Below are 57,284 nucleotides of genomic sequence, written 5' to 3' on the forward strand. Positions count from 1 at the left end.
GCTGCGTTGTTGACTTTTATCTGTATGCTGCGGTACTCAGAATGGAACGTTGTGCCGATCTGGTTTCTGTATTCTTCGGTACTTATGGTGGTACGCTGTGCCGATCTGCGATCTGGTTCTGGGATTCTTCGGTACTTATAGTGGTACGCTGTGCCGATCTGCGATCTGGTTCCTGTATTCCTCGATATTTATGGTGATACGCTGTGCCGATCCCGTTTCTGTATTCTTCGATACTTATAGGAATATTCTGTATCAGTCTGACATTTCAGGACAGGACGCCCAGTCCGCTTCCATCCCCCGCATGTTTTTTCCTGTCGGCTGGAAGCGTCAGCCAGAGGAAGGTGGCATCGGGCCGGGCTGCTGCGGAGGAGGGGTGATTACTACTTGGGCTGCGGGAGACGGCGTTATTGCGGCAGGGCCTGCTGTCTGAGCCGCAGGCGAGTTCTGGCCCTGCTGCAATGCTTTTAGCCGTCTCACGGAGCCCTAGTAGTATCCCCCGACGGAGTCCCTGCCCGGAGCGATGCCACCTTCCTCTGGCGTCCCTCAACCACATCCACCTCTCAAAACCTCAAAAACACCCCCGCCTGCATCCACCCCCGGACCGATGCCACCTTTCTCTGGCGTCCCTCTCCATCCCAACAAAAAAAAACGTCACCCGGCAGTTCCAACACTGCCAGACACCGGAACCAAAACACCCGTCAAACAGACATATACAATATATAATCAACATTCGCTATCTGCTCAACTCAATTACCACCAGAAAGTTCTCTCAGCAACTCAAGATCGCTGGCCTGCACTTTAATATTCGTAGTCAGCTTCTCACCCTCAGGACTAATATATGTCACCTCAAGAATACTCCCCTCACGAATCCCACGCCGGGAAACCGCACTACAAAATGCCGGAAACTTCGGATGATTCTGTTTAAATGTATTCCATGCATTCATAACCTTCATCATATTTCCAATATTACCAATCCCCATAATCAACACCAGCCTTTCCCTTACTATCATCTATGTTTTTTTATCTATTAACCCAAACACAGCCGCCGTACAAACCATACAGCGGCTGACCACATGATCCTATTCAAAATAACCTGCCGGGAACTCACAATCCTCTGATAAAAGAAATCGCATCCCGGATCCCAGCCACATAAACCAATTTAATTCCTTTAATACTCTCTGTAGCCGTCCGGTTCACCTCAGGAAGTATCACCGTCTCAAACCCAAGCTTTTTCGCTTCCTGCACACGCTGTCCGGCCATACTCACTGCACGAACCTCGCCACTCAGACCAATTTCACCAAACGCCATCACAGAATCCGGGATCACGATCTCCTTCGCACTGGAAATAATAGCAAGACAAATACCCAGATCGATCGCCGGCTCTGTCATCTTCATGCCACCCGCAATATTCACATAAGCATCCGAAGCAGCAAGATGAACTCCCGCCTTTTTCTCCAGAACCGCCATCAAAAGATTCACACGATTAAAATCCGTACCAACTGCCGTTCTTCTCGGAATTCCAAAATTACTCTGACACACCAGAGCCTGGATCTCCACCAAAATCGGTCTCGTCCCCTCCATAGAACATGCAACAACAGATCCCGAAGCATTCTCCGGTCTTCCATTCAAAAGGAACTCGGAAGGATTCTTCACTTCTTCAAGTCCGGAATTCTGCATCTCAAAAACACCAATTTCATTGGTAGAACCAAAACGATTTTTCACCGCACGCAGGATCCGGTAAGAAGCATGCCTGTCTCCCTCAAAGTAAAGTACAGTATCTACCATATGCTCCAGTACACGAGGACCTGCCACATTTCCCTCCTTGGTCACATGACCCACGATAAAAATGGACACTCCCATACCCTTAGCGATCTGCATCAGTACATTGGTAGATTCCCTCACCTGAGAAACACTTCCCGGTGCAGACGAAATATCTTCATGAAACATCGTCTGGATAGAATCCACAACAGCTACATCTGGTTTCGTCCGCTCAATGATCTCCCGGATATTTTCAAGATTCGTCTCACAGAGCAGTTTCAGTTTATCATTAAACGTTCCAAGCCGATCTGCCCGGAGCTTGATCTGTCTGAGAGACTCCTCACCAGAAATATACAAAACAGAAATCCCCTGTGAAGATAAATTTCTGCACACCTGCAACAACAATGTAGACTTGCCAATACCAGGATCTCCACCTACCAAAACAAGAGAGCCAGGGACGATTCCTCCTCCCAGCACCCTGTCAAGTTCACCGATTCCGCAGCTCTGACGTTCATCTGAAGAAAGACTGATATCTTTCAGAACTACAGGCTCCGTTTTCTTTTGTGTAGTTTTAATACTCCCTGAGGAAGCTTTTTTGGAAGAAACCGTTTCCTCCACAAAAGTATTCCATGCCTTGCATGCCGGGCACTGCCCCATCCACTTGGCTGATTCATACCCGCATTCCTGACAGAAATAAACCGTTTTTTTATTTTTTAGCATTTTACAATTTTAACTTCTGCTTTGGTGCTCGCATCCAGTTCAACACTGAAAGAAAGCTTGCCGCCCAGGTTTGTGATCATTGTACCTGTACTTACATCATCAATAAATACCTGATACTCTGTCTCAGCTTCAAGTTCAACAGTAATCTGAGAATCCTCAAAGCCCTGAACCTCAAAACTCATTGCTGTTCCATCCTGCTGAAGATGGAACACACTGGTTCCCGGAACAGACTCATATACGAACATTCCATTACGCTCAAGTTTGGTGATCTCCTTATATGTTTTTACTTTATACATATCTCCCTGATACTGATAATCCGACAGTTTGGATTTCTGATTTAATTCATAATCTCCAAAACTGATAGTCCCATTATCTTCTGTGCGGATCAATTCCTGTACCACTGCCATGATCTTATGTCCTCCTGAAATCTTTCGTTGTATAGTTTTAATTTTGTTAATTATAACTTATTTCTGTTTTTTTGGCTATAGAAAGTAATAAAATTCTTACGCTTTCTCCGCATCTTTTACTTCAAAGCAGATTTTCTTGTCTTTGACCTTCACCTGTACGGTATCACCGGCTTTGATCCGACCTTCAAGAATTTCTGTTGCCATCTCATCCTCAATCTTTGTCTGGATCGCACGACGCAGCGGTCTTGCACCGTATTTACTGTCAAAGCCTGCATCTGCGATAAGATCTTTAGCTGCTCCGGTAACTTTCAGTATGATATCCAGCTGTTCCTGACAGCGTTTTTCCAGGTTTTTCAAAAGAATAGTAACGATCTTTCTGATATTTTCTTTATTCAGAGAATGGAATACCATGATTTCATCGATCCGGTTCAGAAATTCCGGTTTAAACATCCGCCGCACTTCTTCCATCACTCCGGACTTCATCCTTTCATAATCACGCTTTTCCGTATCTCCGGACATAAATCCAAGATGTTTCGGTTCCATGATCATCTGCGCACCTGCGTTGGAAGTCATGATAATGATCGTCTGCTTAAAATCCACTTTTCTGCCTTGAGCATCTGTAATATGACCATCATCAAGTACCTGCAGCAGAATATTAAACACATCCGGATGAGCCTTTTCAATCTCGTCAAAAAGAATGACACTGTATGGATTTCTGCGCACTTTTTCGCTGAGCTGTCCACCTTCTTCATAGCCTACATATCCGGGCGGCGATCCGATCATTTTAGAAACACTATGTTTTTCCATATATTCGGACATATCTACACGGATCATTGCCTGCTCACTTCCAAATACAGCTTCCGCCAGCGCTTTGGAAAGCTCCGTTTTTCCCACTCCGGTAGGTCCCAGGAATAAAAAAGAACCTATAGGCCTTGCGGGATCCTTTAATCCTACTCTTCCCCTTTTTACCGCACGGGCAACTGCAGAAACTGACTCATCCTGTCCGATCACACGTTTTTTCAGAACCTTTTCCAAATTTGCAAGCCTACGGGATTCCCCCTCTGTCAGACGCTGTACAGGTATTTTTGTCCAGTCAGACACAATACCGGCAACTGCCTCTTCATCAACTGTAAGTGGATTTTTCCGATTTTTCCGCTCCGCCTTTCTTCGGATCTTTTCCAATTCTGCTTCCGCCTCATTCTGCTTTGCCTGTGCTGCTTTTGCACCTTCAAGATCTGCATTTATGACTGCCTGTTCTTTTTGTTTCAGAATATCGTGGATCTCTCTTTCCAGTGCTTCTGCTCTCGGAGACGGACGATATCCCGCCAGCTGTACTTTCGACGCTGCCTCATCAATAATGTCAATGGCTTTATCCGGAAGAAACCGGTCATTGATATAACGAACGGACATTTTTACAGCCGCCTCAAGGGCCTCATCCAGAATCTCTACACCATGATGTTTTTCATAATATGGGCGCAGCCCCTTCAGGATTTCAACAGCCTCCTCTTCTGTAGGCTCTTCCACGATGATAGGCTGAAAACGCCGTTCAAGCGCTGCATCCTTTTCAATGTATTTCCGATATTCTTCCAGTGTCGTTGCTCCGATCAGCTGGATCTCTCCACGGGAAAGAGACGGTTTCAGGATATTGGAAGCATCCAGTGCACCTTCCGCTCCACCTGCTCCGATGATCGTATGGATCTCATCAATAAAGAGCAATATTCCCTGCTGTTCGCTTACCTCATCGATCACATTTCGGATACGTTCTTCAAACTCACCGCGATATTTACTTCCTGCGACCATTCCGGAAAGATCCAGAACTACAACCCGCTTATCCTTCACAGTATCCGGTACCATTCCTGTGACGATCCGCTGTGCAAGTCCCTCTACGATAGCCGTTTTTCCTACTCCCGGCTCTCCAGTCAGGCAGGGATTGTTCTTTGTTCTTCTGCTCAGGATCTGGATCAGTCTGGCAATCTCTTTATCCCTTCCCACTACAGGATCCAGCTTACCTTCTTCTGCCATGGCCGTCAGATCTCGGCTATACTGATCCAGAGTTGGTGTTACACTGCTGTTTCTTCCCTTTGAAGCTTTTACAGCCTGGAATTCTTCCGCAATGGCATCGCTGTCCATTCCCATAGCTGTCAGCACTGCCGCATAAAGCTTCTGGATATTGGCACCCATTGTGTACAGCAGTCTGGTACCCACACAGTCTGTTTCTTTCAACATTGCCAGCAGAATATGTTCTGTCCCGACTTCCTCAAAACGCATGGATTCTGCTTCTGCATATGCACCCTCAAGAACTCTTCTGGTTCTCGGACTGAATCCCGGTTTCTGTGAAACAGCCGTATTTCCCGGCGGTGCGATCAGTTTATCGATCAGAGCCATCGCTTTATCAGCCTGGATCCCAAACTCCTCCAGAACTCTTCCTGCTGTGCCCTCCTTTTCTTCTACAAGCCCGACCAGCAGATGCTCCGTGCCGATATAACTATGTCCGCAGGAGCTGGCTGCCTCTTTTGCCAGAGCAAGAACATTCTCTGCCTGTTTTGTATATCGTTCCTGCATGATGTCTCCTCCTATCTGTCTGTGTCATACTCGTCAAAAATCTCGTCCACCAGCTGATGGACTTCTTCTCTTGTTACATTTTTACAGCATCCCCATGCCATTGCTACTGTCAGATTCTGTTTCATTTCTTCCAGTGCTCTGACCTTATCTGCATCTATGGAGATCACCGCTCCCTTTCGCCTGTCAATAGTCACAAAGCCTTCCTGACGAAGCAGCGCATATGCCTTATTCACAGTATGCATATTGATTCCTGCAATGCTTGCAAGCTGCCGTACAGAAGGCAGAGTATCCCCTTCATGAAGCCTTGATGTAGCGATCCCCATTATGATCTGATTGGTGATCTGCATATAGATTGCCTCATCACTGTTAAAATCGATTTCTATCACCATAGGGTAATCTCTCCTCTACAACAGCAAAAGGCTGCACAGTTTCATCCTGGCAGCCTGCTGTGATTTTTGTTTTTATTTACTGATCCCTGCAATCTTCTCTATCTGTTCTTTGTTAAGAACCAGATTAAATCCCATTGGATTTACCACATAAGCGTTTGCCTGCGGAATCATCAGGCTCGGAAGTTTGTCTATAGTCACTTTCGCAACACGGAGATTCTTGCCTCTTCCAAATTTCTCAAATTCCATAACATCTGTAAACACAGGCTGCATGATCTTATCCTCTTTATTTTTCAGATACGGAATATGGAGCTTTCCATCTTCTTCCTGCTCTGCATTGATCGCGATCAGGAATTCTGCCTTACGCAAGTTTGCTATCAGCTCTTCTTCCAGCTCACGGATATTCTTGTGCTCTTCCTGTTTTACCGGGCGACGCAATTCCTGCATAAAATAGATTCCGGAAAGTTCAAGAGACGGGTTCAGAAGCGGTCTCTTTGACGGCTCGATCTTACTCATATCTCTCTGGTTTGCGATCTTTCCGATCTCAATCTCGATCTTCTCTTCTCCGTCGATCCAGATCACACTGTTCACTCCGATCGCGTACAGCGTACCATACAGTCTTGGATAGTCTTTTTTCTCATATTTCATGCCCATAAGAAGGATCTTATCCTCAAGGAGCTGTTTACCATATTCTTTGATCTCTTCTTCTGTGGCAAAAATCCTTGCCTGGTCATTAAATGTTTCTTCATCACAGGTCACATATGGAAGTCTGGTTGCCTGTGAATATGCAACAAATACTTCCTCTCTGTTTCTGAGCTCATGGATTGCTTCTTCTACACTGATTCCCATTTTTCTGTCCTCTCTGCCTCATCACTTGGATGCGACACCTCATCAAGGAAAATGGTTGGTTCCTGTTGTGCCCTGTCAGCATCCAGCTTTTCATATTCGTAACTACTCACTGTGTTTCATAGTTGTTACTATTGTACAATGAAATCCCTGTTTTCGTCAAGCTGTGCCTGTGAAAAATGACCAACTTAAGCCTCGTCGATAGCTTTTCCGATATCGTGACGCATATACTTGTTTGCAAAGCTGATCCACTCTGTAGCAGCATATGCATTCTTTCTGGCTTCTTTTAATGTCTCTCCTTTGGCAGTGATGCCAAGAACACGCCCACCGTTTGTAACGATCTCTCCATCTTTAAATTTGGTTCCCGCATGGAAACAATAGTATCCGTCTTTGTCCTTAAAATTCTCAAATCCATGGATCGGGATACCTTTTTCATATTTTACCGGATATCCATCACTTGCAAGAACAACACAAACTGCTGCATTGTCCTCAAATTTCAGATCGATCTGATCAAGTTTGCCGTCTACACAGGCTTCCATTACTTCAATGATATCATTCTCCATACGTGGAAGAACAACCTGTGCCTCCGGATCCCCAAATCTTGCATTATATTCCAGAACCTTCGGGCCATCTGCAGTAAGCATCAGTCCGAAGAAAATGATTCCCTTAAACGGACGTCCCTCTGCTGCCATGGCATCTACTGTTTTCTGATAAACATATTTCTTACAGAATTCATCTACTTCCGGAGTATAGAACGGACTTGGAGAAAATGTTCCCATTCCGCCTGTATTCAGTCCCTGATCCCCATCCTTCGCACGCTTGTGATCCTGTGCGGATGTCATGGTACGGATCGTCTTTCCATCTACAAAAGAAAGTACGGAAACCTCACGGCCAGTCATAAATTCTTCAATTACCATGGTATTTCCGGCATTTCCGAATTTTTTGTCTTCCATGATCTCTTTTACGCCAGCTTCTGCCTCTGCAAGATCCTGACAGATCAGAACTCCTTTTCCAAGAGCAAGACCATCTGCTTTCAAAACGATCGGGAATTTTGCCTCGGTCCTTAAATATTCCAGAGCTTTTTCCGGATCATCAAAATTCTCATAAGCAGCTGTAGGAATGTCATATTTTTTCATAAGATCCTTGGAAAAAGCCTTGGAGCCTTCCAGAATAGCAGCATTTTTGCGCGGTCCGAACACACGCAGTCCCTCTGCCTCAAATACATCTACGATTCCGCCCACAAGAGGATCATCCATTCCCACGATAGTAAGATCGATCTCTTTTTCTTTGGCAAAGGCTGCCAGTTTTTCAAATTCCATTGCTCCGATATCTGCACATTCCGCATACTCTGCGATTCCTGCATTTCCAGGTGCACAGTAGATCTTGTCAACTTTCGGGCTTTTTGCAACACTCCATGCAATTGCATGTTCTCTTCCGCCGCTTCCTACGATTAATACTTTCATCTGTTTACTCCTTTGTTTCATCTGTCTGCTGATTACTTTAAAGAAACAATTCCATCTGTCACTGCGATCTTGTCATTGGCGATAAGATTGATTGCTTCCGGAAGGATCTTCCACTCTGCTTTTTCCATTACACGTCTCTGAAGCTCCTTGGATGTATCTCCGTCTTTTACCTTTACTGCCTTCTGAAGGATGATCGGACCTGTATCCGTTCCGGCATCTACGAAATGGACCGTAGCGCCTGTTACTTTCACTCCTCTTGCAAGAACTGCATCATGGACCTTAAGTCCATAAAAACCTTTTCCGCAGAAAGACGGGATCAGAGATGGATGGATATTGATGATCTTGTTGGGATACGCTTCCACCATCATCGGAGGGATCGCAACCAGATATCCTGCAAGAACGATCAGGTCTGCCTCTTTTTCCTGAAGCTTCGCCAGTAATGCTTTATGGAAAGCTTCTCGGTCCGGATAGTCTTTTGGTGCGATGCATGTCGCCTCTATATCGTGCTTTCTGGCTCTTTCCAGAGCATAAGCGGAGGCATTATTGCTGATCACGATATCCACTTTTGCATTTGTGATCTCTCCTGCATCAATGGCATCCAGGATCGCCTGAAGATTTGTTCCTCCACCGGAAACAAGAACACCGATCTTTAACATAAGGTCACTCCCTTTTCTCCCTCTTCAATGGTTCCTACCACATATGGCTTATCACCGGTTTTGCGGATAGCTTCCATTGTTTTGTCAACATCTGCAGGATCTACTGCCAGGATCATTCCAAGACCCATATTATATGTATTATACATCATATGCTCATCAATATTTCCTTTTTCGGCAAGGAGCTTGAAGATCGGAAGTACCGGATAGCTGTCTTTTCTGACAACAGCTCTGGTTCCCTCTTTCAGCATACGCGGGATATTCTCATAGAATCCACCACCTGTGATATGGCTGCATGCATGGATCTTCACGCCAGACTCCCGGATGCTCTTCAGCGCTTTTACATAGATTCTGGTCGGTGCGATCAGTGCCTCTCCCAGAGTTGTTCCAAGCTCTTCATAATAAGTATCCAGAGACTCTTTTGTCATGTCAAATACTTTACGTACAAGAGAAAATCCATTGCTGTGAACTCCTGTGGAAGCCATACCGATCAGGACATCTCCTGGTTTCAGGGCCTCTCCTGTAAGAAGATCTTTTTTGTCAACGACTCCTACTGCAAATCCGGCAAGATCGTACTCATCTTCCGGCATAAGTCCAGGATGCTCTGCTGTCTCACCACCGATCAGAGCTGCCTCAGACTGTACACAGCCCTCTGCAACACCTTTTACGATCTCTGCGATCTTTTCCGGATAATTTTTGCCGCAGGCAATGTAGTCCAGGAAAAACAATGGCTCGCCGCCTGCACATGCAATATCATTTACACACATGGCTACAGCATCAATTCCGATGGTATCATGCTTGTCCATAACCATGGCTACCTTAACCTTGGTTCCACATCCGTCTGTTCCGGAAACAAGAGTAGGCTCTTCCATATCTTTGAATTTCTCCATGGAAAATGCACCTGAGAATCCACCGATTCCTCCAAGTACCTCCGGTCTCATTGTCTTGGCAATGTGCTTTTTCATCAGCTCTACTGATTTGTATCCTGCCTCAATATCTACGCCTGAAGTCTTGTAATCCATAATGTCCTCCTTATGACAACACCTTTTTATTTTTATGGTAAAAGATTTATTTAGTAATTTTTGTATCCAACTTCCTGAAGCCTTGCGTCTTTCTTCTCAACCTGCTCTTTCAGCTCCTGACTGTAGGCTTTCAGTCTGGAAAGAAGCTCTGCGTCGGAAGTTGCAAGGATCTTGGCAGCAAGAAGTCCCGCATTGGCACCACCATTGATCGCTACTGTGGCAACCGGGATACCGCTTGGCATCTGTACGATTGAGTAAAGGGAATCTCGTCCTCCCAGAGAGGTTGTATGCATCGGAATACCGATCACCGGCATTGGAAAGATCGCTGCGCACATTCCCGGAAGATGAGCTGCCATTCCTGCGCCTGCGATGATAACTTTGAAGCCTTTTTCTTCTGCTGTCTTTGCATACTCGAAAAATACATCCGGTTCTCTGTGTGCGGAAATGATCTTCATTTCATAATCAATCCCCAGTTTCTCCAGGATATCTGCTGCTTTGCTCATAACCGGCATATCTGAATCACTACCCATTACAATTCCTACTTTTGCCATTGTGTTCTCCTTTCATGGTACACTAACTGAATATTAGCCTGTGTCCTTTGACTATTGTTATGGTTATTCTACGTATATTCTCACTTTCTGTCAATACGATCGAAAAAACTGTAAATTTACTAATTAACTTATATTATTATTTAATGGAAGATTCTCAAAAGGACGGTTTAATTCCTCTGTTCCCGGAAGAACAAACCTTCCGTTTTCGATAATGGAGATCATTTCTCCCTCATCATCGATCACACGGATACTTCCAAGTTCATCATAAGGTATCGTAATATCTGTATGACAGCCATAATAAGCAAGGCTTACGTCATCCTTTCGCATCTCGGAAATCTCATTATCCCTGGCAATGATCTCTTTTCCATCCGGATTATATACCGGTGTATCCTCTGCCCAGCTGTAACAGGTATCGCCCACAGCAAAATGCGGTCCCATTTTTTCTGCGATCAGGATCGGAAGCTTATCCGCAATTCCGTATTTCAGCGCCGCCACATAAGCTGTGGTATTTGTACCGATGGCAAATTCTCCCATAGGGATCTTCGGATGGTGGTGGAGGATATTATCTTCAATATATTTCCGGTTCTCTTCTTCGGTTTTAAAATTCGAGCAGGTGTAATCAATAACCTGGCCGCAGTCAAATACCAGCTTCAGATCCCGGAACTGAAGACCGTTCAGATATACTTTTTTCACATGAAGGATTCCGCCTGTGCCTGCCAGCTGCGGAGATGTAAAGACTTCGCCCACCGGAATGTTCACATCTGCCACACAGTTCTCAAAATTCGTCTGTTTCTTCGGATCTGTCAGTTCATGAAGATGGATCAGAAGATCCGTCTCATTGTCTCCACGTCCTTTGACTTCCACCCACTCACAGGTATCCAGGGTATTGATGATCGTCTGCTGGATTTTCTGATAGAGATGGTAATCCAATGTATTGATCTTTACGATCTCACGGAAAATTTCCTCATAATTTCCACCAATCTCAGGAACCGGATATGCAATGATCGTAAAACTTCTCTCATCACCTTTGATGTATCGGTTTACGATCTGTCCGGATTCATTGTCAAGTTCTGTCTGAAGCTTCTGCTGTGTCTCGCTTAATGCATAAGCTTCCGGTTTACTTATCGGAGAGAAAGGATTTTCTCCAAATGTATCAATGCAGGCCGGACCGCCATGTACTTCTGCCAGTTCTCTGTACTTCTCATAAGAAGTCTGCATAGCCCGAAGTTTTCGCTGAACAAAATCCCCATCCAGGAACAGCGCACTGTCCTGGCGATGATCGTAATCGTACTGCGGATTGGCAACGCCGCCTGTATAACCTACTCTCACTGCGCCTCTCTTATTTACCACATGCGTTGCATGGCGATAGATCACCGGCTTCAGACCCATTTTTTCAAACTGGAGGATCGCTGCTTTTACCATCCGTTCAAAACCAAGACTATATCGGATATTTACTGTTTTCTTTTTTGTGATATCCTTCCGTCCGGTGATAAATCCGATCCGATAGCCTTCTGTATAGGTAGAAGCCATCTTATCGATCTCTTCCTGAGAAAGGGAAGTCAGAAACTCTGCAACTCCTGTTTCATTCTCTGAAACAAACTCGCCATAGCGATACAGATATCTCAGATCCGAAAGATCCGAATTCATGATGATATCTGCTGCAAAGTCAAGCTCCGGATCTACACCTTCCTGTATCCTCTGCTCCATCATATCCTGGCAGTAATCATTCACATAGGAACGGAGAATCCCTTCCACTGTTGCAGCCTCCGGAAGTTCTTCCTCACAAAATGCAGAATATACTTCCAGAAACAGTTCCATGGATACAGTCATATCCCACAGCCTTTTCTCATGTGCATAAGCTACAGTTCCTGCGATCTCTGCATACAGAAAACTGAAGGCTTTTCCATATTCTCCCAGCTGCTGTACTGCATACGCCGGATTTCCATAGCTGCTTTCATAATTTTCCGGGAGGATATCCTGATAAAAGCAATGATTTCTCTCTTTCAACGCCTCCATCGTAAGCTCTGCTACGCTCTCATCCATCACATCTGCTGCCATGGAAAGAAACTTTGCCCTGTTTCTGAAAAAATCTCCAAACGGTTTTTTTACGGTTTCTTCTGTTATGATCTCATGGATCCGTTCCTTCGCAAGTCCATAACGTTCTTTCATGCATTCTTCCAAGACTTCATCTCCCATCTTTTTCATCATCGATCACATGCCCCAGGGCAATGTGTTTGTCAACGAGTTCTTTCATATATTCCCAGATCACTTCAGAACCCTCTCCTGTTTTCCGGTTTCTCTTATAAATCTGACTTTTCTTCACCTGATGCTCTTCCCAGCTTTTCCCGTTGGATGCATCGTTGAGAAACAATGGCTGACAGTTATCCAGCACATGGGCAAATTTCGCCTCCGGGGTTTCGTAAGCCTCAAACTCCTCCCATAATGCTTTTAACCACTGGCCCTGATCTTCCGGCAATAGTCCATAGATCCGTTCTGCTGCCTGCTTCTCCCTGTATTCCTTGGTTGTCGCTCCTTTTTCATCATATGCATAGGTATCACCTGCATCGATCTCTACCAGATCATGCGCCAGTACCATAGGAATCACCTTCGAAAGATCCACTTCCTCATTGGAATATTCCTTTAAAAGCACTGCCATCAACGCCAGATGCCAGGAATGCTCCGCATCATTCTCTTTCCGCTTTCCGTCTGCAAGATATGTCTGACGGAAAATATTCTTGACTTTATCTATTTCCATAATAAAGTCCAGCTGTTTTTTTAAGCGTTCTTTTTTATCCATCTGTTATACCCCCGATAAAAAAAGTCCCAGCCAGATAACCAGGATCACTCCGTTCAAAATAGACCCGACCATGCTCGTCCTGTGTTTCCGGTTTTCTTCCGAAAAGCTGGAAAGCCCCAGTGTAAAGCCATATGCAGAAAGCAGCATGGCAAAAAGCCCGGTTCCGCCGATCAGGCCCCCGAGCTTTCCATCAAAAAAGAGTGCAAGCACAACTGCCGCGATAAACAGCACGAGGGAAGCCGCCGCAAGTCCTACAGACCATTTTCCCTTGGAAGCTTCTCTTTTTTTTGCAAATGCATATCTATATCTTCTTGCCATTAATTTTTCTCCTAATCCTGTCGCAGACTGCATAAATCCCATATCCAAGCGCTGCGCCCAGAGTATTCAATATCATATCATCCACATCAAAGCAGCCAACTTTTGTAAGCAGCTGGATCACTTCTATCGTCAGACTGATAAAAAAGCCGGATAATATGATAAAAAAGCCATTTCGCATTTTTCCGGTTATTACCGGAAGAATAAATCCATATGGCACAAATCCCAGCACATTTCCAAAAACATTTGTGAAAAGCGCAAATGTACCCACTATTTTTCGATAAGTCCAGAAACGCCTGATCTCCACAAACGGAACAAGATTGTAACGGTATTCTCTTTCTGCATCCGCCACTCTTCCGTATCCTTCCGAAAAGAACAGAAGATACACAAGAACAAGAACATACAATACAAAAAAAGCTGTCCCGAGTTTTTTTACTCTGCGTTTTGTCCCTTTTTCCAATATTCTCCCCTGCTTAAATAGTCCGAAAAGCCACACGGAACAACGTGCGGCTTTTCAGATCATATTAGATTAATATCTCTGATTTTCTTCTGAGCAGTCTCGCACCGTTCACGATCATCAGAATTCCTGTGACAAGTCCCGTCGCCAGAACGACAATACCGAGTGCAAGGCTTCCCGCCCCGCTGCTCGCCATAGTTTTATAAATCTTTTCATTCATAAGGCTGCGTCCTCCCAGTAAAAGCGGACCTTCGGAATCCGCCGCTCTTTTATGACCTTTTATAACAATATTATTCTGCGCCGTACTGGTCATAATATGCATCAATGGCAGCTTTCAGCTTATCATCGATCACAACACGGCCTTTGTATTCTTTGTTGTAGAGATGCTCAACAACCTCCGCCATAGTTACAATAGCTGTAGTCTGAAGGCCGTAGGTTTCCTCGATCTCTTTGAGTGCACTCTTTGTTCCCTGGCCACGTTCCATACGGTCAACAGAAACCACAAGACCTATCGGATTTACATCTCCCTGCGCTTTGATGATCGGAAGTGTTTCTTTAATGGATGTTCCTGCAGTCGTAACGTCCTCAATGATCACTACCTTATCCCCATCCTGGATCGGGCTGCCAAGAAGAATTCCTTTATCTCCGTGGTCTTTCACTTCCTTACGGTTGGAACAGTAACGGATATCCTTTCCGTACATTTCACTGATCTCCATAGTTGCTGCTACAGAAAGCGGAATTCCTTTGTATGCCGGTCCAAACAGCACATCAAAATCCAGTCCGAATTTACTTTCTATCGCTTTTGCATAATATTGTCCCAGCTTGCGAAGCTGCGCACCGGTACGGTAAAATCCTGTATTTACAAAAAATGGTGTCTTTCTTCCTGATTTCGTAGTAAAATCTCCAAATTTCAGGACATTACAGTCAATCATAAATTCAATAAATTCCTGCTTATACTGTTCCATTTATCTAATCCTCCATGTTTTTCATATATACGACAAACCCAGGATCCACACTCTGCTGCAATCCCAGTGTAAAATCCCTTTATTTATCCTGTTAATTCTAACATATGAACAACAGAATTGCAAATACGGCAATCCTCCGTTATTTCACTGCTCCGATCAGCTCATTGATGTCTTCCACTTTCTGTTTTTCAAGAAATGCCCGAATACCATCTGCGATCTCCACAGTAGCATAAGGGTTAAAAAAGTTTGCAGTTCCCACAGACACTGCAGTAGCACCTGCCATAATAAATTCCAGGGCATCCTCAGCAGTTGCGATTCCTCCCATACCGATGATAGGAAGGGATACTGCATTTGCCACCTGATATACCATACGGACAGCTACCGGTTTTACTGCAGGACCGGACATTCCACCGGTTTTATTTGCCAGTGCAAATGTACGTCTGTTGATATCGATCTTCATTCCTGTCAGGGTATTGATAAGAGAAAGAACATCTGCGCCGCCAGCTTCTGCTGCTTTCGCCATCTCGGTAATATCGGTTACATTTGGGCTCAGCTTCATGATCACCGGCTGTTTTGCATATTTCTTTACTTCTTTTGTGATCTCTTCAAGAGCTTTCGGATTCTGACCGAAGGCAATTCCGCCTTCCCTGACATTCGGACAGGAAACATTGATCTCCAGCATATCCACAGGCTCGTTTCCAAGGCGTTCTACAACCTCACAGTAATCCTTTGCAGATTTTCCACAGACATTGACGATGATCTTTGTATCATATTTTTTAAGGAACGGAATATCTCTTTCACAGAAAACATCAATCCCCGGATTCTGAAGACCAATGGCATTAAGCATTCCGGATGCTGTCTCTGTCACTCTCGGTGTAGGATTTCCCGGCCACGGTACATTTGCCACACCCTTTGTCACAACTGCGCCAAGTCTGTTCAGATCCACAAATTCACTGTATTCCGCTCCGGAACCAAATGTTCCGGACGCTGTCATCACCGGATTCTTAAGTTCTACGCCGGCAAGATTTACATTCATTCTGCTCATAGCTCTACCTCCGTGCTCAGGAATACAGGTCCGTCTTTACATACTCTCTTGTTATGGACATGAGAATGAGAATCCACATCTTTGGATTTGCACACACAGGCAAGACACGCGCCTACGCCACAGGCCATACGCTCTTCCATGGAGATCCAGCACGGAATCCCCTTTTCAAAGGCATATGCCTTGATGGCACGGAGCATCGGGGCAGGTCCGCAGGCAAAGATCGCATCTGCCTCAAGATCGTTCTCACGGATGGCATCCATAACATTTCCCTTTGTTCCTGCAGAGCCGTCTTCTGTTGCCACATAGACATCTCCATAAGCTTCAAATTCCTTATTTAAAAACAGCTCATCTCTATATCCGAGAACCATGATCTTTTCTGCGTCCAGCTGTTTAGCAGTTTCCAGCATTGGCGGGATTCCGATTCCTCCACCCATGAGAAACACTTTTTTGCCTTTTACTGCCTCCAGCGGAAAGCCATTTCCCAGAGGTCCCATAGTCTCAATGGGGACCCCTGCATGAAGTCTGGAAAATTCCTCCGTACCGGTTCCTTTTCCTGTAACGCGATATACCAGTCTCAGTTTTCCTTCTGCTTTATCGATCTCACAGAGACTGATGGGTCTTGGCAGAAGCTTACCGCCATTGCGGCTGTAAAGTGATACAAACTGTCCCGGCACTGCATTTTTTCCAATCTCACCTGCATCCAGCCACATACTGTAAATATCTGTACCAATACATTCCTGGCTGAGTATCTTACAGGGCTTTTTTGTTTTTTTACTTTCTGATGTACTCATAAAATGCCTCCTGTATTATCTGTTCTCCAGCGCACCGCTGATATCCGCGATCATATCTTTTACTGCCGCTCTGGAAGCATCTGCGTAATTTTCAGCACCAAACTCTTTATATTTCTCCTGCTTATATGCAGCGATGATTCCTCTGGAAGAGTTTACGATAGCACCAAGTCCGTCCTCATTAAAGAAATGGACAAGATCTGCGCCTTTTCCACCCTGAGCACCATATCCGGGAACAAGGATAAATGTCTTCGGCATGATTTTTCTTAATACCTTTCCCATTTCCGGATAGGTCGCACCTACAACAGCACCAACATAACTATATCCATCACCCATAAGCTCATCGCCCCACTGTGCAACCTTCTCACCTACCAGCTCATAGAGCGGGCGACCGTCGATGACACGATCCTGGAACTCACCACTTGATGGATTGGAAGTTTTGACCAGAACAAAGATACCCTTTTTCTCTTCCTTGCATACATCCATAAAGGGTTTCACACCATCAGAACCAAGGTATGGATTGACTGTTGCAAAATCCTCATCAAAACCTGCATATTTTTTTGAGCCTACCTGAACCTGTCCCAGGTGACCAACTGCATATGCTGCAGATGTGGAACCGATATCTCCTCTTTTGATATCACCGATCACAACCAGATCTTTGGATTTACAATACTCAACCGTTTTCTTGTATGCGATCAGTCCCGGGATACCAAACTGCTCATACATGGCGATCTGTGGTTTCACTGCCGGGATCAGATCAAAGGTCGCATCCACGATCCCTTTGTTATACTGCCAGATTGCTTCTGCAGCGCCCTCCAGAGTCTCCCCAAACTCTGCAAAAGCCTTTTTCTGGATATGCTCCGGAATATAATTCAGCATAGGATCCAGTCCTACAACGATTGGTGCATTTGTTTTGCGGATATTGCTGATCAGTTTGTTAATCATGATTCTTTCTCCTCCTGGTTATTAAATACGATTTTTCCGTCACAGATGGTATAAAGCACTTTTCCCTTTACTTTCCAGCCATCAAACGGTGTGTTATGTCCTTTGGAAACAAATTTATTTTTATCGATCGCATACTCCTGCTCCGTATCCACGATGATCACATCTGCCGGATGGCCTTTCTGGAGAGTTCCTCTGTCAAGCCCGAGAATTTTCGCCGGGTTCAGGCACATCTTCTCAACCATCTGTTTCAGTGTGATCACATCTTTTTCCACCAGTTCTGTATAGGTGAGCGGAAGGCTTGTTTCCAGACCTACGATCCCAAATGGTGCATTCTTCATAGAACCTGTTTTTTCCTGTGCACTGTGCGGTGCATGGTCCGTGCTGATCACCTCGATGGTACCGTCCTTCAGGCCCTGTTTCAGCGCTTCCACATCCTTCGGTGTACGGAGCGGCGGATTCATCTTGTAATTCGGGTCATCTGTTTTAATATCATCGGATGAAAGGATAAAATGGTGCGGGCATACTTCAGCTGTGATATTGTCGTATCCTTTCTCTTTTACGATCTTCATCATCTGGGCATCCCCATAAGTGGAACAGTGGCAGAGATGAAGATGGACTCCTGTCTCCAGCGCCAGAATGATATCTCTGGCTGTAATGGTATCTTCCACTGCATTGCAGATTCCGGGAAGCCCCAGTCTTTTGGCGTTCTCATCCTCATTCATACATCCATCTCCACGCAGATCGATATCTTCACAATGGTCAAAAAACGGCACGCCACATTCTGCTGCGATCCTCATTGCTTCTTTACAAAGTGCTGTATTCATCACAGATTTACCATCCTCGGACACTGCCGGGATCCCTGCTTTCACCATTCCGGCAATATCTGCAAGTTCAGTACCTTTTTCTCCCATGGTGGCTGCACCTGCCTGAAGTACATGAATACCGGAAACCTGCGCCGCCTTGTTATGTACATAGTTTACCCGGTCCGGATTATCAATAGTGGGAGTTGTATTTGGCATAGCAACTACAGTTGTCACACCACCACGTGCTGCCGCAGCAGCACCACTCTTGATATCTTCCTTATGTGTCTGGCCCGGATCACGAAAATGGACATGAAGGTCGATAATTCCCGGCATGACCAGCTTTCCTTTCGCATCGATCACACGGTCGCCGTCTTTCTTTTTCAGCTTCTGGCCTATTTCCGCAATGATTCCGTCTTCCAGATAAATATCGCCTGTTTTATCCGTATCTGTAGCCGCATCCACGATCCGGCCTCCTCGAATCAGAATCCCCATTTCTGTTCTCCTCTCATCCTGTATTTTCAAAGCAGATCCTTCAATCCGCTTGTATTCTACTATATCATACACGAAATTTCTCTATTTATAAAGATTTTTTTTACAAAGCAATTTCGCCCCTTTTTACACCCCGGAATTGTTGGAATTTTCTCCTTGACATTTCAAAACACGGGTTATATAATCAGAGCATGGCAAAATATTTAATGTAAAATCACTAGTTTTTAGAGATTATATTTACATGAATATAGTCTGTAAAATCTGGTGATTTTTTATTATCATCAGAAGGCTATTTTAATTTTTTTTATTTTTATGGAGGTAACACAAAATGAACAAGGGAACTGTAAAATGGTTCAACGCAGAAAAAGGTTATGGTTTTATCACAGGTGAGGACGGACAGGATGTATTCGTACACTTCTCCGCTATCAACGGTGAAGGCTTCAAATCTCTTGAAGAAGGACAGGCTGTATCCTACGACTTAACAGAGGGCGCTCGCGGAATGCAGGCTGCTAACGTTACAAAGTTATAATTCTATAACCATAAAAAACGTATAAGTCAAAACGGGGCTGCTTTATGGCAGACCCGTTTTTTATTGCATTATATTTATCCTGTATATAAAAATCCCCGGGATGCTTCAACACATCCCGGGAACCCATCATTTCATATGTGTTTTCTATTCCGCACTGTCTGAAGATAATCCGGAAATATAATCTGTCAATGCAGAAGTATCCATCACAGTATCCACCTTCACGCTGGCTTCCTTCGCCTGAATCTTGGCGTATGCGGAATATCCGATCCATCCCACAAGCAGAACCGCGATGAGGATCCATGCCGCCATCTCAAGTACAAATTCTGCGCGTTCCTTCTTCAGGGCACTGTTTCGCGAGTATTTGCTGTTTTTATATTTGTCAACTTTCTTCTGGCTCATTGTCTTTCTCCTTTGCCGCTTCAGTACTTTGTTCATTATAGCACACTTGTTTTCAAAAGAAAAGCGGCAACTCCCTGAAGAAATGTGATAATTTTCTGAACTGGAGATTTTCTCTGATCAGACTGCTACGATAACGCCACCATCGTTGGCATACATACTGCTGACACCGGCAGTATCCATAACTACGATCTTTGCTGGGTGCAGTTTCTCACGGATAGCCTCCTCCAGCATCTTCGCTCTTTCCGGACAGTTGCAATGAGTGATGGCAACTGTCTTTTCCGGGATGTTGATCCCCTTCTCTCCAATGTGATCCACCATTTTTACGATTGCTTTATTCATGCCTCTGGCCTGATCCAGCTGACAGATCGTTCCTTCCGGAGTAGATCCCATAACCGGCTTGATCTTCAGCGCACTGGCCACCAGAGCTTTCACTCTGCTCAAACGTCCGTTCTTGCGCAGAGTTTCCAGATTCTCCAACACAAAAAATGTGCTCATCTCTTCAATATATTTCTCTACTTCACTTACTACTTCTCCAAAAGAAAGTCCCTTTTCTTCACACTCCATGATTTTCATGGCAATCAGACTCTGACCACCGGATGCAGATTTGGAATTAAATACATGAACCTTTTTCTCCGGATGCTCTTCCAGGAACAGGTTTTTTCCAAGAATCGCACTGTTATAGGAACCACTCAATTCTGCCGATAGCGTCACCGCATAAATGTGTTCCGCATCACACTCATATGCCTTCATATAGCGTTCCGGAGAAGGGCATGCAGACTTGGGGCATTCCGGGCAGGCCGCAACCTTCTTTAAAAAATCTTTCTGATCGAAATTCTCATCATCTATAATATTCTCACCGCCCACCGTCAGCGTCAGTGGTATGGATTCAATCCTGCCGTCATTTTTCCATTCATCTAAGAGCTCCCCACAGCTATCTATCACGATCTTATAGCTCAATTATATCGTCCTCTTTTCCATTATATGTAGTATTCAATACCACATCTATCGTATCACATAAACAGATATTTGAAAAGAGTTTTTTAAAAAGTCTGTCCTTTTTTCTTTATCTGAGATATAATGTCTACACGCGATCACATAAAAGAAAGGAAGTGCGGCATGCTTGCATTAAAGATCACAGATATCCGGGATTTCACAAACAAACTTTTTATAGGAGAAGTATTTGACAAATTCTGTCTGTCCGAAGCGACTGTGACTACTTTTAATACTTTTACCATTGATGGCAGGCTTCAGAAAGATTTTTTTGATACAGACAGCATGAACAGACTCACAGAGCACGGCCGGACACATTCTCTCTGGAAGGACATCAGACCTTTCTGCTGGTCTGTGATCCGCGGTAAGCGTACGCCCTTAAGCTTCAGGATCGTGCTGCATTTAAGTCGGAGTGGAGTTGAAGCTGCAATGAGAAATACAGATTTCGGAATTTCCTCCGAACAGATAGACGGACTATTCCTAAATCTTCAATTTAAAAATAACAGCCTTCTTTGTACTACCGGAACCTCTCTCAAAACATTCTCTATGGATAAACGCCCGGAGCAGCTCTGGGATGATATGATACTGAGCTTTCTGTCCAAGAATCAGATTCTTTTTGAAAGGCTGTAGTCAATTCTCTTCTTCTATTTCCCTCAGGTAATACGCAAGCATATCAATAAATTCACTGTTGGTAGGCTTGTATTCCAGAGGATATCCTGCAATCTCATCCAGCAGTTTTTTATTTCCTTCCCAACACACATTTACCATTGTTCTGATATCATGCTCAATATTGGTAGGTGTTGATCTGTACTTCCGCGCCAGGCATGGATAGATGTCCTTTGTGATCCGCAATGGTTTATACTGATACCCCATGGAAATCTTTACCGCTTCCGCAACGAAAAAATATCCTTTGTATTTCGAATTTGCACCAAGTCTTCTGATCAATCCATACACCTTTTTCATACATTTGTTCCTCCATTTCATCCTTTTCTCTTTTTAAAAGCACTCCCTTATATATAATACGACACTTATCTATATTTTTCGCTTTCTTCTGAAAATTTGTTTTATACATATTAGATACTAATTTGAATTTTTAATCATATTTTACAGGTTGTTTTTATTTAATATCTATTATTTTATTTAAAATCCCTCGAATTGTGTTAAAAATACACATATTGTTATAAAAAAAACAAAGGCTTTGCCCCATTACGGGCAAAGCCTTTCGATCATTTTATATGTCGTTTTATTTTGTAAGGACCATAAGGATATCGTTGCTTCTCTTTACAAATTTTGTCATTTCTTCAGGAGAAAGCTGTTTATGGCTCATCATTGCAAGATCATACAGCTGTTCACAGATCACCGGAACATACTCTGATCCCTGATTTTCTGCTATAAATCTTACAAGAGGATGATTTGCGTTCAGTACAAGTACTTCCTGACCACCGAACATATTCGGATCCATTCCGTACATATTGTACATTTTCATCATATCCTGCATACGGCGGCTCTCCTCAGGAAGAGTGATCATCGCTGCAGTTCCCTCATTTTTCAGCTTCTCTACTTTTACTTCAAGTTTATCCTTGCCAAGATTCTTACGGAACACCTCAGTAAGTGTCTTGACTGTTGTTTCATCCGCTTCTCCGTCTTCACGAAGCTCTTCTGTCAGATCTGCATCAATTCTCTTGAACTGGATCGTCTGATCCTGCTGTTCAAGATGGGAAATAAACTGTGAATCGATCACATGCTTCAGCAGTACAGCATCTTTACCCGCTTCACGGAACATATTAATGTACTGGCTCTGCTGTACCTCATCGGTCACATAATAGATCACCGTTTTTTCCGGTTCCTCATTCTGGGCTCCTTCAGAAGCTTTCTCCTCTGTCTTCTCCTCTTCAGCTGCTTTTGTTTCTTCTTTTTTATTTTCCTCAATGCAGTCTTTCAGGGTAAGATATTTGCCATCCAGATTCTTAAAGAGGATATAATCGTTCATCTTCTCACCAAATTTCGCATCCTTGATGCATCCAAATTTGATAAACGGGCTGATATCATCCCAGTACTTCTCATAAGACTCTCTGTCTGTCTTGCACATTCCGGTGAGCTTATCTGCTACTTTCTTGGTGATATATTCAGAAATCTTTTTCACAAAACCATCATTCTGCAGTGCAGAACGGGAAACATTCAGTGGAAGATCCGGGCAGTCGATCACACCTTTCAGAAGAAGAAGGAATTCCGGGATCACCTCTTTGATGTTATCTGCAATAAATACCTGATTATTATAAAGCTTGATGGTTCCCTCAATGGAATCATACTCTGTCCTGATCTTCGGGAAATACAGGATACCCTTCAGATTGAACGGATAGTCCATGTTCAGATGGATCCAGAACAGCGGCTCCTTGTAATCCATAAATACCTTACGGTAAAATTCTTTATACTCTTCATCCGTGCACTCATTTGGGCGTTTCATCCAGAGCGGCTGTGTATCGCTTAAAGATACCGGCCGTTTATTGATCTTTACTTTATCTTTGGCAGGAGAAACTTCCACAACTTCTTTCTCGCCTTTATCATTCTCCTTTTCCTCTGTCTTGGCATCCTCATGGATATGCTCAACTACCACATCATCTTCACGGAGATCTGTCTCATCGATGGTTTCATACTCCTGTTCAGCATTTGCTTTGGAAAGATAGATATTTACCGGCATGAAAGAACAGTATTTCTCAATAACCTCTCTCATACGATATTCATTGGCAAACTCCAGGCTTTCCTCATTGAGGAAAAGAGTGATCTCTGTTCCCGGTTCTGTTTTGTTTCCGTCTGCCATCTCATACTCCGTACCACCGTCACAGGTCCAATGTACCGGTGTGGAACCCTCCTTGTAAGAGAGAGTATCAATATGAACTTCATCTGCAACCATAAATGCAGAATAAAATCCAAGTCCGAAATGACCGATCATCTGATCATCCGTTGTTTTATCCTTATATTTCTCAAGAAACTCTGTGGCACCGGAAAAAGCGATCTGTGTGATATATTCCTCTACTTCATCTGCTGTCATACCAATACCGTTATCGATAAACTTCAAAGTTTTCTGATCCGGATCAACGATAACATTTACAGCCGGTTTGTAACCTTCCGGGAATGTATAATCTCCCATAACTTCCAGCTTTCTCAGTTTGGTGATCGCATCGCATCCGTTGGAGATCATCTCTCTTACAAAAATATCATGGTCGGAATATAACCATTTCTTGATAATCGGAAAAATATTTTCACTGTTGATTGATAAACTGCCATGTTTTGCTGACATATATGTCACTCTCCTTTGGTTTTTATTTTTATTTCTGATGTTCCGACAGAGCCGGAAACCTGTTGTTTTTTTCAATAAATATATACTAATACGACTTTTTACAAAAGTCAAGAAAAATTTAGCACTCATCATTGCAGAGTGCTAGCAGCAACATACAAAACGGATCTCTATGTGCAAAAAAATCCCTCCGTACATTTTTTTACGGAGGGTGCTGTAAAACTATCTTCTACATTCTGTTCTTATTTTTTCTTTCTACGATATACAAGGATTCCTCCAATACATACCACAGCCACGATCAAAATGATCACAAATGTCATGATCGGTGTACTGTCTCCCGTCTGCACTGCAGATTTCTGATTTGTCTGTGTCACTGCCGGACTCGGAGTCGCAGTAAGAACTGCTGCCTGTGATACCGTAAAAGTAACCGCACTTTCTGACTGTGTACCGGTATCCTTCCAGCTGGAGCCGTCATATTTCTGCTGTCCAAAGGTAACTTTCAGAGTATATTTTCCCGGCTTGCTGACACGGAATGTTGCAGTATAAGGCTCTCCATCCCAGGTACGGGTCTCTGTGATCTTCCAGCTCTTCGGCTGATATCTGGTATCTCCCTTACGCGGGTTTGTATTATCCATCCCTGCACCAGCTGCTGTAAAGGTGATCTTTGTATTGGTATCATACTTGCCATTGGAATCAATTCCTGTGATCTTATTATCCGATGCAGCGGCTTCCTTGCCCTGATATCCGTTTACTGTAATACTTACTGCGATCACTGTACTGATCTTGTTGGGATTCTTAACCCCCTCCGGAAGAATGACAGTACCTTTTACATTAAATATCTGACGTTCTGCAGAAGACGGATCATAGGAAGATCCCTTAACATCCCATTTAACAGATGCCTTCTGCTCTCCCTTTGTTGTAGTGATCTTTACTGTTCCCGGAAGCTTCAGGGCTTTCTGGGTTTTCTGGGTTCCATTGGGAAGATCTTTGATATCGGATGGCTTTTTGATACCTGTAAGGTTATTCGCCTTCTTACTGTTATCTGTTTTTTTCTTTGTAACGCTGAAATGGACATTTACATAAGCTTCCACATTTGCATCATTGGCGATCACAATGTCTTCCAGATATTCCCCCTGTGAAAGTCCGCTGACCGGCTGTACACTAAAGGTTGCATTATCTCCTGCTTCCAGCTCTGTGGCGGAAAGTGTACCAATTGTATATGCATTTGATGAAGGCTGTTTCAGAACGATCTTTGTATTTCCGGTGTTGGTAACTGTAACTTTCTTCGCATCAGGAAGTTCCTTATAGCCTTCTTCTTTGGTTCCAAACTCCAGACTGTCTGTTACCGAAAGGCCGGGATTGGGTTCCGGTTCCGGCTCCGAAACTGTAAATTCCAGCCGGACTTCAGCCAGTGTGTTTCCGGTATTCTGATCTGTCACAGAAATCGTACCGCTGTGATCTCCGGCCTGAAGACCGGTCTTGGGCTGTACGGTAAAGGTTGCCGCCTTATCTCCGGGATTGAGCACTTCCGCAGAAGGCTCTCCCACCTCATAATCCTCCGGAGCAGAAAGCTGGATCCGGATAGCCTCTGTACCTGTATTCTCTACGGTTACAGACTGTGCATCCGGCGCGGTCTCATAGCCCTGTTCCAGTGTTCCAAAAGACAGAGGACCTTCCGGTTTCACTGTTGCAGTAACTGTTTTTGGTGTTTCTGTCTTTACCATAACCGAAGCCGTCACTGTAGCAGATGCTTCCGTGCTTTCATCAGAAGCAAATACAAGTTCTTCCACGTATGGATCATCTTTTGCAGAGAGTCCAAGCTTAGGCTGTACGGTAAAGGTCTGCTCTCCTCCCTGCGCCAACTGGATATTTCCGCTGCTCTCCACTTCACTGACCGGCGCAATATCAAAAAACTCCGACTCAGGCTGTACTAACGTCACAGCTTCTGTACCTTCATTTTTGATCGTGACTGTACTTGTTGTTTCTACCTTTTCATAACCGGCAGTCAGATCATCAAAAGGCAGTTCTGTCGGATTCGCAGTTAGCTTGTATATTTTTTCCGTTGCAGGGTCCGATGTTTCCCCGGGATCTGTCTGCCCATTATTTTTATTATCTTCGACTTTATTATTTTCCGGTTCTTTTACTGTAAAGTCCGCTTCAAAGAAGACATCGGCACCTTCTTCTGTCTGATACGTGATCAGATCTTTGTATTCTCCAGCCTTCAGACCTTCTCGTGGTTTTACCCACACAGTAACACTTTCACCACTCTTTAATGGCGCATCATTAATATCTTCAGCCATGAAATTCTCCGGGGCGATCTCTTTAAAATTAAGATCTCCGGTTCCGTTATTTTTGATAGTAACCATCTGTGCTTCCGGAATTTCCGTATATCCTTCTTCCACGGAACCAAAATCCAGAATTCCACTTCCATCTTCCGTGTATGCAGATGCCGAATATGTCGGTTTCTCATTTTTTTCGGAAGCGTCTGCTGCTGTATCTGCAGAATCCGGTGTCTCTGTCTGACTGTCTCCGGATGCATCTGTTTCATCGGTATTCTGAGACCCTGACTGTTCTCCGTTTCCGTTTACTTCTATAACAGAGTTTTCGGCAGGCTTCTGGGTATCTGCAGGTTCCTGTGCGTCCGTAGATTCCTGCACATCCGCAGACTCCGTTCCTTCTGCCGGATCTGTGGTTTTCTCAGGCTGAGCACTATCAGGCTCCTCTGACGTTCCAGCTTCTGTATCCGGCGTGTTCTCTGAAGACTCCGAAGCTGCCGAAGCTTCACTTTCCTCCGCATCCGGATCTTCTCCTGCTGCTTTGGCTTCTTCCTTTTTCTTTTCTGCCAGTGCTTTGGCTTCCTCCTCTGTTTCGGAAACCTCCTGGGTCGTCACCGTAAGCTCACCACTGACTCCCGTCTCTTCTTTTCCGGTGATCTTCAGAACGATCGGAAGACCCAGATCTTTTTCATCGATTTTATAAGTCTTGTCAGTTCCTACCTCTGTAAGAATGTCTCCGTCCTTTAATGACCAGGAAAAACTCACATTATCATCTGTGATCCCCTCCGGCTTGACCTTTGAGTAATCTGCACTTAAGGTAGACCCGATCGCAAGTGTTCCTTTGACCTTCAGCTTTCCATCAAGAGTTCCCGATGGAGCTGCAGTGGCAAATACCATAGATGGAAGCAGCGTTACCATCATAAGCACAGCCATGACGACTGCCAGCACTCTGCTTTTTTTCATATCCCATCCTCCTTTACATCATTTTATTTTCCCCACATTTCCCATTTCTACGCAGGGCTATCTTTTTGCTGATGCAAGTTTAGCATATTTAATTTTCAGAGGTGTAATCCCTGCTTTCCGTCAGCCTTCTACGATCATATATTTTCCGTCCGGGAGTTTAAATACTTCGCTTTCTTCTTCCAGCTCTTTCAGGGAAATCCCCTCCACATCTGCGCCCATTCCATCCAGATATTTTTTTACATCCTTCAGGGAATCCAGCACAACTGCCATGCAATCCTCGAGAAATTCCTCTGCCTCCTCAAAATCCTCTGCTACCGGCTCATCAAAAAGCTGACCCTGTTTTTCCAGAAATGTCTGGACATATTCTTTCTTGTACATATTAAAGTACCTCCTTTATATCTCCGCCCGCCGCGATCAGTCTGCGAATTACTGGTTCCACCTTCTCTGTCTCATAGAAAGCCGCCGCCTTTACCCCTGGCTTCGCATGCTTCATGGCAAAGCTGTATTTTACAGATTTCATCATTTCAATATCATTGTATTCATCCCCGAACGCCATGCATTCATCCGGTCCGATTCCCAAAAGTTCCTGGTATTTACGGATTCCTTTTGCTTTGTTCGTGGTAAATGGAACAAAATCCACCCACGCAAATCCGGATGTCACAACAGTACATCTGTCTTTGAACCGTTCTCTCCAGTACCGGATGGATTCCTCCGTCATTCCTTCTCTCTCATAAACTGCAACCTTCATACAAGGCTCTGTGATCTCATCAAAACTCTTTATGATCTTACACTGATTTTTTACTTCTTCGATCATCAGATGGCGATAATGTTCTGTCTTGGGCATGATATAATAAAAATCCTTTGTAGAACAGGAAAATTCCGCTCCGGGCTTTTCCCATATTGTCTGAATGATCTCTCTGACCAGTTCTTTGTCAAAGCTGTCGCAGTACAGAAGCTTCTCATTCTGGACAGCAAGCCCGCCATTTTCACTGATAAATGCCATCTCGTCCTTTACCGGCGCAAAAAGATTCCTCATATTGGCATACTGTCTGCCACTGGCTGCCACAAAGAGGATTCCCATTTTTTTCAGTTCCTTTACCAGCGGAAAGATCTCTTCCGGCAGCGTCTGTCTTCCACCGATAAGCAGCGTTCCATCCAGATCACTGGCAACCATCTTAATCATGCTGCTTCTCCTCATAAATAGTAAACAGATCACCAGGTACAGCTGCTACAATATCTGCACCGTTATTTTCAAGCTCTTCTCTGTCACGGAATCCCCATAGTGCACCAACGGTATACATTCCGGCAGCACTTCCTGTCTGCATATCTGTCTTTGTATCTCCGATATACATACATTCTTCCGGCTTTACACCGAAATCTTCTGCAATCTTCAGCGGACCATCCGGCGCCGGTTTTCTGCAGATCCCTTCCTGCTGTCCCATCACCTCATCAAACAGATCGCCATAGATCGCCTTTACCACTTTCTGCGCCGCAACATGAGGCTTATTGGAGCATACAGCCATCTTAAGGCCTGCATGTTTCAGCTTCTGAAGGGTTTCCGGCATATCTTTATATGGCACAACTTTATACAGCGGATCTTCATCAAATTTCCTGCGATAAAGTTCCCTGACTTCTTCGTAGTGTACCAGCTCCGGATCTCCTGCATCGATCAGGCATCTTCTGATCAGCATATCTGCACCCTCACCGCTGTAATAACGAAAATTATCTGCCGGCTGTGGTTTCAGGGAAAACTTTTCCATGATCTCATTCGCCACATATGCCATAGATTCCAGTGTATCCGCAATTGTTCCATCCAGATCAAATATACAAGCTTTTATCATTTTGTCTTTCATCCTCTCAGGTTCATTCCCAGTTTTTTTGTCTCATAGATCAGTCTTGCCACAGGCAGTCCCACCACGTTGTTATAATCGCCACGGATTCCCTTCACATAGGCTCCCCAGGCGCCCTGGATCCCATAGCTTCCGGCTTTGTCCATTGGGTCTTTGCTGTTTACATATTCCTTTATTTCTTCCTCTGTCACCGGATAAAAGCTCACATCTGTGCACTCATGGAAGGTATGAACTTTCCATCTCCCTTTTTCTCTTATCAGCAAAGTTACACCGGTATATACCTGATGTGTATTCCCCTGCAGCATAGCAAGCATCTCTATTGCAGCTGTCTCATCTGCCGGTTTACCTAAAATCTTACCCTCATAAGATACAACGGTATCTGCACCGATCACAACCACATCTCTCAGATCTCGGTTCTCCTCTTCCTCCAGCGCGTATGCCGTAAACATAGCTTTCTGACGGGAAAGTTCCTCCACCACTTTCGCAGGCTCTGCACTGGTGATCCGTTCTTCCCCGCTGGCAGGCTTCACTTCAAAGACGACTCCTACCTGGCTTAAAAGTTCCCGCCTCCTGGGAGATGCGGAAGCAAGCACGATTTTCTTCATGTGTAATTCCTCTCTTTCCTGTGTTATCAGTATAACCGTTTCTGTAAATGGGCGCAACCGAAATCGTTGCAGGAGCATTTTGTACTTATCCATTTATTCCTGATGACGATAAAACAAAACAAGCAGTACACCCTGATACCTGTTCACGGTGTACTGCTGTCATATATTTCGTAGTCTTTTTGACAGTTTTTATGCTTTCGGTAATTTGAAAGAGCTCTTCAGAGATACAATGCGGTTAAATACCGGTGCTCCCTCCCTGGAGTCATGGATATCTGCGCAGAAGAAACCGTTACGTACAAACTGATAGCTGTCATAACCTTTTGCTTTCAGAAGCTCCGGCTCTACATAAGCACTTGTTACTGTAAGAGAATTCGGATTTACATTAAGAGAACCATCTTCTTTATTGTAAACACCTTTTTCTTCATCTACGATATTCTCGTAAAGTCTTACCTCAACTTTACCTGCATTGGATGCTTCCACCCAGTGGATCGTTCCTTTTACCTTACGTCCGTCCGGTGCATTTCCGCCCTTGGTCTCCGGGTCATAGGTACAGTGGACTACACGGATCGTTCCGTCGTCATCTGCCTCATAACCTGTGCAGGTTACAAAATATGCATTCATAAGACGAACTTCATTTCCAATATAGAGACGTTTGTATTTCTTAGGAGGCTCTGCCATAAAATCATCACGTTCAATATAAAGTTCTCCACTGAACGGAATCTTTCTGGTTCCAAGTTCCTCATTCTCCATATTATTCGGAGCTTCAAGATACTCAACCTGTCCTTCCGGATAGTTATCGATCACGAGCTTGATCGGATCAAGAATCGCCATCATACGCGGACGTTTCAGCTTCAGGTCCTCACGGATGCAGTACTCGAGCATTGCATAATCTACAGAACTGTTCGCCTTTGAAACACCACAGAGTTCTACAAATTTACGGATAGACTCCGGTGTAAATCCACGGCGGCGAAGTGCGGCGATGGATACTAGTCTCGGATCATCCCATCCATCTACGATACCGTCCTCAACAAGCTTCTTGATATAACGTTTACCTGTAACAACGTTGGTCAGGTACAGCTTTGCAAACTCGATCTGCTTCGGTGGGTGCGGATATTCCAGTTCCTTTACCACCCAGTCATAAAGCGGTCTGTGGTCCTCAAACTCCAGAGTACAGATAGAATGTGTCACACCCTCAATGGCATCCTCGATCGGATGAGCGAAGTCGTACATCGGATAGATGCACCATTTATCTCCTGTATTGTGATGTGTCATGCGGGCTACACGGTAAATGACCGGGTCACGCATGTTCATATTCGGTGATGCCATATCGATCTTGGCACGGAGAACCTTCTCTCCATCTCCGTATTTGCCCTCACGCATCTCTTCAAAAAGCTGAAGATTCTCTTCTACAGTACGGTTTCTGTACGGGCTCTCTTTACCTGGCTCTGTAAGAGTTCCCCGGTACTCACGGATCTGGTCTGCAGTCAGGTCGCAGACAAAGGCCTTGCCTTTCTTAATAAGCTTCACTGCTGCCTCATACATCTGATCAAAATAATCAGATGCAAAGAAAAGTCTGTCTTCCCAGTCTGCACCAAGCCATTTCACGTCAGCCTTGATGGACTCTACAAATTCAGATTTCTCCTTTGTAGGGTTGGTATCATCAAAACGGAGATTGAATTTTCCCTTGTATTTCTGAGCCAGTCCATAATTTAAAAGAATGGATTTCGCATGTCCGATATGAAGATAGCCGTTAGGTTCCGGTGGGAAACGTGTATGCACGGTGTCATAAACGCCTTCTTCAAGATCTTTGTCTATAATATTTTCAATAAAGTTTTTGGAAACTGTTTCGTTCTCCATTGCTTTCCCTCCTAAATATCATCCTGATGTTTTATCTTATCATAAATCCGGAGTTTTTGAAACCCGCAAAACCTGTATTTAAACAAAAAATTGTCTGTTTTTAGACACAAAAAAAGCTGCTGACGGGAATCGAACCCGTGACCTCCGCCTTACCAAGGCGACGCTCTACCGACTGAGCCACAGCAGCTTGTTTCGCGACGTTTGTGTCGCTCACAGTTGTTTATATTATCAGATGATTGTCATATTGTCAATACATTATTTTTATTTTTTTAAAAATTCATATTTTCATGATTATAGCACAAAAAATCCTGTGTGCTGTCGCTCACAGACACAGCACGCAGGATTCTCTTTTTACTCTTCTGCTTCTGTCTCTTCTTCCGCTTCGGCCTCCGATCCATCATCTGCAGGTGTTTCCTCTTCTGCTTCTGTTGGTGCCTCTTCAGCATCCTCTGCCTCTTTGGAAACTTCTACAGTCTCAGATGCAGTCTTGTCCCAGTCCTGGAAGACTTCTTTCTCTTCTTTTTCTTCCTTCTTCTCGTCATCCTTGAAATCATCAAGATCTTCGAAATCATCCTCAAAGTCTTCTTCGCATACGGATCGTCTGGATACAAGTGCTGCGATAGCTCCTGCTGCGGCAGCGGTAAGCGCTCCTACTGCAACAAGTCCCCAATATTTATTGATCTTTGCCATAATTTGGTCTCCTTTCTTATTCTGCTCCTTATGAATATTATTTTAATACTTTTATATTCAAAAGGAAAGAGGTATTTACTCTTCTCAAAAATAGCTTTTAATTTTCCCACGGATCCTCTGCAGTGTATTATCAATGGATTTCGGTGTTTTTCCAAGAATCCGGGCAATATCCATATATCCATTTCCATCCAGATACAACTGCAGTACCCTGTTTTCCAGAGGGCTCAGGCTCTTTTTCATTTCATTTTCGAGAGCCGCCACATTTTCCCGGTCGATCAGGATCGATTCCGGATTATCATGCTCCACACAGGAATCTCTGAAGTTTTCCTCCGCCTCTCCGTCGCTTAAAGACACATAAGTGTTCAATGGCTGATGTTTCTGGCGGTTTGAACTTTTAATTGCAGTATATATCTGTCTGTCAATACATATATTTGCAAAAGACTGAAAAGACGCCTCCCTGTCTGGCTGGTAATCACGGACTGCCTTAAACAGCCCGATCATCCCCTCCTGTATCAGATCATCTGTGTCCCCACCTATCAGAAACATGGCACGGGCCTTTTTTCTGACCAGACCTTTATACTTTTCCATCAGATAATCTGCAATTGCAGATTCCCCTGCACGAAGTCTTTCGATAAGAGCTTCATCCGTCATCTCATTATATCGGCACATTTTTTCTCCGAACAGCTATGGCTGTATTTGATGTATTTATTTTGACAGTCTCTGTCTCACGATCTCAAAAGCAAGTACCCCGGCTGCTACAGAAGCGTTAAGGGAATCGATATCCCCCTTCATCGGGATCGCGGTAGTAAAATCACATTTCTCTTTTACAAGGCGGCTTACACCATTTCCTTCATTTCCGATCACAAGGCCAATAGGTCCTGTCAGATTCTGACGGTACATCACCTCTCCGTCCATATCTGCACATACGAACCAGATGCCTTTTTCTTTCAGTTCATCAATAGTCTGTCTCAGATTAGCAACCTTGGCAACCGGTGTATAATTCAGTGCGCCTGCCGACGTCTTGGCAACCGTAGCAGTCAGTCCTACTGCTCTGTGTTTGGGAATGATCACACCATGAGCACCTGCGAGATTTGCGGTACGGATGATAGCTCCCAGATTATGAGGATCCTCAATATTATCAAGAAGAATGATAAACGGAGGCTCTCCTTTATCTTCTGCTTTTTTCAGGATATCTTCCACTGTAGAATAATCATAAGCCGCAACCTGTGCGATCACACCCTGATGTGCACCTGTCTCGCTCATGGAATCCAATCGTTCCTTTGGAACAAATTTTACAATGGTATCATGTTTTCTGGCTTCTCTTGCGATGGTGCGGACCGGTCCGTCCTGACAGCCATCCAGAATAAACAGTTTATCAACACATTTACCGGAACGAAATGCCTCAAGGACCGCATTTCTTCCTTCTATCATTTCAGTCAATTTAAATTTCCTCCTTCTCAAGTCCTGCATGGACCAGCTCCAGTATCCTTGAAAAATCCTCTTTCAGGTAAAGATATCCCATCAGCGCCTCAAACCCTGTGGCACGCCGGTAATCCGCCATGGTGGCATGTTTGGCCATGGTAGCGGAATGCGCATTCCTTCCTCTTCGATATACACTTTTTTCTTCTTCTGTCAAAAGTGGTTCGAGGATCTCCATCATACCCGACTGTGCAGATGCTTTTACAAGGCTGCTGGCTTTTTTGTGGAGACGATTTACCGGACAATTCGCTTTTTTCACAAGAATAGTACGGATCACCAGCTCATAAACACCATCCCCGATATAGGCCAGCGTCAGCGGCGAATAAGTCCGAAGGTTTGCGTCTTTCAGATCAAACAGCTCTTTCAGTTTCTTTAAGCTCTCTGCCATTTCACACCTTCTCTTGTATCTTTAAGGATGATACCTTTTTTCAGGAGCTCATCTCGGATCTCATCTGCTCTCTTGAAATCCTTTGCCTTTCTTGCAGCCTGGCGCTCCTGGATCAGATCCTCGATCTCTTTGTCAAGAATCTCTTCTTTTTTCTCGATTTTCAGTCCCAGCACATCACTGAGCTTAAAAAGTTCCTCATAAAGACCACCGGCAAACTCCCTTGAACTGTTCTCGTCTACGTTTGTGTTGGCAAATTTTACAAGCTCAAAAATTGCCGCAAGTGCATCTGCAGTATTAAAATCATCATCCATGGCAGCTTCAAATTTGGTAACAAAACCTTCTGCCTCCTTGAGAAGCGCAAGCTCTTCCTCTGTAATATTCTCTGCCGCCCCATTGTCTTTACGGTCGCTGAGCTTGCCTGCCGCCTCAAGGATACGCTCCAGAGAGTTCTTTGCTGCCTCCATCAGATCTGCGCTGAAGTTCAGCGGACTTCTGTAATGTGCGTTCAGCATAAAGAAACGGAGAACCTGAAGATCATACTGTTCACCGATCTGACGAACGGTACGGAAATTTCCGAGAGATTTGGACATCTTGCGGTTGTCGATGTTCAGGAAACCATTATGCATCCAGTATCTTGCAAAAATTTTACCATTGCAGCACTCACTCTGTGCGATCTCATTCTCATGATGCGGGAAGATCAGATCCTCACCGCCTGCATGGATATCAATCTCTTCTCCGAGATATTTCTTGGACATAACAGAGCACTCAATATGCCAGCCAGGACGTCCGTCGCACCACGGTGACGGCCAGGACGGCTCGCCCTCTTTCTTTGGTTTCCAAAGCACGAAGTCTAACGGATCTTCCTTCTGATCCTCACCGGATACCTTAAGAGAACGGAATCCTGACTGGAGATCATCCAGATTCTTATGAGAAAGCTTGCCATACTCTTTGAATTTCTTTACACGGAAATAAACGGTCCCGTCAGCTGCCGGATATGCATATCCTTTATCAATAAGAGTCTGGATCATGTCGATCATGCCCTGGATCTCCTGTGTAGCCTGGGGTGCCGTTGTAGCAGGTTTTACATTCATATCTGCCATATCCTTCTTGCACTCTTTGATATAACGGGTAGAGATTTCCTCTGCGGAAACGCCCTCTTCAATGGCCTTCTTGATGATCTTGTCATCTACATCGGTAAAGTTGGATACATAATTTACTTCATATCCTTTATATTCCATATATCTGCGCACCGTATCAAAAATGATCATAGGGCGGGCATTTCCGATATGGATCAGATTGTATACCGTAGGTCCGCAGACATACATTTTTACTTTTCCTTCTTCCAGAGGTACAAATTCCTCTTTTCTGCGTGTCAGTGTGTTAAAAATCTTCATGTTACTCTTCCTCCAATTTCCCGATTCTGTACAGGGAACAGATCGCCTGTGAGGAGATTCCCTCTTCCTTCCCTGTAAATCCAAGGCCTTCCTCTGTGGTCGCCTTGATATTCAGCTGTGATATTTTAATCCCAAGTGCTTCTGCGATATTTTCTCTCATCGTCGGAATATGTGGTGCCATCTTCGGTTTCTGAGCGATGATGGTGGCATCGATATTTCCGATCGCATAGTCATTCTCCTTCAGTAATCCGGCAACATGCACCAGAAGTTTCACACTGGAGATTCCCTTATATGCAGGGTCTGTATCCGGAAAATGCTTTCCGATATCTCCAAGAGCCGCAGCTCCCAGAAGTGCATCCATGATCGCATGGATCAGAACATCCGCATCCGAATGGCCCAGAAGACCTTTTTCCCAGGGAATATCAACACCACCAAGGATCAGTTTCCTGCCCTCTGTCAGTTTATGTACATCATATCCCATTCCTACTCTCATCAAACCGTTCATCACTGCCTTTCCTGAAATTTATGTCAAGTCAAAAGAACCTTTTATGAGCTGTTCCTGCTCAGTATGTGAGCATCTTCCGAAGTCTCAGAAGGCTGAGCCTTCTTCTTGTATACGGTGCAAGTCTGAGACTCTCCTCGATTGCTTTTCCCGGCAGTCCGATATCCCGGACTCTGCTCACGCAGCCGACGATACTCATCATCTCCTGCATATCTGTAACTGCAGGAAGAAGATCTATGATCTTAAGGATTTCCGGAAGTGCACCGGAAAGTGTTTCTGTACTTACATCGTCCAGAAGTTCCGGAGTGTTTTCTTTTTCAAGTGCTCCAAGAATCCCTTTTCTGCCGAAGGTCTCCTGCAGGAGTTCTCTGTCTCCGTCTGTAAAGGCATGCACTCTGCAGGCTCCTCTTCGGATAGCATCTGCAAGCTTTTTATATTCCAGAAGGACCAGCATGGTTGCTGCAGAAACCTTCTCCCCGTGAAGAGCATCCAGGTGACCATTGACCACTTCCATATCCCAGAGGTGAACCATATGGTGCTCCGCCCCGGATGCCGGTCTGGAGTTTCCTGTCATCTGCATGGCCAGTCCGGAAAGGATCAGCGCATACATCAGCTTCTCACATGCATCTTTCTCTCCTGCTGCAATTTCTTTCAGATTATCCTTAACAGTCCGGATCGCTTTTGTTTCCAGGTCTTCCACCGCTGTACAATAGTATTCATCCATAAGAATACTTGCTATCTTCCAGTCTGCCAGCGCAATGTATTTTCCCAGAATATCCGACACCCCGGCTGCTGTAAGCCTTGCAGGCGCCTTAGCAAAAATATCCGTATCCGCAAAAACAAAAAGTGGCGCAGATGCCTGAAATACTTTTTTTACACCATTCCAGGTCATGTCTGCTACTGTGGAAGTAAATCCGTCTGAACTGGCTGCGGTGGGCACAGAGACAAAAGGGATCCGGTACTGATGGGCGACAAAACGGCTGAGATCATGGATCGTCCCCGCTCCAACTGCAAGAACAAGATCGATGTCCTCTTCCATATAATTCTCCACGATCTCCACGGCACGCTCATCTGCCTCAAGACCTTCAGCATCCAGGATCAGTACCTGACACCGGTCGTAGATATCCTCCATCAGTTCCTCTGTAGCTTTGTAACTGTTCGTGTCACAGATCAGAAGCGGGGAAATACATTCTTTCAGATCACCGTCTGACATTTCCTTTTCCAGTTTCCCGATAGCTCCTGATTCAATTACAATTTCTCTAACGTCTATGTGGTGCTCCCTCCCGCAGCTGCAAGGTCGGGCAAAATCGTCCGCATCGACTCGCATGTACTTATGTCCTCCTGACTTCTTTTAATGATTCACAGCGTATTTCTCTGTCCGCTGAATGATACAATATTACAGTTTGGTATTATACAGGATTTTTTTTTAGAACGCAATAACGTGCTTTGACTTGTTTCATCTTATACCAAGAATCCTTTGTTTTCAAGGATTTCCAGTGTTTCTACGCAAAACAATATTTCGTCTGATCGCGTCTATTATCTTTTATCTACTCTGAGCTGAAAGCTAATTATATTTCTTGCATATCTGTTTATTTTTATACATATAAGCATCTGCAGTATCCAATAACATCTGCATTGTACACGACATATCATCGGAGGATAATGCCCATCCGCATGCATAGTCGATTGGTATTTGATTTTCATAACTATTTAATCTGTCTTTTTCTCTGTTCAGGGATTTTAATATTTCCTTAATTTTCGCCTCGCTTGTATGATAAATGACTGCTATAAACTCATCTCCGCCATATCTTCCAACAAAATCCTTTTCTGGAATAACACTGCGCAAAAGCTTTGCGAAATTTATTATTAACTGATCTCCTGCGGAATGTCCCATTGTATCATTTACAGTTTTTAAATTATTTAAATCAAACATTATGCAAGCTGTAGAATCTGTAATTATATCTTTTTTATTAAGAAGCTCATTACAGGCATTTTTATTTGGCAGCCCAGTATGGGCATCTATGAATGCTTTCTGTTCCAGCAGTCTGTTTTGCATTGCCATCTGCATTGCCCTTAGAGTCTGCATAATAACCAATATCACCAGACTCAACATATCAAGTGCCGACAAAAGCTCTATAGTACGAATCTTTACAGCGATCTTTTCTGAATAGCTTTCTGCGGAAGAGACAGTTTCATCTGCCATCGAAAAATATATTTCACTCATATTAACAATGTCTGTATTTTCGTATCCCTTGTTTCTTGCTGCTTCAATTTCTTTTTTCAATTTATCCCAGTAATCACTCTGGATTTGCAATTTTTCCTGGTATTCTTCGTCATTGAGTTTTACCAGATCATAATGTCCATCCTGATATCTCAATCCAAGAAGAATATCATCCAAATATTTAATTAATTCTTCATTTTGGTTTCCTGTAATTTCTAATTTTACTTCACGCTGTGTAGCTCCACGTACCAGACCTGCATAATTTATTACGCGTGCTGTCCCCTGCAGCCTACTAATCTGAATCATCATAAAAATAATAAGAACTACTAATATCAATATAAGGAAACTCTGTATAATACCTATTATATTTTTACTTTTCTTGTTTGTCTGCATTTCACAATTTATCTCGAACCTTAAATAATATTCATTTACTTTCCTACAGGAAATCAAATGACAGACTTTTGGTCAGTGAGCTTTCATTAAAAATATTAATCTTTGAAGATGGAATGACAGTTGCAGCAGTTGTTTTCTTGCTGCTTTATAAAAAAAACGGCAATACAGAGCACGACCATGCCAACAAGGAGCATTGTGCTACGCTGCAGGCTATTCATACTGGCATTGACAACATCCGCCTGGACAAGTTTTCAGACATATCGGAATTCTCTCTCAGAACACCGAAGAAATTATACACATTCCCCCATGACTCAGAAGAATGATCGACCACAACACGGCCATCCGGATGAACAATAAAACTCTGGGCATTTCCATTAAAAGCAGAAATATCCAGTACATCTATGATATCAGAGTTTTCATAAGCAATGGCAATCGCATCATATTCAAATCCCTGATAAATTCCATGAGCCTTGGGTGTGGCAAAAACAAGTAGCTGGGATTTTCCGGGAACTGCTGCATTTGCTATCACATCATTTCCCTGCCGGATCTCCTCTTCAATATTTTCCTGTAATCCAAGATACCCGGTTTCGCCTGTTATCATCTTATAGTTCCCGTCAGCTGACAGAAAATAAAATTCTAAAAATCCTGCATCTTCCTGCGCTTTCTTTATACAATCACAAATTTCTTCTTCACTGGCGGTATTCTGCAGATTCTCACCCCACATATGAAGATAGGTCAGGTTCTTATCTGTCAGTTCTCTCAGCATCTTCTTTTTCCGCGCTCTTCCCGCCACAGCCTGACAAAAGTGATATAGCTGTCACCATCACCAGGAACACCGGCAAAACTCTGTTCCGTTTTTTCTTTTTCATTAGGATCCTCCTTCTGAGCTTCCTTTGCATTTTTCTATTTTACAGTATCAAAATATCCAACGATCCCGATGTATCCATCCTTCTTTAAAGGCGACCACAATGTATGCAATTTCAGTTTATACATCTGGCGGACATTCTCCACCTTTGCTTTTATCTGCACAGAGATTTCTTTATTTTGTACAGATGTCTGATGTAATAAAACCTGAATATGCTGAACATCTTCTTCATTTACTCCGAATTCTTTGAACAGATTGAAATTCGGATTATTTCTCTGACATAATATCTGCTGTTTTCCGTTTGATATAATCATCTGACCGGAAATTGCATTGTAATCAATTGAGCTCCTGCCGCTGTTCGCTTTGAAGAAATCGATCTTTTCCTGCATGACCTTGACAACATTCTGTGAATAATTTAGGTTCGGTAAAGATCTGTCGCTGAGTATTTCATTTGAAAGTCTCTGTACTTCACGGTAATAGCTATTATCATCCATCTTTTTATCGAGCATTTTTGAAAGCTGAAGACTCAGTTCTTTCAGGCACTTAAGGAGAATGGGGTTAAATTGTCCACATTGCCCATCCAGGATCATCTGGATCGCTGTATCATGATCGAATGCTTTCTTATAACATCTTTCACTTGTAAGTGCATCATAAACATCGACAATCGACACCACCTGTGCGGAGATTGGTATTTCTTCTCCTTTCAGTCCATCCGGATAACCTTTTCCATCCCATCTTTCATGATGCCATCTGCAGATTTCCCATGAAACATGTACCAATGAATTGTCTTTTGGGAAATGCATATCCTGGATCATATCTGCCCCAAGTTCACTATGAGTTTTCATAATCCTGAATTCTTCATCGGTAAGTCTGCCGGGTTTGTTCAGGATTTCTTTCGGAATACGGATCTTGCCGATATCGTGAAGAGAAGATGCTGTTGTGATCAAGGAAATATCTGCCTCTGTCATAGGATAAGCATCTGTTATTTTTACCAGTTGTCTCAGCATCATTTCCGTTGCTGTTTTAATATGCAGGATATGTTCTCTACTCTCACTGTTACGTGATCCCAGCACATTACTCAGAATCCGGATCATGATATTATTATTTTCTTCTTTTTCGTAAACCTGATCATAAACCACATTGATCAGATGCTTTTGCTTCATATAGAGTCCCAGGGTATTCTGAACTCTTTTCTTTACAATCACAGAATCAAACGGTCGTGTGATATAATCCGTGATTCCCAGCTCATATGCTTTACGCATCGTATCAACAGCATCTTCCGAAGATATCATGATCACCGGAGTTTCATCCATACACTGACTTTGGTTCATCCATTTCAAAACTTCAAAACCATTCATCTGTGGCATATTGATATCTAAAAGCATCAGATTAGTTCCCGGATTTTCTCCCATAATCTGAATTGCCTGACTTCCATTTTCCGCTTCCAGGTAATTATAAGTTTCTCCGAGAATCTCCTTTAACATATCTCTGTTAAATTCTGAATCGTCTACAATCAGGATCTTTTGTCTTTTATCCATATTTTTTATTTCCTTTATCCAATGGGTTTATGATGTTCCAAGCACCTGGTCAAAGACAGAACGTCGTGTCGCATCACTTAATTCGACAGTCCCTTCTTTATTTCTTCAATCATCATCTCATATACTTCTGTTACTTTTTCCATTGCCTCCGATATCCCAGGCTGCGCTCCGGTTCTATCTCTCAAAAGTTCTGTTAACTCATTACTAACCTCATACAGACGGTCAAAAGAAAGATTCTGACAAATTCCTTTCAGTGTGTGTGCGCTGCGGAAAGCATCTTCATAATTTTTATTTTCCAATGCCTGTTTTAACTGTAGATAACTCTGGTCTTCAAGGAACTTTAATGTAAATTTCCGAATCAGTGCTTCGCTTCGAAGGCGTCCCAAGACATCTTTATAGTTTCCTCCAATAGCTTCATAGCATTCCTGTATTGTCATAATTTTGTCCTCCTCTATTTCACTGCTAATTTGTCACTGCCATATCAATTATCCAATGCGTCGTAAAACCCCTTGCTTCAGCTATGGGGATATAAGACGCATTGGATAACATCATAAAAAAAACACCGTCTCACAGACAGTGCACCTCATTTCATGCAACTGGCTGCCATTTTACAGGCCCTATAGCTTTGCGTCCCAGACTTTCATCTGGTTTGCCGATCATCCTTATTAAGCTTTTATACGTATCCTAAAAAATCGACTTTATTATACTACAGCGCTCTACTTTACACAAGAAAAAACATTACCGTTTTAACGCCTGAAGACACGAAAAAAGAAATTGCTCCAAAACAGAGAAAAATACTTTATCACCACGAAAAAAAATCCCCGCTGTCTGACTGAAATCAGACAACAGGGATTTTTTATCAGATCATCCGATCGCTGCGATCACTTCTACCTCGCAGAGAACGTTCTTTGGCAGTGTCTTGACTGCAACACAGGAACGTGCAGGTTTATTTACGAAATATTTGGCATATACTTCATTAAATGCCGCAAAATCGTTCATATCTGCAAGGAAGCATACTGTCTTGATCGCATTCTCATAGCTGGAACCGGCAGCTTCCAGAACTGCTCCGAGATTCTTCATAACACGGTCAGCCTGCTCCTCAATGGTTGTGCCAACTACCTCTCCAGTTGCCGGATCCACCGGGATCTGACCGGATGTGTAAAGTGTATCTCCATGGATGATAGCCTGGGAGTATGGTCCGATTGCTGCAGGTGCTTTGTCTGTATGTACTGTCTTCATAATAGAATTCCCCTTTCATGAACATTTCGGATACTTCTCTGGCGGAAATATCCATCAGGATCTTGCTCAGCTGTTTTTTATTCTAACTCACAGATCACCCCTGGTCAAGGTCCATATTCAGATAATTATAAACAATACCGGAAATATCCCGGATATGCGAAACTGCGTCCCCAGGTTTACAGTCTTCTGACATCACACAGAGGATATATGTAGTCTTTTCTCCATATACAATGGCGATATCATGCTGGTCCGTATCCGTTTCTCCAGTCTTATTTGCAATTTCCACGGACACAGATATCCCGCTGGGGATCTTAGTAGTAACCTGCTGGTTCAGAAGCAGGTTCAGCATAGCCTCCGAAGCTTCTTTCGATACACATTTTCCTTTATAAATCCGGGAAAGAAGCTCTGCGCAGTCTTTTACGGAAGTGGTGTTCCTGCCACCGAGGCCGACGTCCTTTGAAGAGGACGGGCTTAAGATGTGCTGTACAGAAGTATCTGCAAATTTCTGTTCCGCAAGAAATCCATTTACAGCCTGTGCTCCGTCCTTAAAAACACCCGATGCTGTCTGCAGACGTACCAGCTCATTAAAAGATTCATTGTCACTGACTGTGATCATATTCCAGAGAAGGTCATTGACCTTTGTGGATACGGACGGATCTGTAACATCTTTTTTCATTTTTGCCGCTTCGTTCTGAAGGACTGCATCCATGTTGGCATAGGTCTGGGCCATGACAAACACTTTGATCAGACTGGCTGAGTACAGTGACTGACTGTTCTGTTCAAACTCCTGATCACTGATCAGATCCTTTACATAAACGCTCCATGTACCCTCATAGGTTCCAAGAAGATCCGCAAGCCGTTTCTCAAGGCCATCCATTCCCAGATCTTTCGTCTCGACTTTTCCGGATTTATCCACGGAAAATCCCTCCGGAGTCTCTCCCTCTTCCTGGAGCAGAACGCCGTTTTCTCCGCCAAAATAATAATATCCGTCAAACATCTGTCCTGCAGCATTCATTTCCAGATAATGGATACCTGGATCTGTAACCATTTTTCCATATTCATCAAAATAATACAGCCCGTTGTACGTTGTTTTGTCCACCACCAGATCATCCATATAACGTACCTGTGGAGAGGCGCTGAGTTTTCCCAGATTGTTTACCATATAACAGCCGTCAAAAGAAACTTCCTCACCGCTGCCGTCTTTTGCCGGAGCCTTCAGATCGGTGATCTGGACCATATGCGAGTTTCCCGCTGTAAATTTACCGCTTTCGTCGTGATAATAATATCCATCAAAAACCGTTCCGTCGATCTCAAAATGATCAAAATAATACACTGCCGGAGTATTTTCTTTGGTTCCATCTTCATTCAGGCAGTAAAAGCCATTGCTTTTCAGAATATATTTCCCGTTTTCACCGGGAATTGGAAGTATCTGGGACTCCTCCGTAACAGAACCAAGGCTTCCCTGTGCTGTCTGCTGCACTGTTGTCGCAAAAACCGGCTGTGCGAGCATCACTGTGCTCAGACAAAATGCCAATACTTTATATATTTTTTTTCGTCTCATATACTTCTTTCACTTTTCTTATGATCCTATTTTACAGTTTCTTGTCCTGATCCGGCATCCACACATTCCTCCAGTGATTTTCCGGATAAAGACTCTATCAGTATATCGGATTTCTCCGTTCTGTCAAGTAAACCTCTTCCAGAACGTCTCCACTGCACCTTCTACCGTATCCAGCCTGCAGCCTGTACGGTCCTGCCATTCCCTGGGAAAGATTTCCTGGTAATCCCGATCCCAGAAGCGGTCATCCAGAAGCAATATCACGCCTTTGTCCTCTTTTGTGCGGATCACGCGCCCGGCGGCCTGAAGCACCTTGTTCATACCCGGATAGCGATATGCATAATCAAAACCACAGTGATTCTTTTTATCGTAATACTCTTTCAGGATCTCACGCTGACTGCCGATCTGGGGAAGTCCGGTTCCTACGATCACTGCCCCGATCAGACTTTCCCCTGTCAGATCAACACCCTCAGAAAAAATCCCTCCAAGAACACAGAACCCTACCAGGGTACCTTCCCGTTCCTGAAATTCCTCCAAAAATCCTTCCCGTTCCTGTTCTGTCATATCCGGTGTCTGACACACGCAGCGCACCCAGTCTACGGAAAATTCTTCCTCATAAACCTGCAGTACGTCTTCCATAAGACGATACGATGGAAAAAACACCATATAATTTCCCTGCCTCTGCCAGACACATCTGGCAATATATCCGGCGATCTTCCGGTATTCTGCACGATTTCTCCGGGTATACCGGCTGCTTACGTCGCTGCCGATAAGAATCCTGCGGTTTTCTTTTGGGAAAGGAGACTGCACATAAATCCCATAGGCATCACGGTCTGTTGTCAAAAGCTCCCGGTAATAGAGCATGGGAAACATTGTAGCTGAAAAGAAAATAGCACTTTTCCCTTTTTTCAGGTATTCTCCCAGATTTTCTGCCGGGTTCACACAGAACAGCCTCAGACGAAATCCTTCTTCTGCGCTGTTTTCGGTATATACTACATAATTTTCATCTACCAGTTCTGAAACATTTAAAAAATCACGCACTATAAAATAAAATTCCAGTATTTCCCTGCGTAGTTCTTCTTCCAGTTCTTTTTCCTCCAGTATTTCTTCCAGTTCACCCGATATCGTAAGAAATGTGATCGGCAGTACTCCGGGATTGGGCAGCACCTGATACCCTTTTCCTGTTTCCGCAAGATTCTCTTCCAGTTCCATCATCTGGCGATTTGCTTTATCCAGTGTTCTGGCCAGTTTTGAAAACCTCTTTCTTATCTTCTTTCGAAGTGCTACCAGACTCTGACGGGAAATACCGGCACTGTACATCTCTCTGCCACGTTCTACCAGATTATGTGCCTCATCGATCAGAAAAATATGATCCCCGGAAATATTTTCCCCGAAAAAACGTTTCAGATGAACATTGGGATCAAACACGTAATTATAATCACAGATGATCCCGTCTACCCAGATTGAAAGATCCAGACACATTTCAAAAGGGCACACCTGCCATTTTTCTGCATGAGCACGGATCACTTCTCTGGAATATACCTCTTCAGTGGTCCAGAGCTCATAAACCGCATCATTTACCCGGTCAAAATGCCCCTTTGCATAAGGACATTTCTCCGGTGTACATTCCGGAGTATCCTGAAAACACAGCTTTTCCTTTGCCGTGATCGCCGTTACCTTGAATTTCAGACCTTTTTCCCGCAGGATGTGAAATGCCTCCTGCGCCACAGTTCCTGTGATGGTTTTTGCGGTAAGATAAAAAAGTGTTTCACTTTTTCCCTCACCGATGGCGCGCACGGACGGAAAAATGGCAGACATGGTTTTTCCCACACCGGTAGGCGCCTGAACAAATAAGGTCTTCCCGCTGGAAACCGTATGGTACACACCACTAACAATATCCCGCTGTCCTTCTCTGTATGGAAACGGAAACTGCAGATCCTTCATGGATGCATTTCTCTCTTTTTTCCAGTTAAGAGAATATGCGATCCATTTGTGATAGGCATCCAGAAGCTTCTGATACCAGCCTTTAAGCTCCTCTATGGAAAAATCCTCACGAAATCTCCTGGTTTCCTCCGTCTCAAGATGAGCGTAGGTCATCTGAATGTGGATTTCAGAAATCCCTTCTTTTTCTCCCCAGATCATTCCGTAACACATGGCCTGGGCACGGTGGACAGGTATTGGCATGTCCATTGCCTGGATATTTCCGTAAGTCCCCTTGATCTCATCAATATAAACGGCTCCGTCCTCTGTAAAGATCCCATCTGCACGGCCCTCGACCTGAATGACCACATCGTCGTATTCACTTTCTTTTTTCAGAGAAACCTCCGCCTGATAATCGCCCTTCATACTCCGCTGTATCTTGCGGTGAAGCCTTCCGCCTTTTAACATGGCTTCCTTATCTCCGGATGTCCCACTGCTGTTATCCAGATCTCCGCTCCTCAGTATAAATTCCACAAGATTTCTGACAGAAATCCGCACTCTTGGTTTTTCCATATTTTCACTCCCGGCAGCTGCCGGAATTCCAGTCCGGCAGCTATTCTTTTTCCATGCTATACCAGGATTATACCATAAAATATGATCCGAAAGCTTCCCATAATAAAAAGGACGCATGTTCTGCTTTTTTTCTCATGAACTGCGCCCTTTTATCACCGTTTTTCTTTATTCATATTTCTCAACCTGCTGCATACTTGGAAAGAACACGGTTAAAATCCTCATCTTCTCCGTAACACTTTACTGTCAGAGTCTTTGTCAGATCCAGACTCAAAAGTCCGAGGATCGACTTTGCATCAATGATAATACGGTTATAAAATACATCAATATCAAATTTACATTTGCTGGCTGCACTGACAAACTCCTGTGCACTTTTTTCATCCAGTTTGATCTGTTTCTCCATAGCTGACCGCCTGCCTTTCTGATTTTTTTTATATGTCAGTTTTACACAAAAGTTAAGTTTTTGTCAATACTGTTTGTTTCATATCAAACATTTTTCGACACAATGTACAATATCTTTGTCTTTCCTTTGGAAATCCTGTTGAATTTGATTGTATTATTTTTAGATAAATCTTGGATTTTTTCCAAAAAAATCCGCCGCAGGACGGTATGTTGCACGTACTGCGGCGGATTTAAGTAAATCGGATATTCGGAATCCGCTTCGCTACTTCCTCATAAACAAAATCCGTTTCCGGATTTAAGTAAATCGGATATTCGGAATCCGCTTCGCTACTTCCTCATAAACAAAATCCGTTTCCGGATTTAAGTAAATCGGATATTCGGAATCCGCTTCGCTACTTCCTCATAAACAAAATCCGTTTCCGGATTTTGTTTATATCCGTGTCAGAACAAAAATATCGTAGATTGCTCTGACTGCTTTTTCGAAATCACGGTTCTCTACACCGATGATGATATTCAGCTCACTGGAACCCTGGTCGATCATTTTTACGTTTACATTTGCATGGGCAAGAGCAGAAAAGATCCTTCCTGCAGTGCCTCTCTGGGATTTCATTCCACGACCAACAACTGCGATCAGTGCAAGGTCAGATTCCATCTCCACAAAATCAGGCTGCACCAGGCGGTGGATACCTGCGATAACCTGCTGCTCTTTCTCCTCAAACTCGTCCTGATGAACATATACAGTCATGGTATCGATTCCGGATGGTACATGCTCAAAGCTGATTCCCTGATCTTCAAATACCTGAAGCACCTTGCGTCCGAACCCGATCTCACTGTTCATCATGGATTTCTCGATATTAATAGAGCAGAAGCCTTTCTTTCCGGCGATACCGGTAATAGTAAATTTCGGCTTCTTACAGGTGCTCTCTACGATCAGAGTACCTTTATCCTCCGGGCTGTTTGTGTTACGGATATTGATCGGAATTCCCTCTTTACGAACCGGGAAAATGGCATCCTCATGAAGAACAGTAGCTCCCATGTAGGAAAGCTCACGAAGCTCTCTGTATGTGATCGCCTCGATAGGCTCCGGATTGTGAACGATACGCGGATCTGTTACAAGAAAACCGGAAACGTCCGTCCAGTTCTCATAAATATCTGCATGGATAGCCTTTGCAACCAGGGAACCTGTCACATCAGAACCACCTCTGGAAAATGTCTTTACTGTGCCATCTGCACATGCGCCGTAAAATCCCGGAATAACCGCATGCTGGGATTTGCTGAGTTTTTTGGAAAGGAGTTTATTGGTCTCCTCCGCTTCCAGATTACCAGCTTTATCAAAACGGATCACAGAAGCTGCATCCACAAAATCATATCCAAGATATGCAGCCATGATCTTACCATTGAGGAACTCTCCTCTGGATGCCGCATACTGGATTCCTGCCTGTGCACGGAAATCCTCATCAATCTTCTTGAACTCCTCCTCAAGAGAAAGGCTCAGTCCGAGTCCCTTGATGATCTCATAATATCGCGCCTTGATCGCATTGATCTTCTCAGTGATATCCTCCCCTTTGGATGCTGCGTCATAACATCCATAAAGCATATCCGTCACTTTGATATCCTCGTCAAATCTCTTTCCCGGAGCTGACGGAACTACATAACGGCGGCTCTCATCACTGCGGATGATATCGCCCACTTTCTGGAACTGCTCCGCATTTGCAAGAGAACTTCCACCGAATTTTACAACTTTTTTCATGATAACACCTCTCACCTGTAATTTCGACTTCCAGCGCCGCCTTTTCACCATTCACTGCAACGCTTTACCACAGAAACCTACGGCTATTTTATTGAATAATTTGTAATTTTGCAAGCCTTTCCGTAACATTTCTGCAAAAAAAGTCAAATTATACAAGAGAAAAGTATCTCCTGACCTGTTTCTTATGCACAGTACTGCTTCAGAATGTTCTCGAGAGCTGCAGCGCTGCTTGTGTGACAGCGGCATACCGGAATGGATTTTTTCTTTGCTTCTTCTACTGCGCAGTTTACCATTTTGTGGGAAACGGTACTGGTGAACAGGATCATCAGATCCGGCACCCCGATCTTTTTCTTCATGGCTCCTTTTTCCTTGGCAAAAACTTTCGCCTTGCATCCGAAGCCTTTGCAGATATCCTCATACTGACATACCATTCTTTCATTACCGCCTACAATTACAACGCTCATAATTCACTCTCCTTTGATCTCTGAACTTTTATATGACTGTTTTAAGGTTATTTTAAACTAACTTTACTTTTAAAATATTGAGTTAGCACTTGCTAACTCATTTATTATAATACCATCTCACAAAAAGTTTGTCAAAGGTAATTTTAAATTCTGTCTGATTTTTTATATCCTGTGATCTCACATACTGTAAGTATGCCGTTTTTTACCTGAAAATGAACATCCATTCCTGCAAAAGGCATTCCGTATATCCTCTCCGGATCTTTCTGGTAGGCAGGCCTCGGATCCTCTCTGAGTACGCCTTCCAACGCAGTACGCTTATCCTCCGGAATCCTTGCCTTCCATTCTTCCGGGATCTCTACCTGCAGAAAATGCTGCTCCACCTTCGTCGCAAAGCCGCCCAGCGCTTCCGGATGGCAGTCTGCCGCAGGCAGATATGGCTTGATATCATAGATGGGGGTTCCGTCCATCAGGTCCGCACCGGATACGATCAGTACAGGAGCTTCTTTGCTTTCCAGATCGATCTTTTCAAGCTTCACACAGGATAAGCCTACAGGATTGGGACGGAAGGGTGATCTGGTGGCAAATACGCCCATCCTTTCATTTCCGCCCAAGCGTGGCGGACGTACTGTAGGGGACCAACTCTCACGGATCGACTGTGAAAACTCCCACAGCAGCCAGATATGCGAAAAATCTTCCAGTCCCTTTACCGCTTCCCGTACCCGGTATTCCGGTTCAAAAACAATACAGGCTGTCAGTTCTTCCACTCGACCGCTCTGACGCGGGATTCCGAATTTTGTCGGAAAATCACTTCTGATCCTTGCGATTATCTTCATATCCCTATTCTCCCTTTCACTTGCCAGATATACACTTCTTGCGCCTGTTACATAATTCTGCTTTCAATGACTGTCATGTCATTTCCGTCAGATTCTCTTGTAGGCAACACAGTTTTTTTGCCGCTTGGCCTGATAGAGAAGCCTGTCCGCTTCCATCACTCCATCTCTGACCTTACAGCCTCCATATACACCTCCCACGCTCATGGAAAGCCGGATTTCTTTGTATTCCGGCACGTCTGCCATTGCGATCTCTTCCCGGATATCTTCCAGCTTCTGCTGAAATACCTTTTCCGGGATTTCTTCAAACATCAGAAGAAATTCGTCTCCTCCATAACGCAGGACCACGTCATCTGCCCGCACATGATCAAAAATCGTTCTGACAATGGTACAAAGCGCCGCATCTCCAGCTACATGGCCATAGCTGTCATTGATCTGTTTAAGCTTCCATAAGCTCCCAGAAAGATCTTATCCGTCATTTTAAAGACCATTTCCATGACAAGAGGTGTCCCGTCTATAACCACATATTTACCGGAGCTGTACGGCTGACATCCACCAGTCTTACAATGTCAAAAACCGTCTTCAACATTTCTATTTCCATATTTACTTCCCGGGCAGTCATAAATACACCCTTATCTTTATCCATAGTATTTTCCTGCGTTTCTGAAATATTATATACATCCATGATAACACATTGCACATCAATTCACAATTGTATTTCATCGTCGTTTATGCTATTGTATAGTGTATAAGAAATAATATTTTTATCAGGAGGTTTCATATGGCACAGAGACGTACAAAGATAGAAGTAATCAATGAGAAAATTTCCAAAGTAGATTCCAAGATTGCTGCCTGCACCGAAAGGATAGCAGCGCTGGAGGATGAAAAAAATGCACTGGCAGCTCAGCTGGATGAGATCCGCAAAGCTGAAAAAAAGGCAAAGGAAGCTGCCGAACTGAAACGTCTGCTCAAGCTGATGCAAAAAAAAGACATTTCCGTAGAAGATCTGGAAGCCATGATCTCCAGGGAATCCTGAAACAGATCCTCAACAAACAAAAAACCGGTTTACGAAGAATTTTTTCTTCCAGACCGGTTTTTTTTGTGATCTTTCTATGATATGATCTGTATATTTCTGCAATCTTTATATTCTTTGGAACAGCTTTCCGTCAGAATTACGGCTCCGTCAAATGAAAAGAATGTCACCGCACTGATCTGTCCGAACTTGGAGCTGTCAGACACTACGTACTTTTCCAGACACTGCTCCATGGCTGTTCGCTTTACCAGTGCCTCATTGGATTCCGGCGTGGTAAAGCCTTCTCTCTGAGTCATCCCGTTGGTCCCGAAAAAGCCCTTTGTAAAATGATAATTCTTCAGCATCTGCATGGCCTGACTTCCGATCACAGCTTCCGTAGATCCCTTCAGTTCTCCGCCGATCAGCAGCACACGGACTCCCATCTGAGCCAGAGCCCTGGCATGGGAAACACCATTGGTGACAAAAGTCGCCCCGGAGCCTTCCAGATGCTCCAGCATATATCCGGTAGTCGTTCCCGCATCCAGATACACAAAATCTTCCGGACGGATCAGAGCTGCCGCATAGGCTGCGATCTTCTTTTTTTCTTCAATATTCAGCTCAACTTTCTGGGCTACGGTAGGCTCATAGGCATTGACAGTATGTTCCAGTGACACCGCACCGCCAAAAACCCTGGTCAGCTTCCCCGCCTTGTAAAGCGCCGTAATGTCTCTGCGGATCGTAGATTCCGATGCATCCAGGATATCTTTCAGTTCTGTTACCGTAACACTGTTTTTTTCTCTGAGAAGGCCGAGTATGATCTCGTATCTCTGCTCCGTCAGCATTCCTTTTCCTCCTTCAAAAAAGACATCCCGATCGACCGGACCGGGATGCCTTCTGTTCACTCATTCTGAGATTACAGGTTCTCCTGCATGAATTTGCTTACTGCCTCGTATGCTGCATCCTCATCTGCACCATCGAATGTAAAGGTAACCTCATGTCCCTTCTTTACGCCAAGTCCCATAAGTGCAAGAAGCTTTCTGCACTCTACAGTCTTGCCGTCCTTCTCGATAGTGATCTTGGACTCGAAACCTTTTACAAGCTTCACAAGCTCTCCGGCCGGACGTGCATGGATTCCTTCGTTATCTGTTACTACATACTTGAATTCTTTCATTTCTTTATCCTCCAGTTTTTTATTTTAATTTTAAAAAATTTAAGCAACTTTTTTCTTCAGTCCCCCGAGAAGTACAGCTGAGATCAGAGTTCCCACAACCAGTGCGACCAGATACATCATTGCATTACCTACAACCGGGAATACGAAGATTCCGCCATGTGGTGCCATCCGTGTACAGTTGAAGAACATGGAGATCGCTCCGGCTGCTGCGGAACCGACGATACAGGACGGAAGTACATGGACCGGGTCAGATGCCGCAAAAGGAATCGCACCTTCTGTGATAAATGCAAGTCCCATAATAAAGTTGGTCGGTCCTGCCTCACGCTCTTCTTTTGTAAATTTGTCTTTAAACAGCAGGGATGCGAGTGCGATGGCACACGGAGGAGTCATACCTCCCACCATAACTGCTGCCATAATGTCATAGTTGCCTGCCGCAATAGCTGCTGTACCAAATACATATGCTGCTTTGTTGAACGGGCCGCCCATATCAATGGCCATCATACCATCGAGAAGCAATCCCAAAATTACTTTACTTGAATTTCCCATGCCTGTCAAGGCATTATTTAATCCTGTATTGATACCGCCATGATCGTCTCTACAACGAAGGTTATACAGAGTCCCATAAGAAGGACACCAGCAACCGGATAGATCAGTACAGGCGCTATTGGTCCGCTTTGCTGATTCCATCTGAAACCTGACATTCGATGACTTTCTTTCCATCGAAACGATCCATGGGAACCTTGGCATCTGCAGCTACAAGGATGCAGTCTGCCTCCCGTATCTCCTGACCCGTAAGTACATTTTTTGCTCCACCGGAGCCTCGTGTCTCTATTTTAATGAAACAGTCTTTCACCTTCGCTGCTTTTTCCAGTCCCTCTGCTGCCATGTAGGTGTGGGCAATACCTGTGGGCGATCAGGAAAAGAAGGGTAACCGGCTCATTTACCGCATCATCTTTACCCCTCTGTTACCTGTTCATATACTGCCTGAACCTCTTCCCTTGTGGCAAGATTTTCAGAAAATGCACTTGCGCTTCCTGCGGAAATTCCCATATGGAATGCATATTCGTGATCCTGTTTTTCCATCCAGCCTGCCATAAAGCCGGCTACCATGGAATCTCCGGCTCCTACGCCGTTTACCAGTGTTCCTTTCGGCGCCGGTTTTTCAAACACCTGACCGTTTTCCGCTACCAGGACAGCTCCCTCACCGGCCATTGAGATCAGCACGTTTCTGGCTCCTTTTTCCTGGAGCTTCTTTCCGTAAGGGATCACATCCTGACGGTTCTTAAGCTCTACGCCGAAGATTTCTCCAAGCTCATGGTTATTGGGCTTCACCAGGAACGGATGATACTTCAGGACATTTACAAGAAGATCTCTCGTTGCATCCACAACGATCATCACGCCTTTTCCGTCCAGTCTCGCCATGATTTTCTCATACATATCATCCGGCATAGATGAAGGAATACTTCCTGCCAGAAAAAGCACATCTCCCTCTTTCAGTGTGTCAAGCTTCTTCATCAGCTCCTGAACCTTTTCAGCGCTGATCTCCGGTCCCATTCCGTTGATCTCAGTTCCATCAATAGATTTCAGCTTCAGGTTGATCCTTGAAACGCCTTCCGGGATCCTGATAAAATCAGATCTCACTCCCATCTCCTCAAGCTTTCTTACAATCTCATCTCCGACGAATCCTGCCATGAAACCAAGTGCTGTATTCTCGATTCCAAGATTCATCAGCACGGTGGAAACGTTGATTCCCTTTCCGCCCGGAAGCATCAGCTCAGAGCTTGTCCGGTTGGTAAGTCCGAGTTTAAAATCCTCCACGGAAACAATATAGTCCAGAGACGGATTAAAAGTAACTGTGCAGATCATTTTTTCTCCTCCCATATCTTTTATCCTGCGGTTTTTGACCGCTTTTTATTGTTTTTCATTTTCCGAACTCAGTATACTTCCAAATTCATTCAAGGTCAATCAAATTGCTTCACAAAATTCATGAACGTTTTTGGTTGAGTTTGAACAAAAAAACGTGCATCAACCTTAGCTTTCCCTGGTTAATGCACGTTTATCCCTGACTGTATTGGTCACTTTCATTCAAATTCCGTTATAAATCTATGTACCATTCCAAATTCCTGTTTATATTGCCTCCATCCTCAGGTACATTTCCCGGAAAGCCGGATCTTCACATTCCATCACCTTTCCTGAATAGGATAGTTTCGCAATAACATTTATCTGATTTGTTTCTTATTCGCAGTATCTCTGACCATCTTCCGATATCTTCTCATCAGCTCCCTTGTCACTTTGTCTTCCTCAAACCGGATTCCTCCAATCTGACGCACCGGCATGATTCCCATCAGGGAATTGGTGACAAAACATTCCTGATACCCTTTAAGATCCGGAACATAGATATAGGTTTCTTCCACCTCTTCCGTGTCACAGAGATATTCACGGAGGATTCCCGGGAGAAGTCCGCAGCTGACTTTTGGTGTATAGATCATGCCATTTCGCACAAAGAATACATTGCTTACTGTCCCTTCCGATATTTGTTTCTTTGTATTCAGAAACAACCGTTCATCCATTCCTGCTGCTGTAGCATTACGTTTTTCCAGGATACAATCTCCGTAATTCATGGTTTTGTGATATACAAGAGGTGATGTTTCATTTCGTTTTACCTTGCTGACATCCATGATAAAGCCTTTTTCATAATTCTCCGGCGTATAATGATTGGCACGAAGAGAATACACTGCATTTTCCTTTGTAAGCATAAGCTTCAGCGCACAGTGTTCCAGTCCGTCAAATCCTTTCTGCACCTCCGGGCTTTTTTTTTGTTCTTCCAGATATTCTTCGATCCTCCCGGCTGTGATCCCACGTACTGCCGGATCACCCAGCTTCAGGAAATCTGCCGCCCGTTCCAGTCTTTTCAGATGCTTTTCCAGAAGTATGGGGGTTCCCTTTTCTATTCCTATGGTCTCAAATGCTCCCAGACCGAACTGAAAACATTCGTCTAAGATTATATTATTCATCCTCTGACCTCCTTATGAAGTGTTCCTGTCAGATCTTCCGATCTGTCCACAGAGCCTTTCGCTTTTACCGTTCTGTATGTTTCTCTACTGCAGCGCATCCAGGATCGCTTTCGCCTTCTGCAGAGTCTCCTCGTACTCAAAATCCAGATCTGACTCTGCTGTGATCCCGCCGCCGACACCAAGGTGATATTTTCCGTCTTTATGAAGGGCTGTACGGATCACAATGTTGAAATCGCAGCTTCCGTCCAGTGTCAGGTAGCCGATAGAGCCTGTATAAAGATTTCTCTTGCCGTGTTCCAGCTCGTCAATGATCTCCATGGCACGGTATTTCGGCGCACCGGTAATAGAACCGCCGGGGAATGCAGCCTCCAGAAGATCCATAACATTTTTTTCTTCTTCCAGTTTTCCTTCAATATCCGATACCAGATGAAAAACCGTAGCGTATGCTTCCACTGTAAAAAGCTCGGTTACCTTCACGCTTCCCGGTGTACACACCCGGTTCAGATCATTTCGCTCCAGGTCTACGATCATAAGAAGTTCACTCTTATCTTTTCCGGAATCCTGAAGCTCCCGACGGAGCATTTCATCTTCCTCAGATGTTACGCCACGTTTTCTTGTTCCCTTTATAGGACGGGTATTTACATGACGGTCTTTCATCTTCAGAAACCGTTCCGGAGATGCACAGACGATCTGATAATCTCCGAAATCCAGATATCCGCCGAAAGGAGACGGATTATTTTTCCGAAGATCATAAAAAACATCCAGAGGTGGTTTTTCGCTTTCAATGGTCAGCTGCTGCGTCATATTGGCAATATAGATATCACCCTCTATAATATATCGGATCATCCGGTCTACTGCCTGCTTGTATTCTTCTTTTTCAAAGTTGGGATGAACCTGGATCCTGAATTTCTCACGGTGAGAATTTTCCGTGACCATCCTGTTTCCGGATTCCTTTTTTTTCCCTGTTTCCGATCCTTCCTGTTTCCCCGCCTCTGTAAATTCCCGGATTGCTTTTTCCATCGCTCCGATTTCTGCTGCAGCGTCTGCACTGATTCCGTTTGACACAAGATAGGTTCTTTTTTCCTGACAGTCTTCTATGATAAAACAGTCATAAAACGTCAGAACTGCCTCCGGAACAGTCACAAGATCCTTTTCTCCGGATGGTACTCCCATCTGTTTTCTTCCGTAATCATAGGAAAAATATCCTACTGCACCGGATACGATGGGAAGTCCGCTGTTATTTTTGTCTTCATGGGTATTTAAATATTCCCGCATATAGTCTTCAAAGGTTGTTTCTGTTTCCGGCCTTCCGTTGATGGTAAAGCTCTCTCCGTCCTTTACCAGCTTCAGATACGGACATCTTCCGATCACGGAATAATGTCCCAGCTCATTGACAAGGGAGGAATCCAGAAACGCTGCTCCGGGTTCTCTCTCGTAGATCCGAAAAATGTCCACTGCCGGGATATATGGGGTCAGTTCTTTTATTCTTCGCTGATTTTTGTACATATTTTTACTCCTCTTTCTGAAAATTCTCCGCGATCCTGCAAAAATTCTCAAGAAGCTCATGTCCATATTCCGTAAGAACGGCTTCCGGATGGAATTGCACACCATAGATAGGCAATGCTTTATGGGAAATTCCCATAACAGCACCATCATCAGAAAGCGCATCCACCTGATATTCCTCCGGGATGCTGTCTTCCCGCACGATCAGGGAATGGTATCTTGTCACCTTGTATTTCTCAGGCAGTCCTGCAAACACTCCTGTTCCGTGGTTGTGGATCTCTGTTACTTTTCCGTGCATGGGACACACGCCCTTTTCCACTACTGCTCCCGCGCAGTGGCCGATCACCTGATGCCCCAGACAGACACCAAGAACAGGAATCCTTCCCTGAAATCTTTTTACTGTATCTACGCAAAGCTTCGCATCCCAGGGACGCTTCGGTCCCGGAGAAAGAATGATCCCTTCCGGATTCAGCTCTTCCAGCTCCTCCAGGGTGATCTCATCGCAGCGTCTGACCAGGATCTCTCTTCCAAGCTCCTGAAAATATGCCTTGAGATTATAAACAAATGAATCGAAATTATCGATCATCACATACATGCTTTTTTCCTCCATATCAAGCAGATATTTAAGACTCTCTTTATCGTCTG

60 protein-coding genes, 1 tRNA gene, 1 pseudogene and 1 riboswitch are annotated in these 57,284 nt (G+C 44.1%); of the genes and pseudogenes, 3 read left to right on the top strand and 59 right to left on the bottom strand.

Annotated elements, in window-relative coordinates; all coding sequences use genetic code 11:
- Positions 1-746: 746 nt before the first annotated feature.
- From V9W66_RS02695 to V9W66_RS02790, 20 genes are all read right to left on the bottom strand, one after another.
- Positions 747-980 (bottom strand): hypothetical protein, encoded by a 234-nt coding sequence (locus tag V9W66_RS02695; protein WP_173733054.1) that lies wholly within the window; start codon positions 978-980, stop codon positions 747-749.
- Positions 981-1,104: 124 nt separating this feature from the next.
- Positions 1,105-2,478: a DNA repair protein RadA gene (radA, locus tag V9W66_RS02700; RefSeq protein ID WP_144092946.1), complete on the bottom strand. Its 1,374-nt coding sequence runs from the start codon at positions 2,476-2,478 to the stop codon at positions 1,105-1,107.
- Positions 2,472-2,885 (bottom strand): endosialidase, encoded by a 414-nt coding sequence (locus tag V9W66_RS02705; protein WP_144092948.1) that lies wholly within the window; start codon positions 2,883-2,885, stop codon positions 2,472-2,474. Before V9W66_RS02705 ends, radA begins: the two co-directional genes overlap by 7 nt.
- Before the next feature lie 96 nt (positions 2,886-2,981).
- Positions 2,982-5,447, bottom strand: coding sequence for an ATP-dependent Clp protease ATP-binding subunit (locus V9W66_RS02710; RefSeq protein WP_144092950.1), 2,466 nt, complete (start codon positions 5,445-5,447; stop codon positions 2,982-2,984).
- An 11-nt stretch (positions 5,448-5,458) separates the two neighbouring features.
- On the bottom strand, positions 5,459-5,836 hold the full coding sequence (locus tag V9W66_RS02715; protein WP_015525911.1) for a GntR family transcriptional regulator: 378 nt from the start codon (positions 5,834-5,836) through the stop codon (positions 5,459-5,461).
- A gap of 72 nt (positions 5,837-5,908) precedes the next feature.
- Positions 5,909-6,682 (bottom strand): SseB family protein, encoded by a 774-nt coding sequence (locus V9W66_RS02720; RefSeq protein ID WP_015525910.1) that lies wholly within the window; start codon positions 6,680-6,682, stop codon positions 5,909-5,911.
- A 185-nt stretch (positions 6,683-6,867) separates the two neighbouring features.
- Positions 6,868-8,142 (bottom strand): phosphoribosylamine--glycine ligase, encoded by a 1,275-nt coding sequence (purD, locus tag V9W66_RS02725; protein ID WP_022426209.1) that lies wholly within the window; start codon positions 8,140-8,142, stop codon positions 6,868-6,870.
- Between the two features lie 32 nt (positions 8,143-8,174).
- On the bottom strand, positions 8,175-8,798 hold the full coding sequence (purN, locus tag V9W66_RS02730) for a phosphoribosylglycinamide formyltransferase (RefSeq protein ID WP_144092952.1): 624 nt from the start codon (positions 8,796-8,798) through the stop codon (positions 8,175-8,177).
- Positions 8,792-9,817: a phosphoribosylformylglycinamidine cyclo-ligase gene (purM, locus tag V9W66_RS02735; RefSeq protein ID WP_144092954.1), complete on the bottom strand. Its 1,026-nt coding sequence runs from the start codon at positions 9,815-9,817 to the stop codon at positions 8,792-8,794. Before purM ends, purN begins: the two co-directional genes overlap by 7 nt.
- A 50-nt stretch (positions 9,818-9,867) precedes the next feature.
- On the bottom strand, positions 9,868-10,368 hold the full coding sequence (gene purE / locus V9W66_RS02740) for a 5-(carboxyamino)imidazole ribonucleotide mutase (RefSeq protein WP_118626393.1): 501 nt from the start codon (positions 10,366-10,368) through the stop codon (positions 9,868-9,870).
- A gap of 123 nt (positions 10,369-10,491) precedes the next feature.
- A complete protein-coding gene (locus V9W66_RS02745) occupies positions 10,492-12,573 on the bottom strand; it encodes an aminopeptidase (protein WP_420313823.1) in 2,082 nt (693 codons plus the stop codon).
- Positions 12,554-13,165, bottom strand: a complete 612-nt coding sequence (locus tag V9W66_RS02750; RefSeq protein ID WP_021650961.1) for an HD domain-containing protein — start codon at positions 13,163-13,165, stop codon at positions 12,554-12,556. Before V9W66_RS02750 ends, V9W66_RS02745 begins: the two co-directional genes overlap by 20 nt.
- A gap of 3 nt (positions 13,166-13,168) precedes the next feature.
- Positions 13,169-13,483 (bottom strand): hypothetical protein, encoded by a 315-nt coding sequence (locus tag V9W66_RS02755; protein WP_015525901.1) that lies wholly within the window; start codon positions 13,481-13,483, stop codon positions 13,169-13,171.
- Positions 13,467-13,940: a VanZ family protein gene (locus V9W66_RS02760; RefSeq protein WP_022426214.1), complete on the bottom strand. Its 474-nt coding sequence runs from the start codon at positions 13,938-13,940 to the stop codon at positions 13,467-13,469. The genes V9W66_RS02755 and V9W66_RS02760 overlap by 17 nt, the downstream gene beginning before the upstream one ends.
- Positions 13,941-14,004: 64 nt before the next feature.
- Positions 14,005-14,157 carry a hypothetical protein gene (locus V9W66_RS02765; protein WP_186289989.1) on the bottom strand — a complete coding sequence of 51 codons (153 nt, stop codon included), beginning with the start codon at positions 14,155-14,157 and terminating at the stop codon, positions 14,005-14,007.
- Between the two features lie 70 nt (positions 14,158-14,227).
- Entirely contained in the window at positions 14,228-14,902 is a 675-nt protein-coding gene (gene pyrE / locus V9W66_RS02770) for an orotate phosphoribosyltransferase (RefSeq protein WP_015525899.1), read from the bottom strand.
- A 139-nt stretch (positions 14,903-15,041) separates the two neighbouring features.
- A complete protein-coding gene (locus V9W66_RS02775) occupies positions 15,042-15,947 on the bottom strand; it encodes a dihydroorotate dehydrogenase (protein WP_144092956.1) in 906 nt (301 codons plus the stop codon).
- Entirely contained in the window at positions 15,944-16,738 is a 795-nt protein-coding gene (locus tag V9W66_RS02780) for a dihydroorotate dehydrogenase electron transfer subunit (RefSeq protein WP_144092958.1), read from the bottom strand. The genes V9W66_RS02775 and V9W66_RS02780 overlap by 4 nt, the downstream gene beginning before the upstream one ends.
- A gap of 15 nt (positions 16,739-16,753) precedes the next feature.
- Positions 16,754-17,680 (bottom strand): orotidine-5'-phosphate decarboxylase, encoded by a 927-nt coding sequence (gene pyrF, locus V9W66_RS02785; RefSeq protein WP_021650965.1) that lies wholly within the window; start codon positions 17,678-17,680, stop codon positions 16,754-16,756.
- Positions 17,677-18,975, bottom strand: a complete 1,299-nt coding sequence (locus V9W66_RS02790; protein ID WP_015525895.1) for a dihydroorotase — start codon at positions 18,973-18,975, stop codon at positions 17,677-17,679. The genes pyrF and V9W66_RS02790 overlap by 4 nt, the downstream gene beginning before the upstream one ends.
- Before the next feature lie 325 nt (positions 18,976-19,300).
- Between V9W66_RS02790 and V9W66_RS02795 the strand changes: the two genes are divergently transcribed.
- Positions 19,301-19,501: a cold-shock protein gene (locus V9W66_RS02795; protein ID WP_015525894.1), complete on the top strand. Its 201-nt coding sequence runs from the start codon at positions 19,301-19,303 to the stop codon at positions 19,499-19,501.
- Between the two features lie 144 nt (positions 19,502-19,645).
- On the opposite strand, the gene V9W66_RS02800 is transcribed toward V9W66_RS02795, so the two are convergent.
- Positions 19,646-19,900 carry a hypothetical protein gene (locus V9W66_RS02800; RefSeq protein WP_118516104.1) on the bottom strand — a complete coding sequence of 85 codons (255 nt, stop codon included), beginning with the start codon at positions 19,898-19,900 and terminating at the stop codon, positions 19,646-19,648.
- A 117-nt stretch (positions 19,901-20,017) separates the two neighbouring features.
- A complete protein-coding gene (locus tag V9W66_RS02805) occupies positions 20,018-20,857 on the bottom strand; it encodes a DegV family protein (protein WP_144092960.1) in 840 nt (279 codons plus the stop codon).
- A 159-nt stretch (positions 20,858-21,016) separates the two neighbouring features.
- Here V9W66_RS02805 and V9W66_RS02810 point away from each other — a divergent pair, with 159 nt between their 5' ends.
- Entirely contained in the window at positions 21,017-21,520 is a 504-nt protein-coding gene (locus V9W66_RS02810) for a DUF5721 family protein (protein ID WP_144100488.1), read from the top strand.
- On the opposite strand, the gene V9W66_RS02815 is transcribed toward V9W66_RS02810, so the two are convergent.
- From V9W66_RS02815 to V9W66_RS02960, 30 genes are all read right to left on the bottom strand, one after another.
- Positions 21,521-21,853, bottom strand: coding sequence for a sporulation initiation factor Spo0A C-terminal domain-containing protein (locus tag V9W66_RS02815; protein WP_022426218.1), 333 nt, complete (start codon positions 21,851-21,853; stop codon positions 21,521-21,523).
- Positions 21,854-22,133: 280 nt separating this feature from the next.
- Positions 22,134-24,188 (bottom strand): molecular chaperone HtpG, encoded by a 2,055-nt coding sequence (htpG, locus tag V9W66_RS02820; RefSeq protein ID WP_144095874.1) that lies wholly within the window; start codon positions 24,186-24,188, stop codon positions 22,134-22,136.
- A 239-nt stretch (positions 24,189-24,427) separates the two neighbouring features.
- On the bottom strand, positions 24,428-27,424 hold the full coding sequence (locus V9W66_RS02825) for a choice-of-anchor D domain-containing protein (protein ID WP_144095872.1): 2,997 nt from the start codon (positions 27,422-27,424) through the stop codon (positions 24,428-24,430).
- Positions 27,425-27,544: 120 nt separating this feature from the next.
- Complete coding sequence (locus tag V9W66_RS02830; RefSeq protein ID WP_015525887.1) at positions 27,545-27,802, bottom strand: hypothetical protein; 258 nt, start codon at positions 27,800-27,802, stop codon at positions 27,545-27,547.
- Position 27,803: 1 nt separating this feature from the next.
- Positions 27,804-28,607, bottom strand: a complete 804-nt coding sequence (locus V9W66_RS02835; RefSeq protein WP_144095870.1) for an HAD family hydrolase — start codon at positions 28,605-28,607, stop codon at positions 27,804-27,806.
- Positions 28,600-29,265, bottom strand: coding sequence for an HAD family hydrolase (locus V9W66_RS02840; protein WP_144095868.1), 666 nt, complete (start codon positions 29,263-29,265; stop codon positions 28,600-28,602). Before V9W66_RS02840 ends, V9W66_RS02835 begins: the two co-directional genes overlap by 8 nt.
- A gap of 8 nt (positions 29,266-29,273) precedes the next feature.
- The gene (locus V9W66_RS02845) at positions 29,274-29,879 is read right to left on the bottom strand and encodes a Maf family protein (protein ID WP_144095866.1); all 606 of its coding nucleotides are present in this window, start codon (positions 29,877-29,879) and stop codon (positions 29,274-29,276) included.
- A gap of 189 nt (positions 29,880-30,068) precedes the next feature.
- Positions 30,069-31,736 (bottom strand): glutamine--tRNA ligase/YqeY domain fusion protein, encoded by a 1,668-nt coding sequence (locus V9W66_RS02850; protein ID WP_144095864.1) that lies wholly within the window; start codon positions 31,734-31,736, stop codon positions 30,069-30,071.
- Positions 31,737-31,850: 114 nt separating this feature from the next.
- Positions 31,851-31,923: transfer RNA gene (locus V9W66_RS02855), tRNA-Thr, on the bottom strand.
- 164 nt (positions 31,924-32,087) lie between these two features.
- Positions 32,088-32,426, bottom strand: a complete 339-nt coding sequence (locus V9W66_RS02860) for a hypothetical protein (RefSeq protein ID WP_144095862.1) — start codon at positions 32,424-32,426, stop codon at positions 32,088-32,090.
- 84 nt (positions 32,427-32,510) lie between these two features.
- A complete protein-coding gene (gene sigH, locus V9W66_RS02865; RefSeq protein ID WP_144095860.1) occupies positions 32,511-33,095 on the bottom strand; it encodes an RNA polymerase sporulation sigma factor SigH in 585 nt (194 codons plus the stop codon).
- A gap of 36 nt (positions 33,096-33,131) precedes the next feature.
- Positions 33,132-33,857 (bottom strand): 23S rRNA (guanosine(2251)-2'-O)-methyltransferase RlmB, encoded by a 726-nt coding sequence (gene rlmB / locus V9W66_RS02870; RefSeq protein ID WP_243121834.1) that lies wholly within the window; start codon positions 33,855-33,857, stop codon positions 33,132-33,134.
- Between the two features lie 10 nt (positions 33,858-33,867).
- Positions 33,868-34,293: a Mini-ribonuclease 3 gene (locus V9W66_RS02875; protein WP_144095856.1), complete on the bottom strand. Its 426-nt coding sequence runs from the start codon at positions 34,291-34,293 to the stop codon at positions 33,868-33,870.
- A complete protein-coding gene (gene cysS / locus V9W66_RS02880) occupies positions 34,278-35,687 on the bottom strand; it encodes a cysteine--tRNA ligase (protein WP_021650981.1) in 1,410 nt (469 codons plus the stop codon). Before cysS ends, V9W66_RS02875 begins: the two co-directional genes overlap by 16 nt.
- Position 35,688: 1 nt before the next feature.
- On the bottom strand, positions 35,689-36,180 hold the full coding sequence (ispF, locus tag V9W66_RS02885) for a 2-C-methyl-D-erythritol 2,4-cyclodiphosphate synthase (RefSeq protein WP_144095882.1): 492 nt from the start codon (positions 36,178-36,180) through the stop codon (positions 35,689-35,691).
- Between the two features lie 70 nt (positions 36,181-36,250).
- Positions 36,251-37,516, bottom strand: a complete 1,266-nt coding sequence (locus V9W66_RS02890; protein ID WP_144095854.1) for a sn-glycerol-1-phosphate dehydrogenase — start codon at positions 37,514-37,516, stop codon at positions 36,251-36,253.
- Positions 37,517-37,753: 237 nt separating this feature from the next.
- On the bottom strand, positions 37,754-38,803 hold the full coding sequence (locus V9W66_RS02895; protein WP_144100490.1) for a GGDEF domain-containing protein: 1,050 nt from the start codon (positions 38,801-38,803) through the stop codon (positions 37,754-37,756).
- A gap of 214 nt (positions 38,804-39,017) precedes the next feature.
- Complete coding sequence (locus V9W66_RS02900; RefSeq protein ID WP_330575452.1) at positions 39,018-39,569, bottom strand: hypothetical protein; 552 nt, start codon at positions 39,567-39,569, stop codon at positions 39,018-39,020.
- Positions 39,547-39,672, bottom strand: coding sequence for a hypothetical protein (locus V9W66_RS02905; RefSeq protein WP_279231862.1), 126 nt, complete (start codon positions 39,670-39,672; stop codon positions 39,547-39,549). The genes V9W66_RS02900 and V9W66_RS02905 overlap by 23 nt, the downstream gene beginning before the upstream one ends.
- A 34-nt stretch (positions 39,673-39,706) precedes the next feature.
- Positions 39,707-41,206, bottom strand: coding sequence for a response regulator (locus tag V9W66_RS02910; RefSeq protein ID WP_144095850.1), 1,500 nt, complete (start codon positions 41,204-41,206; stop codon positions 39,707-39,709).
- Between the two features lie 77 nt (positions 41,207-41,283).
- A complete protein-coding gene (locus tag V9W66_RS02915) occupies positions 41,284-41,643 on the bottom strand; it encodes an Hpt domain-containing protein (protein ID WP_144095848.1) in 360 nt (119 codons plus the stop codon).
- A gap of 151 nt (positions 41,644-41,794) precedes the next feature.
- Positions 41,795-41,870, bottom strand: a riboswitch (cyclic di-GMP riboswitch).
- Between the two features lie 200 nt (positions 41,871-42,070).
- Complete coding sequence (locus V9W66_RS02920) at positions 42,071-42,445, bottom strand: RidA family protein (RefSeq protein WP_015525839.1); 375 nt, start codon at positions 42,443-42,445, stop codon at positions 42,071-42,073.
- Positions 42,446-42,539: 94 nt separating this feature from the next.
- The gene (locus V9W66_RS02925) at positions 42,540-44,006 is read right to left on the bottom strand and encodes a serine hydrolase (protein WP_243121832.1); all 1,467 of its coding nucleotides are present in this window, start codon (positions 44,004-44,006) and stop codon (positions 42,540-42,542) included.
- A gap of 123 nt (positions 44,007-44,129) precedes the next feature.
- Positions 44,130-46,496, bottom strand: coding sequence for an ATP-dependent DNA helicase (locus tag V9W66_RS02930; RefSeq protein ID WP_144095846.1), 2,367 nt, complete (start codon positions 46,494-46,496; stop codon positions 44,130-44,132).
- 178 nt (positions 46,497-46,674) lie between these two features.
- Entirely contained in the window at positions 46,675-46,896 is a 222-nt protein-coding gene (locus tag V9W66_RS02935; RefSeq protein ID WP_144095845.1) for an HPr family phosphocarrier protein, read from the bottom strand.
- Positions 46,897-47,325: 429 nt separating this feature from the next.
- Positions 47,326-48,645 carry an aspartate kinase gene (locus tag V9W66_RS02940; RefSeq protein ID WP_015525836.1) on the bottom strand — a complete coding sequence of 440 codons (1,320 nt, stop codon included), beginning with the start codon at positions 48,643-48,645 and terminating at the stop codon, positions 47,326-47,328.
- 182 nt (positions 48,646-48,827) lie between these two features.
- Positions 48,828-49,109: a DUF2325 domain-containing protein gene (locus tag V9W66_RS02945; protein ID WP_015525835.1), complete on the bottom strand. Its 282-nt coding sequence runs from the start codon at positions 49,107-49,109 to the stop codon at positions 48,828-48,830.
- Between the two features lie 143 nt (positions 49,110-49,252).
- Positions 49,253-49,942: a tRNA (N6-threonylcarbamoyladenosine(37)-N6)-methyltransferase TrmO gene (gene tsaA, locus V9W66_RS02950; protein WP_144095842.1), complete on the bottom strand. Its 690-nt coding sequence runs from the start codon at positions 49,940-49,942 to the stop codon at positions 49,253-49,255.
- Positions 49,943-50,029: 87 nt separating this feature from the next.
- Positions 50,030-50,374 carry a GGDEF domain-containing protein gene (locus V9W66_RS02955; RefSeq protein ID WP_144095840.1) on the bottom strand — a complete coding sequence of 115 codons (345 nt, stop codon included), beginning with the start codon at positions 50,372-50,374 and terminating at the stop codon, positions 50,030-50,032.
- Between the two features lie 79 nt (positions 50,375-50,453).
- The gene (locus V9W66_RS02960; RefSeq protein WP_279231860.1) at positions 50,454-50,585 is read right to left on the bottom strand and encodes a hypothetical protein; all 132 of its coding nucleotides are present in this window, start codon (positions 50,583-50,585) and stop codon (positions 50,454-50,456) included.
- Positions 50,586-50,720: 135 nt separating this feature from the next.
- Between V9W66_RS02960 and V9W66_RS02965 the strand changes: the two genes are divergently transcribed.
- Entirely contained in the window at positions 50,721-50,975 is a 255-nt protein-coding gene (locus V9W66_RS02965; RefSeq protein ID WP_144095838.1) for a hypothetical protein, read from the top strand.
- Between the two features lie 74 nt (positions 50,976-51,049).
- Here V9W66_RS02965 and V9W66_RS02970 read toward each other — a convergent pair whose 3' ends face one another.
- The 7 genes and pseudogenes from V9W66_RS02970 to V9W66_RS03000 all read right to left on the bottom strand — a co-directional run bounded on the left by V9W66_RS02970 (position 51,050) and on the right by V9W66_RS03000 (position 57,234).
- Positions 51,050-51,793: a DeoR/GlpR family DNA-binding transcription regulator gene (locus V9W66_RS02970; RefSeq protein ID WP_144095836.1), complete on the bottom strand. Its 744-nt coding sequence runs from the start codon at positions 51,791-51,793 to the stop codon at positions 51,050-51,052.
- Positions 51,794-51,864: 71 nt separating this feature from the next.
- Positions 51,865-52,122, bottom strand: coding sequence for an HPr family phosphocarrier protein (locus V9W66_RS02975; RefSeq protein ID WP_015525831.1), 258 nt, complete (start codon positions 52,120-52,122; stop codon positions 51,865-51,867).
- A gap of 39 nt (positions 52,123-52,161) precedes the next feature.
- Positions 52,162-53,032 (bottom strand): annotated as a pseudogene (locus tag V9W66_RS02980) (PTS fructose transporter subunit IIBC); the annotation flags it as partial.
- A 44-nt stretch (positions 53,033-53,076) separates the two neighbouring features.
- The gene (gene pfkB / locus V9W66_RS02985; protein WP_022426093.1) at positions 53,077-53,988 is read right to left on the bottom strand and encodes a 1-phosphofructokinase; all 912 of its coding nucleotides are present in this window, start codon (positions 53,986-53,988) and stop codon (positions 53,077-53,079) included.
- 353 nt (positions 53,989-54,341) lie between these two features.
- A complete protein-coding gene (locus tag V9W66_RS02990) occupies positions 54,342-55,136 on the bottom strand; it encodes an aminotransferase class IV (protein WP_144095834.1) in 795 nt (264 codons plus the stop codon).
- 84 nt (positions 55,137-55,220) lie between these two features.
- Complete coding sequence (gene pabB / locus V9W66_RS02995; protein WP_144095832.1) at positions 55,221-56,642, bottom strand: aminodeoxychorismate synthase component I; 1,422 nt, start codon at positions 56,640-56,642, stop codon at positions 55,221-55,223.
- A gap of 4 nt (positions 56,643-56,646) precedes the next feature.
- Positions 56,647-57,234: an anthranilate synthase component II gene (locus V9W66_RS03000; protein ID WP_044961185.1), complete on the bottom strand. Its 588-nt coding sequence runs from the start codon at positions 57,232-57,234 to the stop codon at positions 56,647-56,649.
- Between the last annotated feature and the right edge of the window lie 50 nt (positions 57,235-57,284).

This window comes from Blautia massiliensis (ex Durand et al. 2017), from assembly GCF_051861785.1.
Classification (GTDB): domain Bacteria; phylum Bacillota; class Clostridia; order Lachnospirales; family Lachnospiraceae; genus Blautia_A; species Blautia_A luti_A.

Coding starts and splice junctions, on each gene's coding strand:
- V9W66_RS02695 (WP_173733054.1), bottom strand. CDS start 980: ATGGGGATTGGTAATATTGGAAATATGATGAAGGTTATGAATGCATGG.
- radA (WP_144092946.1), bottom strand. CDS start 2,478: ATGCTAAAAAATAAAAAAACGGTTTATTTCTGTCAGGAATGCGGGTAT.
- V9W66_RS02705 (WP_144092948.1), bottom strand. CDS start 2,885: ATGGCAGTGGTACAGGAATTGATCCGCACAGAAGATAATGGGACTATC.
- V9W66_RS02710 (WP_144092950.1), bottom strand. CDS start 5,447: ATGCAGGAACGATATACAAAACAGGCAGAGAATGTTCTTGCTCTGGCA.
- V9W66_RS02715 (WP_015525911.1), bottom strand. CDS start 5,836: ATGGTGATAGAAATCGATTTTAACAGTGATGAGGCAATCTATATGCAG.
- V9W66_RS02720 (WP_015525910.1), bottom strand. CDS start 6,682: ATGGGAATCAGTGTAGAAGAAGCAATCCATGAGCTCAGAAACAGAGAG.
- purD (WP_022426209.1), bottom strand. CDS start 8,142: ATGAAAGTATTAATCGTAGGAAGCGGCGGAAGAGAACATGCAATTGCA.
- purN (WP_144092952.1), bottom strand. CDS start 8,798: ATGTTAAAGATCGGTGTTCTTGTTTCCGGTGGAGGAACAAATCTTCAG.
- purM (WP_144092954.1), bottom strand. CDS start 9,817: ATGGATTACAAGACTTCAGGCGTAGATATTGAGGCAGGATACAAATCA.
- purE (WP_118626393.1), bottom strand. CDS start 10,368: ATGGCAAAAGTAGGAATTGTAATGGGTAGTGATTCAGATATGCCGGTT.
- V9W66_RS02745 (WP_420313823.1), bottom strand. CDS start 12,573: ATGAAAAAGATGGGAGATGAAGTCTTGGAAGAATGCATGAAAGAACGT.
- V9W66_RS02750 (WP_021650961.1), bottom strand. CDS start 13,165: ATGGATAAAAAAGAACGCTTAAAAAAACAGCTGGACTTTATTATGGAA.
- V9W66_RS02755 (WP_015525901.1), bottom strand. CDS start 13,483: ATGGCAAGAAGATATAGATATGCATTTGCAAAAAAAAGAGAAGCTTCC.
- V9W66_RS02765 (WP_186289989.1), bottom strand. CDS start 14,157: ATGAATGAAAAGATTTATAAAACTATGGCGAGCAGCGGGGCGGGAAGC.
- pyrE (WP_015525899.1), bottom strand. CDS start 14,902: ATGGAACAGTATAAGCAGGAATTTATTGAATTTATGATTGACTGTAAT.
- V9W66_RS02775 (WP_144092956.1), bottom strand. CDS start 15,947: ATGAGCAGAATGAATGTAAATCTTGCCGGCGTAGAACTTAAGAATCCG.
- V9W66_RS02780 (WP_144092958.1), bottom strand. CDS start 16,738: ATGAGTACATCAGAAAGTAAAAAAACAAAAAAGCCCTGTAAGATACTC.
- pyrF (WP_021650965.1), bottom strand. CDS start 17,680: ATGATTAACAAACTGATCAGCAATATCCGCAAAACAAATGCACCAATC.
- V9W66_RS02790 (WP_015525895.1), bottom strand. CDS start 18,975: ATGGGGATTCTGATTCGAGGAGGCCGGATCGTGGATGCGGCTACAGAT.
- V9W66_RS02795 (WP_015525894.1), top strand. CDS start 19,301: ATGAACAAGGGAACTGTAAAATGGTTCAACGCAGAAAAAGGTTATGGT.
- V9W66_RS02800 (WP_118516104.1), bottom strand. CDS start 19,900: ATGAGCCAGAAGAAAGTTGACAAATATAAAAACAGCAAATACTCGCGA.
- V9W66_RS02810 (WP_144100488.1), top strand. CDS start 21,017: ATGCTTGCATTAAAGATCACAGATATCCGGGATTTCACAAACAAACTT.
- V9W66_RS02815 (WP_022426218.1), bottom strand. CDS start 21,853: ATGAAAAAGGTGTATGGATTGATCAGAAGACTTGGTGCAAATTCGAAA.
- htpG (WP_144095874.1), bottom strand. CDS start 24,188: ATGTCAGCAAAACATGGCAGTTTATCAATCAACAGTGAAAATATTTTT.
- V9W66_RS02825 (WP_144095872.1), bottom strand. CDS start 27,424: ATGAAAAAAAGCAGAGTGCTGGCAGTCGTCATGGCTGTGCTTATGATG.
- V9W66_RS02830 (WP_015525887.1), bottom strand. CDS start 27,802: ATGTACAAGAAAGAATATGTCCAGACATTTCTGGAAAAACAGGGTCAG.
- V9W66_RS02835 (WP_144095870.1), bottom strand. CDS start 28,607: ATGATTAAGATGGTTGCCAGTGATCTGGATGGAACGCTGCTTATCGGT.
- V9W66_RS02840 (WP_144095868.1), bottom strand. CDS start 29,265: ATGATAAAAGCTTGTATATTTGATCTGGATGGAACAATTGCGGATACA.
- V9W66_RS02845 (WP_144095866.1), bottom strand. CDS start 29,879: ATGAAGAAAATCGTGCTTGCTTCCGCATCTCCCAGGAGGCGGGAACTT.
- V9W66_RS02850 (WP_144095864.1), bottom strand. CDS start 31,736: ATGGAGAACGAAACAGTTTCCAAAAACTTTATTGAAAATATTATAGAC.
- V9W66_RS02860 (WP_144095862.1), bottom strand. CDS start 32,426: ATGGCAAAGATCAATAAATATTGGGGACTTGTTGCAGTAGGAGCGCTT.
- sigH (WP_144095860.1), bottom strand. CDS start 33,095: ATGTGCCGATATAATGAGATGACGGATGAAGCTCTTATCGAAAGACTT.
- rlmB (WP_243121834.1), bottom strand. CDS start 33,857: ATGATAGAAGGAAGAAATGCGGTCCTTGAGGCATTTCGTTCCGGTAAA.
- V9W66_RS02875 (WP_144095856.1), bottom strand. CDS start 34,293: ATGGCAGAGAGCTTAAAGAAACTGAAAGAGCTGTTTGATCTGAAAGAC.
- cysS (WP_021650981.1), bottom strand. CDS start 35,687: ATGAAGATTTTTAACACACTGACACGCAGAAAAGAGGAATTTGTACCT.
- ispF (WP_144095882.1), bottom strand. CDS start 36,180: ATGAGAGTAGGAATGGGATATGATGTACATAAACTGACAGAGGGCAGG.
- V9W66_RS02890 (WP_144095854.1), bottom strand. CDS start 37,516: ATGCGAGTCGATGCGGACGATTTTGCCCGACCTTGCAGCTGCGGGAGG.
- V9W66_RS02895 (WP_144100490.1), bottom strand. CDS start 38,803: ATGCAGACAAACAAGAAAAGTAAAAATATAATAGGTATTATACAGAGT.
- V9W66_RS02900 (WP_330575452.1), bottom strand. CDS start 39,569: ATGCTGAGAGAACTGACAGATAAGAACCTGACCTATCTTCATATGTGG.
- V9W66_RS02905 (WP_279231862.1), bottom strand. CDS start 39,672: ATGAAAAAGAAAAAACGGAACAGAGTTTTGCCGGTGTTCCTGGTGATG.
- V9W66_RS02910 (WP_144095850.1), bottom strand. CDS start 41,206: ATGGATAAAAGACAAAAGATCCTGATTGTAGACGATTCAGAATTTAAC.
- V9W66_RS02915 (WP_144095848.1), bottom strand. CDS start 41,643: ATGACAATACAGGAATGCTATGAAGCTATTGGAGGAAACTATAAAGAT.
- V9W66_RS02920 (WP_015525839.1), bottom strand. CDS start 42,445: ATGAAGACAGTACATACAGACAAAGCACCTGCAGCAATCGGACCATAC.
- V9W66_RS02925 (WP_243121832.1), bottom strand. CDS start 44,006: ATGAGACGAAAAAAAATATATAAAGTATTGGCATTTTGTCTGAGCACA.
- V9W66_RS02930 (WP_144095846.1), bottom strand. CDS start 46,496: ATGGAAAAACCAAGAGTGCGGATTTCTGTCAGAAATCTTGTGGAATTT.
- V9W66_RS02935 (WP_144095845.1), bottom strand. CDS start 46,896: ATGGAGAAACAGATCAAACTGGATGAAAAAAGTGCACAGGAGTTTGTC.
- V9W66_RS02940 (WP_015525836.1), bottom strand. CDS start 48,645: ATGAAAAAAGTTGTAAAATTCGGTGGAAGTTCTCTTGCAAATGCGGAG.
- V9W66_RS02945 (WP_015525835.1), bottom strand. CDS start 49,109: ATGAGCGTTGTAATTGTAGGCGGTAATGAAAGAATGGTATGTCAGTAT.
- tsaA (WP_144095842.1), bottom strand. CDS start 49,942: ATGAAGATAATCGCAAGGATCAGAAGTGATTTTCCGACAAAATTCGGA.
- V9W66_RS02960 (WP_279231860.1), bottom strand. CDS start 50,585: ATGGATAAAGATAAGGGTGTATTTATGACTGCCCGGGAAGTAAATATG.
- V9W66_RS02965 (WP_144095838.1), top strand. CDS start 50,721: ATGGCACAGAGACGTACAAAGATAGAAGTAATCAATGAGAAAATTTCC.
- V9W66_RS02970 (WP_144095836.1), bottom strand. CDS start 51,793: ATGCTGACGGAGCAGAGATACGAGATCATACTCGGCCTTCTCAGAGAA.
- V9W66_RS02975 (WP_015525831.1), bottom strand. CDS start 52,122: ATGAAAGAATTCAAGTATGTAGTAACAGATAACGAAGGAATCCATGCA.
- pfkB (WP_022426093.1), bottom strand. CDS start 53,988: ATGATCTGCACAGTTACTTTTAATCCGTCTCTGGACTATATTGTTTCC.
- V9W66_RS02990 (WP_144095834.1), bottom strand. CDS start 55,136: ATGAATAATATAATCTTAGACGAATGTTTTCAGTTCGGTCTGGGAGCA.
- pabB (WP_144095832.1), bottom strand. CDS start 56,642: ATGTACAAAAATCAGCGAAGAATAAAAGAACTGACCCCATATATCCCG.
- V9W66_RS03000 (WP_044961185.1), bottom strand. CDS start 57,234: ATGTATGTGATGATCGATAATTTCGATTCATTTGTTTATAATCTCAAG.